We start from the raw sequence: 57,671 nt of genomic DNA, 5'->3' as shown, positions 1-57,671 counted from the left end.
CGAGCCGCGGCCGGCACCGCGACGGTGAGCAGGCCGGTCATCTGCCGATCAACATGATCTCCGAAGGCGTCCTGACCCGCAGCGTCCGCGACACCGCCGCGTTCGTCGCCGCGTGCGAGAACCACTGGCGCAACCCGAAACTCGCACCCATCGGCCGGGTGAGCGGCCCGGCACAACGGACCCTCCGCGTCGGCGTGCTGTTCGACAGCGTCACCGGCGAGCCGGTCGACGACGCCACCCGCGCGGCCGTCGAAAACACCGCGGCGGTGCTGGAGGCGGCGGGTCACGTCGTCGAGCCGATCGCGCTGCCGGTCACCGCCCAGTTCGCCGACGACTTCGTCCAATACTGGGCGCTGCTGGCCGATCTCGCGGTCGGCACCGGCCGGTTGATCCTCGACCGGTCGTTCGATGCCGCCAAGGCCGACGGCCTCAGCCTGGGGCTGCGTGCGCACCATCGCCGGAACCTGCACCGCACCCCAGGTGCGTTGTTGCGCCTGCGCCGTGTCGCCGACCAGTACGCGCAGATGTTCGCCCGGCACGAAGTCGTGCTGTCGCCGGTGCTTTCGCACACGACGCCCAGGCTCGGCTACATCGCACCGACGGTCGACTTCCCCGAACTCATCGACCGCCTGCGCCGGTACGTCGCCTACACGCCGCTCAACAACATCGCGGGCACCCCGGCGATCTCGCTGCCGCTGCACCAATCCCCCGACGGCCTACCGGTCGGCGTTCAGCTGTCCGGCGCCTACGGTGACGAGCGCACGCTGCTCGAACTGGCGTTCCTCCTGGAGGCCGAGCTTCCGTTCGCCCGGATTCAGGAAGTAGCGAGCGCGCGCCGCCCTGCATCACCGAGCGCGTGCCGCGCATAGGCCCGCACGTCGGCGTCGCCGTCTTCCAGCGCGATACCGAGCGCGGTCCGCGCGGCCTCCTCTGATTCGGCCCACCGGGTCAGGCTCAGCACCGCGGCCTTGCGCACATCCAGGTGCGGGTCGTGCAGCGCCTGCGACAGTGGTTCGACGGCAATCTCCGGCGCCGCGCCCGACAGGGCCCGCACCGCACCCTGACGAATCTGCCACGCTGATTCCCGAAGGGCGCGTTGCACTTCCGGCACGTCCTGCTCGGCGCAGCCGACGGCAGCCAGCGCGGCGAGCGCCGCCGCCCGCACCAGCGGGTCACGGTCGGCCACCAGCTGACGTACGGTGTCGGCGCCCGACCGGAGCGTGGCCAGGCCGTTGCCGGCGGCGATCCGCACCTCGCGGTTGTCGTCGGCCGCCGCCGCGGCCACGCCGCCTACGTCATCGACGGAAACCAGGGCGCGCACGGCCTCGATCCGCACGCGGTGATCGGAATCCGTCACGGCGGCACGGTAATCGGGGGCCGCACCGACCCGGCGCGAGCTCAGGACGTACAGCGTCACGGCCCGCACCACCGGGTCGGCGGAGGTCAGGTACGGCGCAACCGCCGCCGGATCGGGCAACACCTCGACGAGTTCCCGCAAGGCGTCGGCGCTTTCGGCACGCACCGCGCCGTCGGCGTCACCGAGTGCGGCGACCAGGTCCGGCTGGTAGCCGTCCGGCAGGTTCTCCACCAGCACGGCGACAGCAGCGCGCCGGACTCCGGCGTCGGCGTCCTGCAGGTACTCGGTCAGGTCGGAGAGCACGGGCTCTTCGAGAGCCACCACGGCAGCGATACGCGGGGACGGCGGCGTCGCCGGTTCGGCCGGGCGCAGCCGCGAGCCGGCGGTTGCCGGCGCCTTGCCGCCGACCAGGTCCGGCTGGTGCACATGCTGCACGGCGTGGTCCGACGGCAGGTGATCCAGGTCGGGCACCGGCACGAAATACGGTGCCACCGGCCGCTTCAGGAACTCCATCTCACCGTCGTCACCCTTGCGCAGGTTCAGGTGATAACGCCACTGTTCGTCGTCGCGCTCGGGCATGTCGGCACGATCGTGGTACAGGCCCCAGCGTGATTCGGTTCGGGTGAGCGAGGACCGGGCCGCCATCTCGGCGCAGTCCCGGATGAACGACACCTCGACCGTGCGCATCAGCTCGTGCGGGGTGCGGGCACCCATCTGCTCGATCTCCTCCGCCATCCGCTCGAACGTGCGGACCGCAATCGACAGCTTGGTGGCCGTCTTGGGCGGGGCCACATAGTCATTCACGAAGCGGCGCAGCTTGTATTCGACCTGCGGCTGCGGCGGCCCGTCCGGATGCCGCAGCGGGCGGTAGATCAACTCGTGCGCCTCGGCCAGCTGGTCCTGCGGAAGGTCCACGGGCGCTTCGACATCGGCGAGGGTGGACGCGGCGTGTTCGCCGGCCAGGTCGCCGTAGACGAAGGCTCCGATCATGTAGTTGTGCGGGACGCACGCCATGTCACCGGCGGCGTACAGCCCGGGCACGGTGGTGCGGGCGTGCTCGTCGACCCAGACGCCGGACGCCGAATGCCCACTGCACAAACCGATCTCGGAGATGTGCATCTCGATGTCGTGGGTGCGGTAGTCGTGGCCGCGGTTGGCGTGGAAGGTACCGCGCGTCGGCCGCTCGGTGGTGTGCAGGATGTTCTCCATCACGGTGATGGTCTCGTCCGGCAGGTGGGTGACCTTCAGGTAGATCGGGCCGCGGGCCGATTCGATCTCGCTCTTGACCTCGGCCATCATCTGGCCCGACCAATAGTCGGAGTCGACGAACCGCTCCCCCAGCGCGTTCACCTGGTATCCGCCAAAAGGATTGGCGACGTAGGCGCAGGCCGGGCCGTTGTAGTCCTTGATCAACGGGTTCACTTGGAAACACTCGATGCCCGAGAGCTCGGCACCCGCGTGGTACGCCATCGAATAGCCGTCGCCGGCGTTGCACGGGTTCTCGTAGGTGCCGTAGAGGTACCCCGAGGCCGGCAGGCCGAGGCGGCCACTGGCCCCGGTCGCCAGGATGACGGCCTTGGCGCCCACCGTGACGAATTCGCCGGTGCGCGTGTTGAAAGCGGCCGCACCCACGGCGCGCCCGTTCTCGGTCAGGACGCGTACCGGCATCAGCCGGTTCTCGATGCGCAGCTTCTCGCGGATGGACTTCTGCCGCATCACGCGGTACAGCGCCTTCTTGACGTCCTTGCCCTCGGGCATCGGCAGCACGTACGATCCGGAGCGGTGCACGCGACGCACCGCGTATTCACCATGCTCGTCCTTCTCGAACTTCACGCCGTAGCGCTCGAGGCGCTGCACCATGGCGAAGCCGCGGGTCGCGGTCTGATAGATGGTGCGCTGGTTGACAATTCCGTCGTTGGCCCGGGTGATCTCGGCGACGTAGTCCTCCGGGGTGGCCTTGCCCGGGACGACGGCGTTGTTGACGCCGTCCATGCCCATTGCCAGCGCGCCGGAGTGGCGGACGTGCGCCTTCTCCAACAGCAGGACCTGCGCGCCGTTCTCGGCGGCGGTCAGGGCCGCCATCGTGCCGGCGGTGCCGCCACCGATCACCAGGACGTCACAGTCGAGGCGGACGGGATTGGCGAGGTCTGGAATCTCCAGCGTGCTCATTGGTGTAGTGCTCCAAGGATTTCGGCCCGCAGTTCGGTGCGGGAGATTTCGGCGTCGCGGGGACTGGGGACGTCCAGCAGCGCGCGCAGCGGCTGGCCGGCGCGCCCGAGGACCGCCACCCGGTCGCCCAGGGCGAGGGCTTCGTCGACGTCGTGCGTGACGAACACGATGGTGGTCGGATGGGCCTGCCAGGTGTCGATCAGCAACCCCTGCATGGCATGTCGGGTCTTGGCGTCCAGGGCGCCGAAAGGCTCGTCCATCAGGACGGCCCGCGGCGCACCGGCCAATCCGCGCGCCAGCTGGACCCGTTGGCGCATACCACCGGACAGGCTCTTCGGCAGGAAGTCGGCGAACCCGGTGAGCCCGACCTCGTCGATCCAGCGCTCGGCACGTTCGCGGCGCCCGGCGCGCGGCACGCCGCGCAGCTGCAGCGCCAGCTCGATGTTGGATCGCACGGTGCGCCACGGCAACAACGCGCTGTCCTGGAACACCATGCCGCGGTCCCGCGACGTGGTGGTCACCAGCTCGCCGTCCGCGAGCACCCGCCCGGCGTCGGGCTTCAACAGTCCGGCCAGCGCCCGCAGCACCGTCGACTTGCCGCAGCCCGACGGGCCGGTCAACACCAGGATCTCCCCCGGCTGGACGGTCAGGCTCAGCCCGTCCACCACCGGCTCTCCGGTGTAGGACAGCCGGATTCGGTCGAGTTCCAGACGCAGGCCGGAGGTGAGTACAGCGGTCATCGTGCGTTCTCCTCACCACGCGGCAGCCAGCGCGTCAGGCGCCGGCCGATCAGTTCCACCGCGGCCGACGTGCCGAAGCCCAGCGCGCCGATGGTGATGATGCCGACGAAGACGGCCGGGTAGTCCAGCACCGTGTAGGCCTGCCAGGTGCGGTAGCCGACGCCGAGCCGCCCGGAGATCATCTCCGCGGACACCACACAGATCCACGCCACACCCATGCCGACCGACAGGCCGCCGAACAGTCCTGGCAGGACACCCGGAAACACGACCTGCCGCAACACATCCCAGCGACTGCCGCCGAGCGTCCGCACCGAGTCCTCCCACAGCGTCGGCAGGGCCCGCACGGCGTGCCGGGTGCTGACCATGATCGGGAAGAACGCCGCCAGGAACGTGATGAACACGATGCCGGCTTCGTCGGTCGGGAACAGCAGGATGGCGACCGGCACCAGTGCGATGGCCGGGATCGGGCGCGCCAGCTCGGTCAGCGGCCCCACGATGTCGGCGAACAGCCGCGACCGGCCCAGCGCGATACCGACGGCGGCACCGATCACCGCCGCCAGGCCGAAGCCGCTGACGATCCGGATCACCGACTGCGTCAGGTCCAGCCAGTACTGCGTGGCGCCGAGGCGCTCGACGAACTTCGCGGCGATCTGCGTCACCGTCGGCAGGTTGTCGAACCGCAGCCAGAACCGGACGTGGTTGGCAGTGAGCAACTGCCAGATACCCACGGCCGCAATGACCGACAGCGTCTTGACGAGGTAACTGCGCCACTTCGCGGATCCGCGCTGCCGCGGCAGGTCAGCCTCGACCGGCAACGCCGGCGCCGCCGACACCGCGGCGATCGCTGTCATGCCACACCCACCAGAGCCTGCTGGTAGGTCACCACCGACGCACCGGGATGGGCGGCCTGGTAGCGGCGGGCGCCGGCGTCGGTGTCGAAGGGCACGAAGTCGGTACCTTGCTGCACCCACACGGATTTGTCTGCCAGCCAACGGGTTCCGAGCTCGGCATCGGGCACGTAGGCGGCCCGGACCTTGGTGCCCTTGGCCTCCGCGGCGCGGATCGCCTTCAGCAGGCACGTCGGGTTGGCCGCCGGCTGCGTGGTGTCGGAACCGTCCAGCCACAGCTCACCGGCCAGCGCGGGGTTGTCGACGGGGACGTTGCACACCGGGTCGGTACCGTGCACCAGCGACGGATTCGCGGTGCGGGCGACCTCGGCGTTGTAGTCGCGGCCGCGCTCCGACAGCGCCTTGCGCAGCGGACCGTCCTCGACGAACTTGGCGACGTCCAGGTCCGCGAAGTCACCGATCGACTTCAGGTACGGCACATCACCTTTCAGCGCGTCCACGAGCGACGGCTTCAGCGTGGCGTCGAACCGGGTGCCGCCGGGGCCGTTGTACAGGTACACGACCTCCTGCGGCAGTCCGCTGCCCTGCGCGACGATCTTCGCCGCCTCCAGTGGCTTGGTGTTGAGGAAATCGGTGGCGTCGAGCTGTGCCTGCAGGAACGCGTCGAGCACCTCGGGATGTGCTGCGGCGTACGCCCGTCGCACGACGACGCCGTGCCAGGTCGGGTAGTTCAGCTCGGCTCCGTCGTACAGCAGCCGGGCCTTGTTCTGGAAGACGAGGAGCCCCGGCCACGCGACGAACTGCGAAAGCGCCTTCACCTGACCGGATTCCAGCGCCGACGCGCCGATCTGCGGCTGCTGATTGAGCACCTCGACGCCGGTCTTCGGATCGATGCCGTTCTTCGACAGCGCCCGGACCAGGGTGCCGTGACCGGCCGAACCGACACTGGCGGAGACCTTCTGCCCGGCCAGCTCCTTGAGCGACTGGATCGGTGAATCCGGCGACACCACAACCATGTTCAGAGCTCCGGTCGGGCTCGACCCGGTGGCCGCCACCAGTTCGGTCTTGGCGCGTTCGTTGCTCTGGGTCTTCGATCCGTTGATCAGCAGCGGATAGTCACCCATCGAGCCGATGTCGATCTTCTCGGCGACCATCTGTGCGGTGATCGGCGCACCGGTGTCGTAGTCCTGCCATTCGACGTGGTACTTCTTGCCGGTCTTGGCGCCGATCTCGTCGAGGCGATGTTCCAGGTATCCCTGGGCGCGCAACAACGTTCCCGCGGTGACGGTGTTGATGGTCTTGGACTGGTAGCCGATCACGACGTTGACGGCGTTGTCGTCCTTTCCGGCCGAATCGACCGAGCAGCCGGTGGCGGCGAGGACGACGGTGGCGGCCAGGGCGGTTAAGCGTTTCATGGGGGGTCCTTAGCGGATGAGGTAGGGCATGTTGACGGAGACGGCGCCGGTTGGGCAGCGCGCAGCACACGGACCGCAGTACCAGCACTCATCGACGTGCATGTACGCCTTGCCGTTGTCGGGGTTGATGGCCAGCGAGTCGAGCGGACAGACGTCGACGCACAGGGTGCAGCCCTCGATACACAGCGACTCGTCGATCGTGACCGGGACATCGACTCGTTGGTTGTTGACCAGCGTCATGATTCACTCCGTAACAGGTTGCCGCGCATGGTGATTCGGTCACCACGCAGTCGGATGTATTCGAGGTCGACGGGACGCCCGTCGTCGAGAGTCGTGAGCCGTTCGAGCATCAGGATCGCGCCGCCCGCCGGGATGTCCAGCGTGGCCGCGGTGTGCGGGTCAGCCGAAACCGCCTCCAGCGCAATGTCCGCCGAGCCCAGCCGCTGTTCGGTGACCTGCTCGATCAACGCGAACACGTCGTTGGTCTCCAGCGAGTGCTCGAGGACCGCGGCGCCGATGTCGGGCACCAGGTACGTCAGATCCAGACTCAGCGGCAGGTCACCCAGGTAGCGCAGCCGTTCGATGAACACGACGGGCTCACCGGGAGTCAGCTGCAGCCGGCGGGCGACGGCCGCCGGGGCGGGCAGGTGCGTGGCAGCGCGGACCTCGTTACGGACCTCGCCGAAGTCCTTGAACGTCTCCTTCAGCCCGACCAGCGCGTGCAGTCCGTGATCGTATTTGCGCTGCGCCACGTGGGTGCCGACGCGTGGTCCCCGGTCGATCAGCCCCTCGGCCTTGAGGATCGCCAGCGCCTCGCGCACGGTGTTGCGCGATACCGAGAACTCGGCGACCAGCTCGGCCTCACCGGGCAGTCCCGCCGCGTAGACCCCGTCGCGCACCTGATGGCGCAGCACATCGGCCACCTGGCGGGCGCGGTCGGCGCGCCGCCGCAGCGGCGTCGGGGAGGACTCGGGCATGCGGTTGACCGTAGGGACCTGCGCGGTTCCGGTCTGCCCCCGCAAATCAGGTGGTTCGAAGGTACCCGCATTGCGCCGCCCCGATATGCCGGTGACCTGCGCAAACCACGGTTTCAGCGGCTATTGCGCCACCTCGAAAACGCCCGATAGTTCGAATCTCGATGAATCCAAAAGGGGCGGGCCCGACTCTGCGCGGCGCTACGCCGAGCGTGGCGGATACCGGTGGCGGTCGGAGAATTACGTAGCTTCAATCACGAAGCACAGGCAGCCACTCTGATTGAAGACAGGTACTTTTTCGGGCCTCAGACTCAAGCGGTCCCTGAGTTCAATCACCAGGGGTAGATCACGGTTGCGATTGAACTCATGCACTTCGTCGTCTGCATTGCTCCCGCGTGAATTCGAGAGAAACCGCGACTAGCTCCCCGCCGCGCTCACCGTCACCGGAATCCCGTTGAGCGCGCCGTTGCCGGACGGCTCGTCGAGGAAGTCCGGCAGCGACAGGATGTTGGTGTTCACCCCGGGCGCCGCGTTGGCGATCCCCAGCCGGGTGCCGGGCTGTCCGTGCCCCCAGCCGTGCGGCATGGACACCACACCCGGCTTGATCGCGTCGGTCACCTCGACGGGGACGACGATCTTCCCTGCGCCCGAGGCGACTTCGGCGTTGTCGCCGTCCACGATGCCGCGCGCGGCGGCGTCGCGGCTGTGCATCAGCAGCGTGCAGCGGTCGCGGCCCTTCATCAGCGCGCCGACGTTGTGCAGCCAGGAGTTGTTGGACCGCAGATGCCGCCGGCTGACCAGCACGAGTTCGTCGGCCGGACGCTCCAGCCGTGCGGCGAGCCGGGGCAGGTCGTCGAGCAGGTACTGCGGCGCCACGCGGATCTTCTTGTCGGCGGTGCCCAGCACCTCGGGTACGCGCGGCACCATGGGCCCGTAGTTGATGCCGTCCGGATGGGCCTTGAGTTTCTCGAGCGTCAGCCCGTCGGGATTCTCGCCGTATCGGTCGCCGAACGCGGCGGTCCGCAGCATCAGATCGAGCATGCGCTCGGGGCCACCGTGGTCGTACTTCTTGCGGATCTCGGCGCCGTCGAGACCCTGCGTGAAGCACAGGTAGTCGAACCAGCCGTCGTCGAGCGCGGCGACGTCGACGTCCTCGGCCGGGGTGCCGGTGCACAGTCCGGTGAGCCGGATCAGGATCTCCCACTCCTCCGGCGCGTCGGGGTCCTCGCGGTGGAACACCGGTGGCGAGTACCGGGCGAAGCTGTTGATCGCCGCGCCGAGCAGCAGGTCCGCGGAGTGCGCCTGTTCGAGGGCCGAGGGGCCGGGCAGGATGACGTCGGCGTGCCGGGTCGTCTCGTTGAGCCACAGGTCCACCGAGATCATCGCGTCCAGCTGCGGCAGCGCCTCGTCGAGTTTGTCGCCGCCCGGCGTCGACAGCACGGGGTTCCCCGCGACGGTGATGAGGGCCTTGAGCTGACCCTCGCCCGGGGTGGTGATCTCTTCGAGCATGCAGGAGACCGGGACCTGGCCCAGCACTTCCTTGGCGCCGCGGACCCGGGTCTGGTAGCGGCCGAAGTTGGGCGCTCCGTCCTCCAGCCCCGGAATGGTCTGGCTGGTGACGGTCCAGGCGGTCGGGGTGGCGAACATCGCGCCGCCGGGAACGTCGAAGTGGCCGGTGACGATGTTGACGACGTCGATCAGCCAGCTCGCGAGGCTGCCGAATTCCTGGTTGCAGGTGCCGATGCGGCCGTACACGACGGCGCGGGGCGTGCCGGCCAGTTCGCGGGCCAGTTCCCTGATGCGCTCCGCATCGATTCCTGTTGCGGCGCTGACCCTTTCGGGCGACCAGTCGGCGACGGCCCGGCACAGCTCGGCTATCCCGTCGAGGTGCTGCTCCAGCTGGCCGAGGTTCACCAGACCTTCGTCGAACACCGCGTGGATGACGCCCAGCAGCAGCGCCGCGTCGGTGCCCGGTGTGATGGGCAGCCACTCGTCGGCCTTGGCGGCGGTCTGGGTGCGCACCGGGTCGATCACGATGACCTTGCCACGCTTACGGATTCCGCCGATGATGCCCATGATGTCGGGGGCGGCCAGCAGCGAGCCCTGCGACGCCGCGGGGTTGGCCCCCATCACCACCAGCAGGTCGGTGCGCTGCAGGTCCGGTGTCGGGAAGGCCCACCAGCTGCCGTACATGAGGTGCGACGACAGGTTCTTCGGCTACTGATCGATGGTGCCCGGCGAGTACGTGATGGGCATGCCGGACAGGCCGAGCAGGATCGCCGCGTACCGCGACAGCGAAAACGAATGCGCCAGTGGGTTTCCGGTGTACGCGGCGACGGCGCCGATGCCGTGCTTCGCGATGACGGGTGCCAGCAGCTCGGTGCAGCGGCGGAACGCGGTGTCCCAGTCGACCTCGTGCCACTGCCCGTCGACCTTGATCATCGGCCGGCGAATTCGGTCGGGGTCCTCGTGCAGCCCGCCCAGGGAGGCGCCTTTCGGGCAGATGTGTCCCGCGCTCCACTCGTCGGCCTTATTCGGTCGAATGCTGGAAACCCGGCCGTCCTGCACCTGAATCTCCAAGCCGCACATGGCTTCACAGAGACAGCAAGCGTGCAGATGCAGACCGTCTTCGCCTACTTCGGCGATAACTCTCGGCTGGGTTCCCATCATTCGACTGTAACGCTGTTACTGAGACGTAGGTCACGAATGGTCCCGGTGTTCGGGACACCCGCTTCCTACGTACGCGGGGCTGCCGGGGTTGAGGTCATGGAGAGCCGATGCAATTCGAATTCCCCGTCGACCAGGGTCGGCAACGCTGCGAGGAAGTCCTGAGTGTGCGGGAGTTCGAAATGCGCATCGAGATCATCGGCGGAGCGCCAGTTCTCGTACACGCACCACAAATCAGGATCGATATCGGAACGGTGCACGTCATAGTTGATGCAGCCGACTTCCTCCCGCGACGGCTGGACCATATCCAGCAGCCGGCGGCCCAATTCGTCGGATCGCCCGTTGACGGCGCGAATGAAGGCGATGTTGGTGACCTGTGACATCAGAAGTCCTCTCGGATGGTGGTGTTTGACGTTGATCAGTGGGTACTGGCAACGGGCCGCAGGATGATCTCGTTGACGTCGACTTCGGGCGGTTGTCCGATGACGTAGGCGATGGCATCCGCGACCGCAGATGCGGGGATCGCCAGGGCACGATAGTTGCGCATGGCGTCGCGGGCAGCCGGGTCCGAGATCGATTCGGCGAGTTCGGATTCAGTGACACCCGGGGAGATCACGGTGACCCTGACGTCACTGGATTCCTTTCGCAGGCCCTCCGAGATCGCCCAGACCGCGTACTTGGTGGCCGAGTAGACGGCTGCGGTCGGCTCCACCGAGTGCGCGCCGATGGACGCCACGTTGACGACGTGCCCGCTCCCCTGGGCGCGCATCACCGGAAGGGCTGCACTGATGCCGTGCAACACCCCGCGGATGTTCACGTCGATCATCCGGTTCCATTCGTCCACCTTGTTTTCCGCGAGGGCGGACAGCGGCATGACACCGGCGTTGTTGAGCATCACGTCCACTCGGCCGTAGGCCGCGACGGCGTCGGCGACAAACTGGTTCATGTCGGCGAGGTCGGTGACATCCAGGCGCCGGTACGAGGCCGTGCCGCCGGCGGCCGTGATCCGCGCGACCAGGGCCTCCAGCCGATCGGTACGCCGCGCGCCGAGGAAGAGCCTGTGCCCATCCTCCGCCAGGCGCAGGGCGGCGGCTTCGCCGATTCCGCTGCTGGCTCCCGTGATCAGGATGGTCTTGGAAGTCTTGCTCATGGTCGTTCTCCTTACTGGCTAGACGGCTTGCTGGGTGGGCAGGATGGTGATCTCGGTGAGGTTGACGTGCCGCGGCACCGAGGCGATGAAAGCCACGGTCTCGGCCACGTCGGCGGCGGTGAGCACGTCGATGTCGTTGATCAGGTCGGCCATCAGCCGGGTGGCGTCCGGGTCCGTGACGTGCAGCGGCAGTTCGGTGTCGACCATCCCCGGTTCGATGGTCGCGACGCGCACCATCTTTCGGCCGAGCTCGACGCGCAGCAGTCGGGTGAGCTGGCTGATGTAGGCCTTGGTCCCGGAGTACACCGAGAACTTCTCCAGCACGCGGGTCGCCGCGATCGAGGACGTCGTGATGAGGTCCGCGCGCCGACCCTGTTCGGCCGAGTCGATGAGCTGCGGGACGAACGCCCCGATGACGTTCATGACACCGGTGATGTTGAGGTCGATCTGCCGCTGCCAATCGTCGAACTGGACGTCTTCGATCGCTGAGATCAGTTGCACGCCAGCGTTGTTGAAGACCAGATCGACAGGGCCGAACCTCTCGGCGACCTGCTGGGCGGCCGCGTTGACCGCCTCCCGGTCGGTGACATCCAGCGGCAGGGCAAGGACCTCGCCTCCTGCTTCGGAGATGCGCGCGGCCAATGCCTCGAGCTTGTCGACGCGGCGGGCCGCGATGGCGACGGTGGCGCCCAATGCGGCGAGCCGGAATGCGGTGGCTTCGCCGATGCCGCTGGAGGCGCCAGTGACGACGGCGACGCGGCCGGCCAAGGGGGTCGTGGTGATTACTGTGGACATCTGCTTCGGTCCCTTCGAACGTGGGTTGATGTGTACGTTCGAGACAACAGCTCCGTGGAGCGGTTTTGGGGGCGCAAGCTGGCCCACCGTATCGGGGGACAAGTTGGGCCACCATAAGCTCCGACATCGTCGGCGCAGCGCGGCAGACTGTCGGGTATGAGTGACCGGAAGCCGACGGAGCTGGCGGAATTCCTCAGTGTGCGGCGCGCGCAGCTCAGCCCCCAGGACGCGGGACTGGACGGACCGGCGGCGCGTCGGCGGGTGCCAGGCTTACGCCGGGAGGAACTGGCCAGACTGGCGGGCGTCAGCGTCGACTACTACACGCGGCTGGAGCAGGGCCGCAGCCGCAGTGCCTCTGCCGACGTGCTGGACGCGTTGGCCACCGCGTTGCAGCTCAACGATGCCGAGCGCCAGCACCTGCACCTGCTGGCCAAACCTCAACCCGTGCAACGGAAGCGCCGTTCCCGACCGCAGTCGGTGGACCGGGCCACCCTGCGACTGCTGGAGGTTTTCGACGAGGTGTCCTCGCCGGCGTTCGTCCTCGGCCGGCGACTGGACGTGCTGGCGCACAACAAGCTGGCCGGCGCGCTGATCACCGAGTTTCGGGAACTTCCCGCGCCACTTCGCAACCAGGCTCGGTTCGTGTTCTTCGACCCACACGCCCGAGAGCTGTATGCGGATTGGGATCAGGTGGCCGCCGACACCGTGGCGATGCTGCGCCTGGATGCCGGCCGCTACCCCGACGACGAGAAGCTTGCGGCCTTGGTCGGTGATCTGTCGATCCGGTCCGAGGAGTTCCGCCGCTGGTGGTCGAACCACGCCGTCGAACGCCGCACCACCGGATCCAAGGCCTACCACCATCCCCTCGTCGGCGACGTCACCGTCAACTATCAGGCGCTGAACCCGTCCGGGGACCCTGACCAGATTCTCATCGTCTACACGACCGAACCTGGATCAGCTGACGAAACCGCGCTACGGCTGCTGGCCAATTGGCACGACGCCGAACATCAGGGTCAGACGGCGCCGTCAGACCGGTAGCTTCCCCAGCTGCTGCAGCACTGAGTAGAGATTGGCCACACCCCAGTGGTCGGTGATCTTGCCGTCGCGTACCCGCATCGCATCGACCGTCTCGAACTGGATGCGCTTGCCCGAGGGAGCGAGGCCGAGAAAGTCGCCGTCGTGCGTGCCATGGTAAATCTTGTACGTCGTGACGATGTCGCCATCGACTGTCTGCCAATGGATTTCGGGACGGAAGTCGCTGAACGCGCCGCGCAGCCGCTGGTAGAGGACCAAGACTCCCGCTTTGTCCGGCGAGGTGCCCGGCTGCGGGGTGTGGTCGACGAAATCGTCGGCGAACAACTCTTCGAAAAGCTCGAAATCGCCCCCGCCCTGGACCTGTTCGGTGTTGCGGCGGACGATCGCCTTGAGGGCTTCGGACGTATCGACATCGGTCATGGTTGGTGGCCTTTCTGTTGCACCTCATCGGGGAAGTGTCCTGCTAGCGTGTTGCTGTGGTGAGAAGGTCTGGGTGGCTCACTGAACGGGAAGCGCGAATCTGGCAGTCCTACCGAGATGTTCGGCGGGAGTTGCAGGCCGCGTTTCACCTCCAGCTGTCTCGGCAGGAAGGCATCTCGGCTGCCGATTACGCCGTGATGGTGCCATTGTCGGAAGCCACGGACGGGCAATTGCGAACCAAGGATCTCGGTGCCGCACTCGGCTGGGACCGCAGCCGTACCTCGCATCAGGTCACCCGAATGGTCAAGCGGGGCTTGGTCGCTCGAGAGTTCTGCGCTGACGATGCGCGCGGTTCGATCGTCGGCCTGACGCCCGCAGGCAGGGCCGCGATCGAGGACGCCGCGCCACACCATGTGGCGCTGGTCCGGCAACTGTTCTTCGACCCGCTCTCCGATGACGAACTCGATGCTGTGGGTATTGCGCTGGATCGCATGCTGGTGGCGATCCGTGACTACACCGGTCATATCAGAGACGATTGACGCTCGGTCGGCCCGATCCGCAGCACGCGTTTGCCGCTCACGTGGCGGCTGCCGACATCGCGATACGCCTGCCGAACCTGCTCCGTGGTCAAGTCATAGACGGCCGCGATCGGCACGGTGATATCGCCCCGGGCGACCAGGTCGGCCAGTTCGGCCCAGATCTCCGGAGTGTCCGCCTCCTCTTGAGCCTCGGAATGCACGGCGAAGCGCCGGACTGCGTCGTGATCGATGAGTGTGTTGATGCGGCCAGGCTCGACGCGGAGGTTGATCGCAAGTGCGACGTTGCCGGCTCCGTAGGTGTCGATGAAGGCGTCGATCCCGTTCGGCGCCATGGCTTTCAGCCGATCCGATAGCCCATCGCCGTACCGCACCGGGCGAATACCCAGCGAGGTCAGCAGGTCGTCATTGGCCTCGCCGCAGGTACCGATGACCTCGGCGCCACGCAACCGGGCCAGCTGGGCCGCATAGATTCCGACCCCGCCGGCCGTCGCGGACACCACGACGGTCTCTCCCGGCCGGGGGTTCACCGCCGCAACCGACGCCCACGCGGTGGCCCCGGCTCCGGCGACCGTTGCGGCTGCCTCCCACGACATTCCGGCAGGTTTGGCCGCGACTCGATCGACACCGAGCGTGACGTATTCAGCTTGGGCCTCTCGCGGTGCGAATCCGATGACCTCGTCGCCGACCTCGAATTCACCGACACCGGAACCGATCTCGTCGACATATCCGGCGAAGTCGTTGCCCTGCCCCTCTGGGAAGTGGGCCGGCCACATATCGGCGAAATGCCCTTCACGAATGCCGATCTCCCCCGGATTGGTGGCCGCGGCGACCACCGACACCACCACTTGGCCCGGACCGGCGGCACGGCGCGGGATGTCGACGACCTCGAGCACCTCCGGTCCGCCGTAACGGTTGAAGCGCACCGCCCTCATCGCGCCGACTCTACGCAATCCAACCAATATTGGTGACGTATCAGCAAAAAGTTGGTCGCCGCTACAACGCGTGCGAAAGCTCCCGGCCGAACTGCAGCAGGCGTTGCATCTGGGCCAGGCCGCCGTCGTCGACGGATTTGGTGTACCGGAACGACTCGCAGAAGAAATCGGTGTCGATGGCCGACTTCTGCCGGCTGCGGGTGATCAGCTGCGTGTACATCCGCAGCCGCACCTCCGCCAGCCGCCGCGTGCCGTCGCCCAGTACCTCGAACTGCGTGGTCAGGATGTGGTCGGTGATCGTGGACAGCAGGATGGTCCGCACCGAGGTGTCCAGCGTCCGGCGCAGGTGCTCGTCCTCGCCATTGGCGTCGTCGTCGGCGCGCCACATGATCAGCCGCTCACCGTCGGTGAGGACGACCTCCTGCCACACGGCGTCGCCCCAGGACTCCTCGGACGCGCCGCGCGACATGATGAAGGACTTGATGGACCGGAAGTCGACCACCGACCGCAGCTGCTCGAGCGCCAGCTCCGGATCGCGCAGATAAACCTTCGCCGCGTCCTCGACACTCGAGTACGGCGCCCAGTCCTGCGGTTCGTCCACCGCTACTCGCCCCGGACCGCCGCCGCAGCCGCCCGGATCTGCGGCGTCACCAGCATCACCTGGCCGAGGACGCCGTTGACGAAGCCGGGCGATTCATCGGTGGACAGCGACTTCGCCAGCTCGACCGCCTCGTCGACGGCGACCGGCTCCGGCACGTCCGTCGCATGCAGCAACTCCCACACCGCGACGCGCAGGATCGCGCGGTCCACGGCGGGCAGCCGCTCCAGCGTCCAGCCCTGCAGGTGCGCCGAGATCAGGTCGTCGATGTGCGCCGCGTGCTCGGTGACGCCGTTGGCGACGGTCACCGTGTACGGGTTCAGCGCCGATACCTCGGGGTCGCTGTCGGCGAGGGTATTGCGCAGCTTCGCGCCCTCGGCCGCGGTGATCCCGCGGGCCTCGGCCTCGAACAGCAGGTCGACGGCGCGCTTGCGCGCCTGGTGCCGGCCCTTGTCAGAGCGACGGTCAGGCATTGACCCGACTGATGTAGCTGCTGTCGCGGGTGTCCACCTTGAGCTTGTCCCCGACGTTGATGAACAGCGGCACCTGGATCTCGGCGCCGGTCTCCAGGGTGGCCGGCTTGGTGCCGGCGTTCGAGCGGTCGCCCTGCAGGCCCGGCTCGGTGTGCGAGACGACGACCTCGATGCTGACGGGCAGCTCCAGGTAGAGCGGGGCGCCGTTGTGGAACGCGATCTGCACCTGCAGGTTCTCCAGCAGGAAGCCGGCGGCGTCGCCGACGAGGGCCTCGGACAGCGGGTGCTGCTCGAAGTCCTCGGCGTCCATGAAGACGAAGTCCGCGCCGTCGCGGTACAGGTAGGTGGCGTCACGACGGTCGACGGTCGCGGTCTCCACCTTCACACCGGCGTTGAAGGTCTTGTCGACGACCTTGCCCGACAGCACGTTCTTGAGCTTCGTGCGCACGAAGGCCGGGCCCTTGCCGGGCTTGACGTGCTGGAACTCGGTGATCTGCCACAGCTGGCCCTCGATGTTGAGGACAAGACCATTCTTGAAGTCGGCGGTAGATGCCACGGTCGGTACTGCTCCTAGCTCTCTGTCATCAGAGGATGGCCAGTTCCTTGGGGAACCGGGTAAGCAACTCAGGTGTGTGTGTCGTATCGCCGCTGACGACGAGCGTGTCCTCGATCCGGACACCGCCCCGGCCGGGCAGGTAGACACCGGGCTCCACGGTTACCACGGAGCCAGCAAGCAGTGTACCGGCGGCGGCGGAGTTGATTCCCGGCGCTTCGTGAATCTGCAGACCGACCCCGTGCCCGAGCCCGTGGGAGAACTGCTCGCCGTACCCGGCATCGGCGATGACCTGCCGCGACGCCCGGTCGACGGCCGCCAGCGTCGTGCCCGGCACCAGCGCTTCCCGACCGGCTCGCTGCGACGTCGCGACCAGGTCGTAGATGTCACGCTGCCACTGCGCCACCGGCGACAGGACGAAGGTGCGGGTCATGTCGGAGTGGTAACCCTCGACGAGCGCGCCGAAGTCGATCTTGACGAAGTCACCGGCCGCCAGCACAGCGTCGGTGGGCCGGTGGTGCGGTATCGCGGAGTTGGCACCGGTCGCGACGATGGTCTCGAACGACGGGCCGTCGGCGCCGTGGTCCAGCATCCGCGCCTCCAGTTCGCGGCCGACCTCCTTCTCGGTGCGGCCGGCCCGCAGCCCGCCCGATTCGATGAGGTCTTTGAGCGCGGCGTCGGCGGCCTCGCAGGCCAGCCGCAGGATCGCGATCTCGCCGGCGTCCTTGACCTCACGCAGCGTCTCGACCATGCCGGGCGCCCGGACCAGTTCGAGGTTCCCGCTGACCCGCTGCAGCGCCGCGTGGGCGTCGACGGTCATGACATGGCTCTCGAAGCCCAGCCGCTTGACTCCGGCGGCTTCCGCGGCGCGCACCAGCTGGGGAGCACACGCCCGCTCGATGAGGATCTGCGCGTCGGGCGCCTGCTGCGCGGCCTGCGTCCGGTACCGCCCGTCGGTGGCCAGGACGGGAGTGTCCCCTTCAGTGGGAATGAGCAGGGCCGCGTTGGACCCGGTGAACCCGGACAGATAACGCACGTTGACCAGGTCGGTTACCAGGATCGCATCCAGCTCGGCGGCCGCCAGCTGGCGACGCAGAATGTGGCGCCGGTGGGAAATTGTCACGATATGTGACGCTACTCGCTACGCTGTCTGCTCATGAGTAAGTGGTTGCTGCGCGGAATCGTCTTTGCGGCGTTGATGGTGATCGTCCGATTGCTGCAGGGCGCGATGATCGGTGCCTGGGAAAAACAGTCGCTGATCATCAGTGTCACGCTCGTCGTGCTGTACATCCTCGCCGCCTTTGCCTGGGGCGTTCTCGACGGCCAGAGCGATGCGAAGGCGCAGCCCGACCCCGACCGCCGCGAGGACCTGGCGATGGCCTGGCTGGTCGGCGGTCTGTTTGCCGGCATCGTCAGCGGCTTCTTCGCATGGCTGATCGGCCAGTTCTACGACAACATCTATGTCGACGCCCTGGCCGCCGAGGTCACCACGTTCGCCGCGTTCACCGCGCTGATCGTCTTCGTGGGCGGCGTCTGCGGCGTGTCACTCGGCCGGTACCTCGTCGACCGCAAGGCCCCGCCGCCGCCGAAGCACGACCACGCCGGTGAGAGCGAGCGCGCCGACACCGACGTCTTCGCCGCGGTCGCCGTCGCCGTCCCCGTCGAAGGTTCCGAGGGCAACACCGAGGTCATCGAGACCAGGCCCAAGACCAACCCCGAGTCCTGAGCAGCCACGCAAAAAAGATCGCGGCCCCGTCATCAGACGGGCCGCGATCTTTTTTGCCGAAAAGTTGTAAGACTTCCGCGGCGTAACTGCTCCTACCTGTGAGAGCGGCTCAACCGGAGCCGCAAATCCCAAACAGGAGCACATCATGAACCGCACGAAGTTCGTCACCGCCGCAGCTGCCCTGGCGATGATCGCCCTCGGAACCGGAACAGGAACCGCGCAGGCCGCGTCGTCGATCGATACGACAAGCGACGCCGCGGGCGTCACGGTCCACATCAACTCGACCGGGAGCGAAGGCCTGTGCTTCTACTCCGCGGAGCCGTGGTTCGGCTGGAAGTCGGTCAAGCCCCTGCCGGTGTACAAGGTCCCGTTCCAGCTGCAGGCAAACCAGAGCCACAATCTGTGGTTCCCGGGCATCCAGACCGGCACGACGTGGAAAGCCAAGGTCGAATGCCCTCTCGGCGGCACCGACTATTTCAACCCCGTCTACTGAGCGCAGCTCAGTCTTTCGCCACCACCGAGTAGGCGGCCGCCAGCAGCGAGGGGTCCGGGCCTTCGAGGCGGCCCGGCTTGGCCAGGCCGTCGAGCACCACGAAGCGCAGCACGCCCGAACGGGTCTTCTTGTCCCCCGCCATCGACTCCAGCAGCTGCGGGAAGGCGTCGGCGTCGTAGCTGACCGGCAGGCCCAGCGCGGTGAGCACCCGGCGGTGGCGGTCCGCGGTGTCGTCGTCGAGGCGGCCGGCAAGCCGGCCGAGCTCGGCGGCGAACACCAGGCCCACCGACACGGCGGCGCCGTGCCGCCACTGGTAGCGCTCGCGGCGCTCGATGGCGTGCGCCAAAGTGTGTCCGTAGTTGAGGATTTCGCGCAGTGCCGATTCCTTCTCGTCGGCGGCGACCACCTCGGCCTTGACGGCGATGGCGCGGCGGATGAGTTCGGGCAGCACGGTGCCGGCGGGGTCCAGCGCGGCCTCCGGGTCGGCCTCGATGAGGTCCAGGATCACCGGGTCGGCGATGAAGCCGGCCTTCACGATCTCGGCCATGCCGGCGATGATCTCGTTGCGCGGCAACGATTCCAGCGTCGCGAGGTCGACGAGCACGGCCAGCGGCTGGTGGAAGGCGCCGACGAGGTTCTTGCCGGCGTCGGTGTTGATGCCGGTCTTGCCGCCGACGGCGGCGTCGACCATGCCGAGCAGCGTCGTGGGCACGTGCACGATGTCCACGCCGCGCAGCCAGGTGGCGGCGGCGAACCCGGCGACGTCGGTGGCCGCGCCGCCGCCGAGGCTGACGATGGCGTCCTTGCGGTCGATCCCGATGCGCCCCAACACTTCCCAGATGAAGCCGACGACGGGCAGTTCCTTGCCCGCCTCGGCGTCCGGGATTTCGATGCGGTGCGCGTCGATTCCGTTGTCCGCCAAGTAACTACGGATCGCCTCGGCGGTCTCGTTCAGCACCGGCTGGTGCAGGATCGCGACGCGGTGCCGGCCCTGCAAGACGCGGCCGAGGTCACCGAGCAGGCCCGTCCCGATGATCACCGGGTACGGCCGGTCGACGTTAACCTCAACGACGACGGGTTCAGTCATTGCGAGCCTTTCAATCGTTTCGCCAGTGCCGCAGGGCTCGGCGGGGCCTCGGTGGTCGGTCCGGGGTTCAGGACCGTCGGCAGCCGGCGCCACGCCGAGCGGCGGCGGCGCCGGGAGTGCTCGTCGCAGCGTGGCTGCTCGAGCCGGTGCACGATGTGGCGGACCACGGCACCGGGATTGCGTCGGTTGGTGTTCACCCGGAGCGTCGCGACCTGCCGGAACAGCGGCACGCGCTGCGCCATCAGCTCGCGGTACTTGGCGCCCGGATCGTCACCGGCGAGCAGCGGACGTCCGCCGCCCGCGGTACGCCGAACACCTTCTGCCGCACTGATTTCCAGGTAGACGACGGTGTGGCCGACGAGCGCTTCCCGCACCTCCGGAGTCGTCACCGCGCCGCCGCCGAGCGACACGACGCCGTCGTGTTCGGCCAGCGCGTCGCGGATCACGTCGGCTTCGATCTTGCGGAACACCGGCTCGCCTTCGGCGAAGATGTCGGCGATGCTGCGACCGGTGGTCTCGACGATCTTGGCGTCGGTGTCGAGCATCGGCACCTGCAGCGCCTTCGCCAACCGTCGACCGATCGTCGACTTGCCCGAACCGGGCATGCCGACCAGTACAGCCTTGGGCGCCATCGAGTTATCCGGACATCTGCGGTTCGCGCTCATGCACCGCACGCAGGTAGTTCTCGACGTTGGCGCGGGTCTCGGCCAGCGAGTCGCCGCCGAACTTGTCCAGCGCGGCCCGGGCCAGCACCAGCGCCACCATGGCCTCGACGACCACACCGGCCGCGGGCACCGCACACACGTCGGAACGCTGGTGGATGGCGACGGCCTCTTCGCCGGTGGCCATGTCGACGGTCGCCAGTGCGCGCGGCACCGTCGAGATCGGCTTCATCGCGGCACGGACCCGCAGCGGCTGGCCGTTGGTCATGCCGCCTTCCAGGCCGCCGGCGCGGTTCGTGGAGCGGGTGATGCCGTCCGCGCCCGGGTAGATCTCGTCGTGCGCGACGCTGCCGCGGCGCCGCGCGGTCTCGAAGCCGTCACCGATCTCGACGCCCTTGATGGCCTGGATACCCATGACGGCGGCGGCCAGCTGGCTGTCCAGCCGGTTGTCGCCGCTGATGAACGAGCCGAGGCCGACGGGCAGTCCGCTGACCACCACCTCGACGACGCCGCCGAGGGTGTCGCCGTCCTTCTTGGCGGCCTCGATCTCGGCGATCATGGCCTCCTCGGCGGTCTTGTCGAAGGCACGCACCGGGCTGTCATCGATGGCCTCGAGATCCTGCGGGCCCGGGACCGGGCCGTCGTAGGGCTTGGAGGCGCCGATGGAGATGACGTGCGAGACGACGTCCACACCGAGGGCCTGCTTCAGGAACGCACGGGCGACGGTGCCGGCCGCGACGCGGGCCGCGGTCTCGCGGGCACTGGCGCGCTCGAGCACCGGGCGGGCGTCGTCGAAGCCGTATTTGAGCATGCCGGCGTAGTCGGCGTGCCCGGGCCGGGGCCGGGTGAGCGGCTCGTTACGCGCGGTGTTGGCCAGCGCCTCCGGGTCGACCGGGTCGGAAGCCATGACGGTCTCCCACTTGGGCCACTCGGTGTTGCCGATCTGGATGGCGATCGGGCCGCCGAGCGTCAGGCCGTGCCGAACGCCGCCGAGCAGTGTGACTTCGTCCTTTTCGAACTTCATCCGGGCACCGCGGCCGTAGCCGAGACGACGCCGCTGCAACTGCGTGGCGATGTCGTCCGAGGTCACCGAAAGACCGGCCACCATGCCTTCGAGCATGGCCACCAGGGCACGACCATGGGATTCACCTGCTGTGGTCCATCGCAACACGTGTCCCATTGTCCCATGAGGGGGTTTACCGGCTGAAATCCGTCAGCCCAGGCTGCATTGCAGCAGCACGGTGTCGATGTCACGGCCGTGCTTGTGCCCGACCTGCCGCAGTCGGCCGGCCTCGTCGAAACCCAGCTTCTTGTGCAGCGCGATGGACGACGGGTCGCCGCTGTCGGCGATCACCGCGATGACCTCACGCACGCCGGCGGCGCGGGCAGCGTCCAGCAGTGCGCCGAGCAGTTCCTTGCCGGCGCCCTGTCCGGTGGCCCACGGCGCAAGGTAGATCGAGTCCTCCACCGTGCCCTGATAGGCCGGCCGGGATTTCCAGGGCAGGCAGTACGCGTACCCCGCGACCTTGCCTTCGCGCTCGACGACCAGGAACGGCAGTCCGGCGGCGAAGACCCTGGCGAACCGCGCCTGCCACTCCTCGGCCGCGGGCGACTCCAGCTCGAACGACGCCACGCTGTTCAACACGTAATGCGCGTAGATGTCGGCAATGGCGGGCAGGTCAGCGGTGGTGGCGGTGCGGGTGGTCATGGTGAGGCAAAGGTACCTAGCGCGACGGCCGCGGCGCTCGCCAGGCACATCGACGGGCCGTGCGGCACGGTCCGCCCGTTGCGTCGAAGCAGGACCAGCACCGCGTATCCCGCGGTCAGCAGCGGCGCCCCGATCGCGGCGAGCACCCACACGTCGGCGCCGCACATCCCGGTCAGTGCGCCCAGCCCGAGGGCGAGCTTGACGTCGCCCCCGCCCATCGCGTCGGGGCTCAGGAGATGGATCAGGAGGTAGAGCGCGAACAGCGCAGCCGCGCCAGCCAGCGCGGGGAGTCCCCGGCCGAGGATGACAGCCGCGAGCAGAATCACCGCAGCGCCGGGCAGCGTGAGCCAGTTCGGTAGCCGTCGCTCGCGTAGGTCATAGGCACACAGCGCGATCATCCACAAACCAATAGCCAAGCCCGCCCCCATCTTTCGAGGCTAAGGGCGTTGCGCAGGGCGTCCTGACACAAGATTGCGCCACAGCTGCAGGCTCAACCACCACCACAGCCAAACACGCGTTGACCCTCACACGAGGGCACCATCTACTCGGACTTTTACGCCATAGCCGCGGAGTCAATGCCGACCTCGCGTTCACCCTGCACCCAGGGTCGTCGCTACTCGACCTTTGTGGCCGTCAGCGCAGGGTCAACGCTCATGAGCCGATTGCTTGTCGAGTGCCCAGCATGCGCCCCTACGCTCAGCTCGCAGCCAGCGCAGCCGCCATCACCTCGCGGGGCGCGGGCGTCCCGGTGAATTGCTCCACCTGCGCGTAGGCCTGGTTCAGCAGCATCTGCAGGCCGCTGATCACCCGGCCACCAGCCGCGGCAACCGCGGCGGCCAGCGGCGTCGGCCACGGGTCGTAGATGGCATCGAGCAGCACGGCCGTGTCGGCGACGGTCCCGGAGAACTCGCCGGCAACGGCGGCGGGCAGCGTATTGACCACCACACCAAGGGAATTCAGCTGTTCGCCGAGCGCGACCCACCGGCTCGCGACGCCCAGCCGATCCCCCAACGCCACCAACGACGCGGCCTTGTCGGCATTGCGGGCGACGATCGCCAGGTCCCGCACACCGAGTTCGGCCAACGCCACGACAGCCGCCGGCGCGGTGCCACCGGAGCCCAGCACCGCTGCGGCGCCCGACACCTCACCCAGTGCGCCGGCGACACCGTCGACGTCGGTGTTGTCGGCCCGCCAGCCGCCGTCGATCCGCACCAGGGTGTTGGCCGAACCGACCAGCTCAGCGCGGGCCGTGCGTTCGGTGGCGAACCGCAGCGCCGCGAACTTGCCGGGCATCGTGACCGAGACGCCGACCCATTCCGGGCCGAAACCGCCCACCAGAGCCGGCAATTGCTCCGCGGTGCACTCGATGCGGTCGTAGGTCCAGTCGGTCAGACCGAGCTCCCGGTAGGCCGCCAGATGCAGCTGCGGCGACCGCGAATGCGCGATCGGCGAGCCCAGGACCGCAGCCCTCATCGGGCACTGTCGAGCACGCCGTTGCGTTTGGCGAGCTCGATGCTGGCGAGGTGCTGCTGGTAGTCGCGGGTGAACACCGTCGTGCCCTGCAGGTCGATGGTCACGAAGTACAGCCAGTCCCCCGGCGCCGGGTCCTGCGCCGCGACGACGGCGGGCTGGCCGGGCGAACAGATCGGCGTGACCGGAAGTCCTTCGCGCACATAGGTGTTCCACGGTGTCGGCTGCTCGCGGTCGGCGTCGGTGGTCGCCACTTCCTGTCGGTCCAGCGGGTAGTTCACCGTCGAGTCGAACTGCAGCCTGCGATGGTCGGGGGTCGCCAGCCGGTTGTAGATGACGCGGGCCACCTTGGCGAAGTCCTGCGGGTTGGACTCCCGCTGCACCAGCGACGCCACGATCAGGATCTGGTACGGGTTCAGGTTGGCGGCGGCGCCGGCGTCGAGCAACCCGCCCTGTTCGTACTGGCGGCTGCTCGCGCTGATCAGACCCGACAGGATCGATGTCGGCGTCCCGGCCGGGTCGACGTTCCAGGTGCCGGGCGCGATGAGCCCCTCGAGCCTGCGGTGATCGGCGCCCAGCGCCTTCACCGGCCCCGCCGCCCAGCTGGGCACCAACAACGCCGAGACGTCGGCGGCACCGGCGGCCTTCTTCAGCTCGTCGGCCGACACGCACTTGCGCTTGCCGTCCAGGTCGACGCAGGAGGCCGCCGAGATCAGGCTGAAGATGCCCTGATTGATCTTGTTGGTCTTGACGTCGGTGGTGTCGTCGAGCTGGCGGCCCTCCGGGATCACCAGGCGGCCCACCCGATTGTTCTTCTCGGTGAGCCGGGACACCGCGTTGGCGGCCGAGATCTCGGTCCGCAGCTTGTAGAAGCCCGGCTGAATCTCGGTCATCGCCTTGTTGCCCTCGGCGGCCAGGACAAACGTCTTCACGTTCGCCACGACGCCGTGATCGAACAAGGTCTGCCCGATCGCGGTGGTCGAGTCACCGTTGTGCACCTCGACGACGAGGTCGCTGCCACCGTCACCGGAGTAGTCGTTGCCCGACCCGAAGATGCCGTGCCACAGCCGGGACCCGAGGAACACCGCGCTGACCACGACGACGATGAACACCGTCAGCGCCACCATGCTGCGGCGCCGGCGGCGCTTGCGGTTGCGCTCGGCGCGGACCCGCTCGGCCCGGCTCATGCCCCGGCGGGGCCGGCCCACCGACTCGGGCTTGATGCGGGTGCTGCTGCCCCACTCGTCGTCATCCCCCGGGGCGTCGGGGCGCATGTCCTCGGCCGGCGTCACAGATCGGCCTCCTCGGACCGCTCGCGGGCGGCCAGCACCGAACGGCGCATGTCCAGCCAGTTCTGCAGGATGCCGACGGCGGCCACCTGATCGATCATCTGACGTTGCCCCTTCGCACGCACTCCGGCCTCCCGCAGCGAGCGCTGCGCGGTGACCGTCGTCAGCCGTTCGTCGGCCATCCGTACCGGAGTCGGAGCCACCCGCACCGCCAGGGCGTCGGCCACCTCGATCGCGTCCTGCGCCGAGCTGCTCGCCCGGTCCTTCAGTGTGCGCGGCAACCCGACGACGATCTCGACCGCCTCCTGCTCACCGGCCAGCTTCACGAGTCGACCCAGGTGCTTGTCGGTCTTGTCACGACGCACCGTCTCGAGCGGCGTCGCCAGGATGCCGTCGGGGTCACACACTGCGACACCGATCCGCACCGTGCCGACGTCGATGCCGAGCCGGCGACCGCGACCAGGGTCGTCGGCCCCGGGGCGGTCGGGCATGCGGTCGGTATCGGCCAAAGCTAGCTCCGGCCCAGTTCAGCGCGTAGCGCGGCCAGACCCGCGTCGATACCCGCTGCCCCCTTACCGGAACCCTGTGCCAGATCGGCCTTTCCACCACCACGGCCACCGACCGCGGTGCCCAGCTGCTGCACCAGTTCGTTGGCCTTGAACCCGAGGTCCTGCGCGGCGGCGTTGACGGCCACCACGTACGGCACCGACTCACCCGAGTCGGCGATCAGCGCGATCACCGCCGGCTCCGAGCCGAGCTTGCCCTTGATGTCACCGACCAGGGTGCGCAGGTCACCACCGGAGATGCCGCCGGCCATCCGCTGTGCGACGACGCGGACCTTGCCGATGACCTCGGCACCGGCCGCGGCGTTGGCGGCAGCGGCCTTGGCGCCGGCCAGCCGGACCTTGTCGAGTTCCTTCTCGGCGGCCTTGAGCTTGTCCACCAGGGTGGCCACGCGGGCAGGCACCTCTTCCGACGGCACCTTCAGCGACGCGGCCAGACCGGCCATCAGCGCGCGTTCCTTGGCCAGGTGCCGGAACGAGTCCAGACCGACGTAGGCCTCGACGCGACGCACACCCGAACCCACCGACGACTCGCCGAGGATGGTGACGGGGCCGATCTGCGCCGAGCGCTGGACGTGCGTACCACCGCACAGCTCCATGGAGAACGGTCCGCCGATCTCGACGACGCGGACCTCGTCCGGGTAGGACTCGCCGAACATCGCCATGGCGCCCATCGCCTTGGCCTTCTCGAGCTTCTCGTTGAAGGTGTGCACCTCGAAGTCGGCCTGCACGGCCTCGTTGGTGACTTCCTCGACCTGCGTGCGCTGCTCGTCACTGAGCGCGCCCTGGTAGTTGAAGTCGAACCGCAGGTAGCCCGGACGGTTCAGCGAGCCGGCCTGAACAGCGTTGGGGCCCAACACCTGTCGCAGCGCAGCGTGCACCATGTGGGTACCCGAGTGGCCCTGGGTGGCGCCGCGGCGCCACGTGGGATCGACCGCGGCGGTCACGGTGTCGCCCTCGACGAACTCACCGGACTCGACGTTGATGGTGTGCACCCACAGCGACTTGGCGATCTTCTGCACATCGGTGACCGCGGCCTTGGCGGTGGCCGAGGAACCGGTGCCGGTGATCGTTCCGGTGTCGGCGATCTGGCCACCGGACTCGGCGTACAGCGGCGTCCGGTCCAGCACCAGCTCGACACGGTCCGAGCCCTCGGTGCCGTGCGTCACCACCGGCACCCGCTTGCCGTCGACGAAGATGCCGAGAATCCTTGCCTCGGAAGTCAATTCGTCGAAACCGGTGAACTCGGTGGGACCGGCGTCGACCAGGTCGCGGTAGGCCGACAGGTCGGCGTGCGCGTGCTTGCGGGCGGCGGCGTCGGCCTTGGCGCGGGCGCGCTGCTCGGCCATCAGGCCGCGGAAGCCCTCTTCGTCGACGGTCAGGCCGGCTTCGGCCGCCATCTCCAGCGTCAGCTCGACGGGGAAACCGTAGGTGTCGTGCAGCGTGAAGGCGTCGGTACCGGAGACGACGGTCTTGCCGGCGGCCTTCGTGGCGGCCGCGGCATCCTCGAACAGCCGCGAACCCGAAGCGAGGGTGCGGTTGAAGGCGGTCTCCTCGGCGACCGCGATGCGGTTGATGCGCTCGAAGTCGGTGACCAGTTCCGGGTACGACGGACCCATCGTGTCGCGCACGGTGGCCATCAGGTCGGACATGATCGGCTGCTCGACACCGAGCAGCTTGGCGGCGCGGATGATGCGGCGCAGCAGGCGGCGCAGCACGTAGCCGCGGCCTTCGTTACCCGGAGTGACACCGTCGCCGATGATGATCGCCGCGGTGCGGCTGTGGTCGGCGATGACGCGATAGCGCACATCGTCGGCGTGGTTGCCCGCGCCGTAGTGCCGCGGCGCCACCGAGGCGACCATGTCGATGACGGGACGGACCAGGTCGGTCTCGTAGACGTTGTCCACGCCCTGCAGCAGGCACGCGATGCGCTCGACACCCATGCCGGTGTCGATGTTCTGGCGCGGCAGCGGGCCGAGGATTTCGAAGTCGGTCTTGCTGGTGCCCTCGCCGCGCTCGTTCTCCATGAACACGAGGTTCCAGATCTCGATGTAGCGGTCCTCGTTGGCCTCGGGGCCACCGTCGATGCCGTACTCGGGGCCGCGGTCGTAGTAGATCTCCGAACACGGACCGCAGGGTCCCGGAATGCCCATGGACCAGTAGTTATCGGCCTTGCCGCGGCGCTGGATGCGCTCCGGCGGCAGGCCGGCGATCTCCTCCCAGAGCCCGATGGCCTCGTCGTCATCGAGATAGACGGTGGCCCAGAGCCTTTCGGGATCGAAGCCGTAGCCACCCTCGGACACCGGGTTGGTCAGCAGGTCCCAGGCGAGCGCGATGGCGCCGCGCTTGAAGTAGTCGCCGAACGAGAAGTTGCCGGCCATCTGGAAGAACGTGTTGTGCCGGGTCGTGATGCCGACCTCGTCGATGTCCGGCGTGCGGATGCACTTCTGGACGCTCGTCGCCTTGTCATACGGCGGGGTGCGGTCGCCCAGGAAGTACGGCACGAACTGGACCATGCCGGCGTTGACGAACAACAGGTTCGGATCGTCCAGGATCACCGATGCGCTCGGCACCTCGGTGTGGCCCGCTTTCACGAAATGATCGAGGAATCGTTTCCTGATCTCGTGTGTCTGCACGTGCTGATGTCCTTCATCGACCGGGTAGTTGCCCGAATAACAGTACCGGTCGGCCTTGTGCCCAGCGCCGCCGCGGCGGACAGTTGTCTCTATCCGGTGGCGCCACCGGAGCGCCGCCCTGAATAAAGAGGGGGTGGACCGTGTTCGCACGTTCTACCACGATGATGGCGAGCCCTGATCAGATCGATGCCGGCGTCGCCTATATCCGCGACGAGGTCATGCCTGTGCTGCAGGAACTTCCCGGTTCTGTCGGCCTGTCCCTGATGGTCGACCGGGCAACCGGCCGGTGCATCGCCACCAGCGCATGGGAGTCCGAGGACGCCCTGCATTACAGCGCCGGCGAGGGCCGCCGGCTCCGCAATCTGGCCGCCGAACGCTTCGGCGGCGGCGCCCCACTGGTCGAGGAGTGGGAGATCGCCGTTCTGCACCGCGAACGCGGCAACGGCGCGTGTGTGCGGGCGACCTGGCTCACCGTGCCGCCGGATCTCATGGAGGCCGGCATCGACTACTACCGCGACACCGTGCTGCGGCAGATCGAGCATCTGCCGGGGTTCTGCAGCGCCAGCCTGCTCGTCGACCGCGGCTCGGGCCGTGCGGTGTCGTCGGCGTCCTTCCGCACCCGCGAACTGATGGAGGACTACTGGGAGCAGGCCACGGCGTTGAAGGTCGAATCGGTGCAGGCCGCCGGGGCGTCGGAGATCGACGATTGCGCCTTCGATCTCGCCATCGCCCACCTGCGGGTGCCCGAACTGGTCTAGCGCTTGCGCCGGATGATGGCGCGCAGCTTCTCCAGGCGGCCGCCGATCTCGCGTTCGGCCCCGTACGCCGTGGGCCGGTAGTAGTCGACCCCGACCAGCTCATCGGGTGGATACTGTTGCGCCGCAACACCACCCGGGTGGTCGTGCGCGTACTTGTAGCCCTGCGCGTGGCCGAGCGCGGCGGCGCCGGCGTAGTGCCCGTCTCGCAGATGCGCGGGCACCATGCCGGCCTTGCCGGCCCTGATGTCGGCCATCGCCGCCCCGAGGGCGACGGTCACCGCGTTGGATTTCGGCGCCGTCGCCAGGTGCACCGTCGCGTGGGCCAGGGTCAGCTGGGCCTCCGGTAGCCCGATGAGCTGCACGGTCTGCGCGGCGGCCACCGCCGTCGGCAGCGCGGTCGGGTCGGCGATGCCGATGTCCTCGCTGGCCAGGATCATCAGCCGGCGCGCGATGAACCGCGGGTCCTCCCCCGCGGTCAGCATCCGGGCCAGGTAGTGCAGTGCCGCGTCGACGTCCGAGCCGCGCACCGATTTGATGAACGCGCTGACGACGTCGTAGTGCTGGTCACCGTCGCGGTCGTAGCGCACGGCGGCCTTGTCCAGCGACTGTTCGATGACCTCGACCGTCACGCGTTCGCCGGCTTCAGCAGCGACCTCCAGCGCCGTCAGCGCCCGCCGGGCATCGCCCGCCGACAGCGTCACGAGCAGCGCGACGGCGTCGTCGTCGACCTCGACGGCACCGCCCAGGCCGCGCGGATCGGTGATCGCGCGCTGCACGACGGTCCGCACGGCGTCGGCCGTCAGCGGTTGCAGCTGCAGGATCAGCGACCGCGACAGCAGCGGCGCCACCACCGAGAACGACGGGTTCTCCGTGGTCGCCGCCACGAGCAGCACCACCCGGTTCTCCACCGCGGCCAGCAGGGCGTCCTGCTGCGTCTTGGAGAACCGGTGCACCTCGTCGATGAACAGCACGGTCTGACGGCCGTGGACGGCGCTGCGCCGGGCCTCGTCGATCACCGCCCGCACGTCTTTGACGCCGGCCGACAGCGCAGACAATGCCTCGAACCGGCGGCCGGTGGCCCCCGAGATCAGCGATGCCAGGGTGGTCTTGCCGGTGCCGGGCGGCCCGTAGAGGATGACGCTGGCCGCGCCCGAGCCCTCGACCAGGCGGCGCAGCGGCGAACCCGGCTTGAGCAGGTGGTCCTGGCCGACGACCTCGTCGAGGCCGGCCGGGCGCATCCGCACCGCCAGGGGTGCGGCCACGACGGAGCCGGACGCCGGCTCATCGCCGCCCCCTACGTCGAACAACCCGTCAGACACGCCTCAGGCTTACCACGCCGCACCGACCGGCGGTTCAGTCGGCAGGTGCGGTCACGAAGTCGATGAGTTCCTCGACCCGCCCGATCAGCGCGGGTTCGAGGTCGTTCCAGTCCCGCACGCGGCCGCGGATGCGCTGCCATGCCTGGGCGATGTCGGCCTGGTCGGCGTGCGGCCAGCCGAGCGCCTCGCAGACGCCGTGCTTCCACTCGATACCGCGCGGGATGACGGGCCACGCCTCACGCCCGATGCGGGCGGGTTTGACGGCCTCCCAGATGTCGATGAACGGGTGGCCCACCACCAGCGTGTGCTCGCCTCCCGGACCGCGCCGCACCTGCTCGGCGATGCGCGCCTCCTTCGAGCCCGACACCAGGTGGTCGACGAGGACGCCGAGCCGGCGGCCCGGCCCGGGCTGGAACTCGCGGACGATGGCGGCCAGGTCGTCGACACCGCCGAGGTACTCGACGACCACGCCCTCGACCCGCAGGTCGTGTCCCCACACCTGCTCGACCAGTTCGGCGTCGTGGCGGCCTTCCACGTAGATGCGGCTGGCCAGCGCGGTGCGGGCCCGATGTCCTTGCACGGCAACCGAACCCGAGGCCGTGCGGGTGGGCGCGGCCGGCGCGGTGCGCTTGGGTGCGGTGAGGATGACGGGGTTGCCGTCGATCAGATAGCCGGGGCCGATGGGGAACGGCTTGCGGTAGCCGTCGAAGTCCTCGAGGACCATGCGGCCGTACTCGACCGAGACCACGGCGCCCACGAAGCCGGTCGTGGCGCACTCGACCACGAGCCCCTTCTCGGCGGCTTGCTCGGTCGAACGCTTCCTGGCGTTCGGGTTGCGGGCCAGTACATCGGATCCGTATCGGTCGCTCACGGCACCGATCCTAGGAACGATCGCGAGCCAGATCCGGTTGCGCCACCCGTGTTTTCGTCACAGACCGGTTACGGGGCCTTCTCGACCTTGATGTCACAGGTGATGCGCTCACCGTCGACCTTCACGATCTTCATGTGCGCGACGTACTGGACCTTGCGCGGCCCGGTGAAATGGCAGTCGAACTGGGCACCCTTGGTGGCCTCCACGTCGGACGGACACTTCACGTCGGTGGGGGTGAACTTGTTCTGATCCGAGACCAGCTTGACGACCTGCTTGGCGGCATCATCCGCCTTGACCGTGGTTTTCGAGCTACATCCGGCCGGTGAAAGGGCCACCAGACCCAGTAGCACCGCTGCCCCCACCCGTACGCGAATCATGGGCGCGATCGTGCTCTATCGCCGTGGGCCGCGTCAACGCGCCGCGCGGGAGGCATTGACCTCGTCCACCGCCGTATGGATGAACCGCATCTTCTCGAGCACCGCGGCCGGCAGCACGAACGGGTACAGATCCTCTTTGCCCATCGACCGGTTGACCATGTTCAACGCCCAGGCCAGCGGCAGCCAGAGCTCGATGAGCGTGTCAAAACCGCTGGGGCCCAGCACCCGCCGCTCGAAGGTGGCGCCCGCGGGCGCGAAACCGAAAGCTGCCGCGGTATCGAGAGTGTCCCGGATGTGCAGGTAGTGCGCGAACGTCTCGGCCCAGTCCTCCGCCGGATGCATCGTGGCGTAGGACGACACGTACTGCTGTTCCCAGCCGGCGGGCGCACCGTCGCGGTAGTGCCGGTCCAGCGCGGCCTGATAGTCGGCGTCGGGGTCCCCGAACAGGGCGGTGAAGTCCGCGACGGCCTCGGGCGACGGCTGAATCAGGCGATAGAAGTAGTAGTGCCCGATCTCATGGCGGAAGTGGCCCAGCAGCGTCCGGTACGGCTCGGCCATGGCGATCCGCAGCTGTTCGCGGTGCACGTCGTCGCCTTCGGCGAGATCCAGGGTGATGACACCGTCCTCATGGCCGGTGAAGACCTGGTGATGCTCGCTGGACAGCAGATCGAAAGCGAGGCCCTGCTCCGGGTCGCGGTCGCGGCCGATGATCGGCAGGCCCAGCTCCGCCAGTTCGACGATCAGCCGGCGCTTGGCCTGCTCGGCGGCGGCGAAGTTCGCCATGGCTTTGGTGTCGTCGTCGGCGGGCCGGGTCCGGGTCAACGCGCATGATGGGCACAGCTGCCGCACCGGCTCGATCCGCACCAGCCAATTGCATTCGGCCAGATGCAGATTCGCGCACAGCTGGTAGTCGGTCGAGGCGACCGCACCGGCATGATCGTTGTCGCCGTTACCGTCCGGTGGGGCGATCACCAGCAGCGCCATGTCGTCCAGCGAGAAGCCCAGGGCGCTACCGCAGCCCAGGCACACCGAGTTGTCGAACGCCAACCGCTGACCGCAGTTCGGGCAGTTGAAATCACGCATGCAGTGGGCCTCCCGCAATAGGTGCGACATCGACGGAGACGTCGATGATGCTGCTCTCGGAGTCGGTGTAGATGATGCCCCGCAGCGGCGGCACGTCGGCGTAGTCACGGCCGAACCCCACCACGATGTAGCGTTCGTCCACCATCTGGTCGTTGGTCGGGTCCAGCCCCAGCCAGTTGTTCTCCGGCGTCCACACCGACGCCCAGGCATGGGTGGCGTCAATCCCCACCATACGTTCCTTGCCCGGCGGCGGGTCGGTGGCCAGATATCCCGACACATAGCTGGCGGCAAGGCCGTTCGCACGCAGGCAGGCGATGGCCAGGCGGGCGAAGTCCTGGCACACTCCTTCGCGGGCGGTCAGGACCTCCGCGACCCGGGTGGACACCGTCGTCGACCCGGACCGGTAGGTGAAGTCGGCGAAGATGCGCGAGTTCAGGTCGCGCAGCACCTCGATCAGCGGCCGGCCGGGCACGAAACTCGGTGCGGCGTAATCCCGCACCTCGTCGGTGATCTCCGCGGATTGCAGATCCAGCACGAATTCGGCGGCCAGCGCACCGTCCGGCCCGGACGGCCGAGACTGCTCCCACGGTGCCAGCGCGGCTCCTGCCCCGTACCACTCGGCGGGCGGCGGATCGACCTCCACGATGCTGCGCCCCGTCACGACGAGTTCGCGATGGGGTTGTGTCACATGGAAATACGAGCTGATGTTGCCGTAGGCGTCCCGGCTCGTGGAGCGGTCGGCGGGTTCGGGGTCGATGTTGAGCCGATACGACTGGCAGCGCTGCTGACCGCTGTCGCGCGGGGTGAGGAACCCGCGGCCGTACGAGCTGGTGACGACGTCGGAGTAGCGATACCGCGTGCGATGGGTGATCTGGTACTCGCGGGTCATGGCATCTGCCGCCGTTCGTCGGGACCCCACAGCGGCTGCATGCCACTCGGGAGGGCCAGATGCGTGGCCCGGATCAGCTCGGACAACTCCCGCAGATCGGCGTGCATACCGTCGAGCAGCTCGGCGAGTTCGTCGCGCTGCCCTTCGCCGGTGACGTGCTCGAGGTCGGCGGGGTCCTGACGTCGCAGTCGGGCGGCGATCTCGTCGATCATCCGCTCCGGGCGGGTCGACCCGGTCGACGACGGCAGGGCCCGCAGGTCGGCGCGCAGACGCTCGAACTGGAAGGCCAGCGACCGCGGGTTCTCCTCGTCGAACAGCACGAGGTCGGCGATGGCCGCCACGCTCACCTGTCCCAGCATGCGCCTGCGGTACATCACCGCCGACTCACACACCACGAGCACGGACTCGCTGACGGTCCGTTCGGTCTCGGCGCTGTGGGCGGTGGTGAGGGTGGCCCGCAGCAGTGCGGTCAGGCCCAGACCACGCTCGATGCGCTTGCCGATGTCCATCATCGTCCAGCCGACGTCGCGCACCATGGACTCGGCCGCCACACCGGACAGTGCCAGCATCCCGGCCAGGGTCTGGCTGGGGGCGGTGGACAGGTACGCCTCCCCCTTGGTCTTCGAATCCGGCGGCGACAGCGCCGTGCCCTGGCGCTGCCGGGCGCGGTCTGACGGCTGCAGCACCGCACGTTCGACGGCGGCCAGCACCATCCAGGTGTCGTTCGACATCTGGTCGCGGACCGCGCGCGCGGCCAGCCCCAGCCGTTCGACGGATTGCGCCAGCGAACCCGGCCGGTGCCGGTCGGCGGTGAGCGCCCACAACGTCGTCGGCGTGATGGCCAGCTGTTCGGCGTAGTCGCCGTCGGCACCGGTGTCGGTGCCGGTGATCCGGCCCAGTGCGGTCAGCAGTACCGGCACGCAGTCACTGCCGCCGAGGTCCCGCCGGTAACGGAATTCGTGGTAGCGCTCACGGGTGACGGTGAGCAGCCGGGCGGTGAACTCGGCACGTTCGGCGTACCGGCCCAGCCAGAACAGGTCGGAGAGCACACGCGGCGAGCTCACCGCGCGGGTCGGGCTCGGCGTCATGGCCGGCAGCTCGACCGGCTGCGCCTGCACGACCGCGGCCCGGTCGGGCGATCGCACCCAGACATCCTTGGCCGCAACGGTTTCCATGCCGTAGGCGGCGTGCCCCCGCGCCAGGATGTAGCCCAGCCCGCCGATCATCGGCGCGTAACCCCCGCGCTGGGCGACGGTGAACAGCCGCATCCCGACGCTGCCCGCGGACAATCCGCTGGGGAGCAGGTCCATCGGGGCCGTGGAGAACTCGGGCAGTTCCTGGCCCATCCATTGCCACGGGGCGGCGTCGATGCGGGCCGCCAGCTCGGCCCGCTGGGTGGTGGACAGGGCGGGACCGACGATCGCCGGGCCGCCCGTCACCGGCCTGATCAGCAGGGTGGACAGTTTGGTCAACAGATGCGAGCGCTCGGCGTCGATTCCGCCCCAGAAACATCGGGCGCTCGGCAGTTCCGGGGTCTCCCCCGTGAGCAGCTCGGCCAACTCCGGCAGGAATCGGGTGATGCCTGGGCTTTCGAGGATGCCGCTGCCCAGCGTGTTCACCACCGTCACCGCCCCGCGCCGCAGCACCTCGACGAGTCCGACCACGCCGAGCCGGGAGTCCGGCCGCAGGTCCAGCGGATCGGCATACTCGGCGTCCACGCGGCGCAGTACGACGTCGACCCGCTTGAGGGTGCCGAGCGAGCGCATCAAGAGGTTGCCGTCGCGCACCACGAGGTCGGCGCTCTCCACCAGTGGGAAGCCCAACACACCGGCCAGGTAGGCCTGGTCGAAGGCGGTCTCGGAGTGGCTGCCGGGGCTGAGCACGACGACCACCGGTTCGCGCGCGGCTTCCGGCGCCGCGTCGATGAGCGCCAGCCGCAGGGCCTGCGCCCAGGGCGACGCCGGGCGCGGCGCCACCTTCTCGTACAGCTCGGGCACCGCGTGCGCGACGACCCGCCGGTCGGCGAGCGCGTACCCGGCGCCCGAGGGCGCCTGCGTCCAGTCCGCGTTCACCGCGAAGCCACCGTCGCGGTGACGGCTGACGTCGCAGCCGTGCAGGAACAGCTGGTGGCGACCCGGCACCGTGATGCCGCGGGCCGCGCGGACGTAACCGGGATGGGCGTACAGCAACTCGGGCGGCAGCACCCCGGAGGTGATGGCGCGGCGCGCCCCGTACAGGTCGGTGAGCACCGCGTCGAGCAGCCGGGAGCGCTGTACCAGTGCGGATTCGAGGTTGCGCCAGTCCGCCGCGGACAGCACCAGGGGCAGGGCGTCGAGCTGCCAGGTGTCGACCACCGGCGTGCCGTCGACATCGGTGACGGTCGTGCCGTCCCGGTCGACCTGCACGTAGCTGATGCCGTCGTTGTCGACGAGCTCGCGAACGACACCACGGAGCTGGTCCAGGCCGGTCCGGCCACGGTCGCGGACGCAGTCGGTCAGCTCCTGCCAGGCCGGCCGGACCGCGCCCGCGTCATCGACCAGTTCGTCGTAACCGGCGCCGGCCACCTCGCGGACGTCGAACAACGGCTCCTGGGCCCGGTCGGCCCGGTACCCGGCCAGTGGGTCGCCGACGGGCGCCGCCTCCTCGGCCAGCTCTTGGGATCTGTGTGTACGGAGAACCATTACCGCAGAACGGTACGCACCCGGCGCAGATCGAGGATGCCCGACGCTCCGCCATCGGTGGATTGACGGGCCCGCTTCTCCCGGAGATCGGCCAGATCGACCGCGCCCGGGGTGAAGCCGATGGCCTCGAAACGGCGGCCTCGGCGCGACTCGGCCTCGACGGCGTTGACCGGCGGGGTGTCGTACGCACGGCCGCCGGGATGCGAGACGTGGTAGGTACAGCCGCCTTTCGAAAAGCCGGTGAATCCATCGACGAGTTCGAACCGCAGCGGCCCGTCGACGGTGATCGTGGGATGCAGCGCGCTCGGTGGTTGCCAGGCCCGGTACCGGACGCCGCCGACCTGGACGTCGGGTGAGTCGGTCGCCAGCAGCGGGATGGGATGGCCGTTCACGGTGACGAGGTACCGGTTCCGGTCGGCGCCGATGAGCCGGACCTGCAGCCGCTCCACCGAGGAGTCGACGTAGCGGGCGGTGCCGGTGCCGGTGGACTCCTCGCCCAGGGTGTTCCACGGCTCGATGGCGCCGCGCAGCTCCAACTCGGCGCCGTCCAGGATGACGCTGCCGATCCGGGGAAAGCGGAACTCGGTGAACGGGTCCAGCCAACTGGTGTCGAATGCGATGCCGTGCGCCCGCAGGTCGGCGGCGACCTCGGCGATGTCTTGAATGATGAAGTGCGGCAACAGATATCGGCCGTGCAGGTTCTCCCCGTGGCGGATCAGCGGGGCCCGCAGCGGCTCGTCCCAGAACCACGAGACCAGCGACCGCACCAGCAGCGACTGCACCATGGCCATCTGGAAATGCGGCGGCATCTCGAAGCCGCGCAGCTCCAGCAGGCCGAGCCGGCCGCGGGCGCTGTCGGGGCTGTAGAGCTTGTCGATGCAGAACTCGGCGCGGTGCGTGTTGCCGGTGATGTCGGTGAGGAGGTGCCGGAGGGCCCGGTCGACGGCCCACGGAGCTCCCTCGGCCACGCGCTCGATCTCCGCGAACGCGATCTCCAGCTCGTACAGCGCCTCGAGGCGCCCCTCGTCGACGCGCGGGGCCTGCGACGTCGTCCCGACGAACCGGCCGGAGAACAGGTACGACAGCGCCGGATGCCGTTGCCAGTACGTCAGCATCGACACCAGCAGGTCGGGCCGGCGCAGCAGCGGTGAGTCGGCGGGCGTGACGCCGCCGAGGGTGATGTGGTTGCCACCGCCCGTGCCGCCGTGGGTGCCGTCGACATCGAAGGACTCCGTGCCGAGCCGGGCCTGCCGGGCCGCCTCGTACAAGGTCTCCAGTTGTGCGGCCTGCTCGGCGAAGCCGGCCGTCGGCGCCACGTTGACCTCGATGACGCCGGGGTCGGGTGTGACGGTCATCTGCTGGAGCCGGGCGTCCGGCGGCGGTCCGTAGCCCTCGATCACGACGGGGACGCCGATGTTCGCGGCGGCCTTCTCGATACGGCTGACCAGATCAGCGAAGTCGTCGAATGCCGTTGTGGGCGGCAGGAATACGTACAGCAGGCCGTCGCGCACCTCGGCGACCAGGGCGGTGGGGGGTGCGCCGTCGGCGCTGACGACGGTCGCCGGCCTGGCGGGGGTGTCGGCGCGCTCGGGCGCGAGCGGGTCGGCGTCGGGCACCGGTCGCGGCGGCTGCCAGCTGATCGAGTTCAGCGGCAATCGCAGGCCCGCAGGCGAATCGCCGCCGATGAGCACCAATCGCCCGCGGCGCAATTTCCAGTCGGCGGAGACCCACCCGGTGTCGTCGTCGCTGCGGTGCAGCGGCAAGACGTGGGCCGCGGGTTCGGTGACCGCGGCATCGAGCTTGTCCGCCAGGGCTTTCCGCTGCGCGGCACCGTCGTCCGTCAGATCGTCGGTGACCGGGTCCCCGTCGGGCCGGCGGACGGCATCGGCCAACCGGGCGAGGGCGTCCTCGTAGGCCGGACGCACCTGACTATCCGGCAGGCCGAGCCCGTCGGCGATCTCGGTGAGCAACCGCCGTGCCGCATCCGGTGCGACCGCAGGGGATTCACCGGACCACGGATCGGCCAGCAGCGCCGCATCGGTCCACAGCGGCGTTCCGTCGGTGCGCCACATCAGACCGATCTGCCAGCGCGGCAGCGGCTCCCCCGGATACCACTTGCCCTGGCTGCGCTGCACCAGCCCGTCCGGGGCCCACGCGGCTTTCAGCTGGGCGGTGAGGGCGGAGGCGAGCGTGCGCTTGTGCGGTCCGTCGGCGGCCGTGGTCCATTCCTCGTCGGTCTGGTTGTCGATCGAGACGAAGGTGGGTTCGCCGCCGACGGTGAGCCGCACGTCACGCTCGGCCATCCGCTCGTCGATGACGGCGCCGAGGGCCTGGATCGACTCCCACGCCTGTTCGGTGTACGGCAGGGTGACGCGCGGGTCTTCGTGAATCCGCGTCACCACGTTGACGAAGTCGAGGGTGGATTCGCACGGTTCGACGGCACCGGTGATCGGGGCCGCCGATTCGGGGTGCGGCGTCGCCGACAGCGGGATGTGGCCTTCCCCGGCCAGCAGGCCCGAGGTCGCGTCGAGGCCGACCCAGCCGGCGCCCGGGATGTACACCTCGGTCCAGGCGTGCAGGTCGGTGAAGTCGGCAGCGGGACCCGACGGCCCGTCCAATGCTTCGATGTCGGCGCTCAGCTGCACGAGATAACCGGACACGAAGCGCGCCGCGAAGCCCATCTTCCGCAGGATCGCGACCAGCAGCCAGGCGGAGTCCCGGCAGGAGCCGATGCCGGTGCGCAGGGTGTAGTCCGGCGCCTGGACGCCGGGTTCGAGACGGACGCTGTACCCGACGTCGGCATTGACCGCCCGGTTCAGCGCCACCAGGAAGTCGATGGTGCCGGTGCCCGGCACCACGTCGAAGTTCCGCACCCAGTCCGCCGTCAGGTCGTCGGCGTCGTCGACGGGGCGCAGGTAGGGCTTGAGGTCTTCGAGCAGGTTGTCCGGGTACGCGAACGGGACGGTTTCGGCCCATTCCTCGATGAAGAAGTCGAACGGGTTGATGACCTTGAGGTCGGCGATCAGTCCGACGGTGATGCTCAACTTGGTGGCGCGGTTCGGAAAGACCAAGCGGCCCACGAAGTTACCGAAGGCGTCCTGCTGCCAGTTGATGAAGTGGTCGGCGGGCTCGACCTGCAGCGAGTAGGCCTCGATCGGCGTGCGCGAGTGCGGGGCGGGGCGCAGCCGAACCACGTGCGGGTACACCTTGACCAGCCGGTCGAACGTGTAGCTGGTCCGGTGCTCCAGCGCCACCTTGATTGCCATAGCGATCGATCCCACCACAAGAACGGGTAGGTCGCAGAGTGGAGAAAACTAGCGGCGGCGGGCCCTGTTGTACCCGGCCAGGACCAGCACCCCCGCCGCCACGATGCCGACCATGTTGACGGCCAACTGTCCCGCCGAGGCCAGGGCCACATCCCAGTCGCGCGTGGTGGCCGCGACCACCGACATCCCGGCCGCGGGGACCGTCGTCACCGAGATGAAGACCCCAACCAGCGCAGCCGATTTCGATGTCACCAGGGACAGCATCCCGGCGGCACCGGCCAGCAGTGCCACCACGAATGAGAACGGCCCGACCTGGAAGATGAAGTCGACGTTCTGCAGTTCGTGGATGCTGCGCAACGCCACCCAGCCCAGTGCCTCGAAGGCGAGCGTGGCCACCGCTGTGACGAGCATCGCCGCCGGGAAGCCGACGAGCAGGGCCAGCGCCGCGCGCTTCGCCAGATAGCCCTTGCGCCGCACCACCGCCACCGCCAGTGCGGCCAGCGGCCCGAACTCGGGGCCGACGACCATGGCGCCGACGACGGTGATCGCCGAATCGGTCAGCACGCCGACGGCGGCCAGCAGACACGCGATGCACAGGAACGCCATGTAGGAGATGCCGAGGCTGCTCTGCTCGCGGGTGCGCAGCACCAGTTCGTCCCAGACCACCGCGTCTTCGCCGTCACCGTCGATCTCGTCCTCGGCGCGGTAGGCGGCCGTCGACAGCACGGTGTCGAGCACCTCCATCGTGATGGCGCCGTCCTGGTCGATGCCGAGCGCCCGCAGCCCGCGGATCAGTCCGTCGGCGGCGTCGCGGGCGATGTCGGCGGTGATCACGTCGCCGCGCGGATCGATCGCCGCGCCCGGGTGGGCCACCACGTTGGCGATGCCGCCGTGGTGCCGGTAGAGCTCGAGTACCGAATCGGCGAGTTCCGGCGGGGTGATCACGCGTAGATGCAGCACGGCCGAAGATTACCGACCGCGGCGGCGCGCCAGCTTCATCCCGAGCTCGTCCGGCGGAACCTCGTGTCCCTCCGCACACCGGATCTCGACGGTGGCGTCGGCGCCGCAGCCCAGGTGGGTCAGCCGCAGGCCGGTGTCGCCCAGGTGTTTCCGGCCCCATTCGAACATCGCCCACACCACCGGCATGAAGTCCGTGCCCGCCTGCGTCAGCACGTACTCGTCGCGGCTGCGCTGCCCCGGCTCCTGGTACGGCTGTTTGGTCAGCAGGCCGGCCTCCACCAGTTCGGCGAGCCGCGCCGACGTGGCCGCCTTGGTGATGCCGACCCGTCTGGCGAAGTCGTCGAAACGCGTTGTGCCGTAGTAGGCCTCACGCATGAGCAGCATGGCCGATTTGGTGCCGACCAACGACATCGTCTTCTCGATGGCGCACTGGCCGACCGCCGACCAGTTGTCGCGTTCGGCGAGCACACCCTGTAGCGCTGTCATGCGGATCACTCTACCGCTGGGTTGCTCTTGCCATACCCAGGTGTTAGATCTGGGTATAGGAAGCAGTACTCAGCGTGGAGTTACAGGAGGATTCTCATGTCGGGATACACAGACCGCGATGCCGTGATCGTCGCGGCGGTACGCACGCCGGTCGGCAAGGGCAAGGCGAACGGCGCGCTGCACGACGTCCTTCCCGCCGACCTGCTCGCCCACAGCCTGCGGTCCGTGGTGGAACGCACGGGCGTCGACCCGGTCCTGGTGGACGACGTCATCGCCGGCGCCGTCACGCAAGCCGGTGATCAAGCAGCAAATGTGGCCCGAAACGCCTTGCTGGGCGCCGGTTTTCCCGAGAGCGTGCCCGGCACCACCGTCGACCGCCAGTGCGGCAGTTCGCAGCAGGCCATCTCGTTCGCCGCGCAGGGTGTGCTGGCCGGGTCGTACGACGCGGTGATCGCAGCGGGCGTCGAGTCGATGTCCCGCGTGCCGATGGGCGCCGCCGTCCTGCCGGGCAGCAACCCGTTCGGGGTGGGCCTGGCCGAACGCTATCCCGACGGCCTTGTCCCCCAGGGCATCAGCGCCGAACTGATCGCGGCGCGCTGGAACTTCTCCCGCACCCAGCTCGACGAGTTCTCCGCGGCCAGCCACGAGAAGGCGGCCCGCGCCGCCAAGGACGGGCTGTTCGACAACGAACTCGTGCCGGTGGCCGGCCTGGCCGCCGACGAGATCATCCGGCCGGGCACCTCTGTCGAGACCCTGTCCGGGCTGAAGCCCGCGTTCTACAGCGACGCCTACGCCGCGCGCTTCCCCCAAATCCGTTGGGAGATCACGCCCGGCAACTCGTCGCCGCTGTCCGACGGCAGCGCGGCGGTCATGATCACCAGTGGCGCCTTCGCCCGCAGCCACGGGCTCACGCCGCTGGCCCGCATCCACACCATGACCGCGGTCGGATCGGATCCGCTGTACATGCTGACCGGTGTCATCCCGGCGACCGAGAAGGTGCTGGCCCGGTCCGGCCTGTCGCTGTCCGACATCGACCTGTTCGAGGTGAACGAGGCGTTCGCGCCCGTCGTACTGGCCTGGGCGGCCGACACCGGAGCCGACCTCGCCAAGACCAACGTCAACGGCGGCGCCATCGCCATCGGCCACCCGCTCGGTGCCAGCGGCGCCCGCATCATGAGCACGCTGGTCAATGCACTCGACCAGCGCGGCGGACGCTACGGCCTGCAGGTGATGTGCGAAGGCGGCGGCATGGCGAACGCCACCATCATCGAGCGGCTGTAAGACCTCCTGAATGACGCAGCCCCGGCAGTCCGTCCCCCTGTCCTGCCGGGGCTGCGGCCACGCTCAGGCGCGTACGAGCTCGAACAGCGGGATGACGCGCGACGTCTTCGCCTGGTAGTCCGCGAAGACGGGGGCCACGGCCGTGATGAGCGGATACGTGGCCTCGCGCTCATCATCGGGCAGTTCGCGGGCGACGACGTCGTAAGCGTCCGTCCCGATCTCGATATGAGCATTCGGGTTGGCCCGCAGGTTGTGCACCCAGTCCGGGTGGGTGGGGGCGCCGGCCTTCGAGCCGACGATGAGGATCTTGCCGTCGACCGGCAGGTACGCCAGCGGCGACATGCGCGGCTGACCCGACTTGGCGCCCGTGGTGTGCAACAGCAGCAGATTGCCACCCTCGAACTGGCCTCCGACCTTGCCGCCGTTGGCGCGGAACTCGTCGACGATCGCGGCGTTGAAGGCATGGAAGGACGCGGCATCCGTGAATTCGGTCATGCCTGACCCAACCTCGCGAACCGGCCCAAATGTTCCCGTCGCGGCGCGATACTTGCGTGGGAATTGACGGAGGTGCCAATGACGTCCGAAGTCGACGCCGTCGTAGTCGGGGCCGGGTTCGCCGGCCTGTACCTGATCCACAAATTGCGCGAGCGCGGCTTCTCGGTGAGCGTCTTCGAAGCGGCCGACGACATCGGCGGCACCTGGTACTGGAACCGCTACCCTGGCGCGCGCGTCGACATCCCCAGCCTCGACTACATGTTCAGCTTCGACCCGGACTGGCACCGCGACTGGCAATGGTCGGAGAAGTACGCAACCCAGCCGGAAATCCTGCGGTACCTGAACCACGTCGCCGGCAAGTTCGATCTGCGCCGCGACATCACGTTCGGTACCCGGGTCACCAGCGCGCACTGGGCCGACGGCACGTGGCGCGTGCGCACCGACCGGGGCGACGACGTCGTGTGCCGTCATCTGGTGCTGGCCACCGGCTGCCTGTCGATCCCCAAGGAGCCCGACATCAAGGGCATCGAAACCTTCACGGGTGAGACGTTTTACACCAACCGCTGGCCGCACGAACCCGTCGACTTCACCGGCAAGCGCGTCGGGGTGATCGGTACGGGGTCGTCGGGCATCCAGTCGATTCCGCTGATCGCCGCGCAGGCCGCGCAGCTGACTGTCTTCCAGCGCACACCGTGTTTTTCGATCCCGGCGCACAACGGGCCGGTGTCGGCGGAGAAGCAGGCCGCGCTGGCCGACGAGCCCGCGTACCGGGCGGCGGCGCGGGCGTCGTTCGGCGGGGTGCCGCAGGAGCGCACGCTGATTCCGACGTTCGCGGTGCCCGAGGCCTATCGCCAGCAGCGATACGAACGCGCCTGGCAGATCGGCGAGCTCCTCGAAACGCTCAACATGTTCTCGGACCTGATGAGCAACCCGGCCGCCAACGCGTCGTTCGCCGATTTCGTCCGCGACAAAATCCGCAGCGCGGTCCATGATCCCCAGATCGCGGAACTGTTGTGTCCCAACGATTATCCGGTCGGCGCGAAACGGCTGTGCCTCGACACCGACTACTACGCCACGTTCAACCAGCCGCACGTACGGCTGGTCGACCTCCGAACGCAGCCATTGGTCGGCGTCACCGAAAGCGGCGTCGAGACCGTGGGCGAATCGTTCGACTTCGACGCGCTGGTGTTCGCGACCGGATTCGACGCCATCACCGGTGCGGTGACGGCCATCGACATCGTCGGGCGCGACGGACTCACACTGAAAACCAAATGGGCGCAAGGCCCGTCGACCTATCTCGGTCTCACCACCACCGGGTTCCCGAACCTGTTCCTGATCACCGGACCGGGCAGTCCGTCGGTGCTGTCCAACATGGCGGTGTCCATCGAGCAGCACGTCGAACTCGTCGCCGAGACGGTGGCATATCTGCGTGAACACGGCTTCGACACCATCGAACCGACGCCGACCGCCGAAGCCGGCTGGATGCAGCACGTCGCCGACGCCGGCGCCATCACCATGTTCCCGCAAGCCAATTCGTGGTACGTCGGCGCCAACATCCCCGGCAAGACCCGGGTCTTCATGCCCTACGCCGCGGGTGTCGACTTCTACGCCGCCGCCTGCGCCGACGTCGTCGGACGGGACTACCTCGGGTTCGAGCTGACCGGGCCGGCAGGTTCGCAGTGTCATGACGGTGTGGTACGGCGGCTGCAACCCGACGTTCAGATGGTGCTGGACATGGTGGCGGCGATGAATCCGCCTCCACTGGAATCACTTCCGGTCGACGTGGCACGCGCCGCCATGGTCGAGGCGAATGCCGCCCGGCCGCCGGGCCCGGACGTCGGTGAGATTGTCGACGGCCGATTCCCGGGTGCGCAGGCGAACTCGACTTCCGGCTGTACCGGCCCGCGACGCCGCGGCCGCACCCGGTGGTCGTCTACTTCCACGGCGGCGGCTGGGTACTGGGTGACGCGACATCCGACGACCCGCTGTGCCGCGACCTTTGCGTGCGGGCCGATGCGCTCGTCTTGTCGATGAACTACCGGCACGCCCCGGAACACCCGTTCCCTGCGGCCATCGATGACGGCATCGCCGCGCTGCGGTGGGCGGCCGCCAATGCCGCAGCCCTCGGCGGGCTCCCCGACCGGCTCGCGGTGGCCGGGTGGAGCGCCGGCGGGAACATCGCCGCGGCCGTGTGCCAATGGGCGCGCGACCACGGCGGCCCACACCTCAGCGGCCAGCTCCTGCTGACGCCGGTGACCGACGCGCAGCCGTACCCGTCGTACGAGGAGAACGCCGATGGCTACGGGCTCACCACACCGCTCATGCAGTGGTTCGCCGAGCTGTACGACGGTCCCGCCGACGATCCGCGGCGGTCACCGTTGTGCGGCAACCTGGCCGGCCTACCACCGGCGATGGTGGTGACCTGCGAGTTCGACCCGCTGCGCGACGAAGGCAACGCCTACGCCGCCGCGCTGGCCGCGGCCGGCGTGCCCACCGAGCACGTCCAGGCCCGCGGCCACACGCACCTGTCGACGACGATGGTCGACCTCGTCGTGTCCGGCGCGCCGATCCGGGCGCAGATGGCCGAAGCCTTACGCGCTTTTCTCAGGCTTGAAGTCGATCCCTGACTCCTTGCGCTGCTGCGCGGTGATGGGCGCCGGGGCGTCGGTCAGCGGGTCGACGCCGCCGCCCGACTTCGGGAACGCGATGACGTCGCGGATGGAGTCAACCCCGGCCAGCAGCGCGGTGATGCGGTCCCAGCCGAAGGCCAGGCCGCCGTGGGGCGGCGCGCCAAAGGTGAAGGCATCCAACAGGAATCCGAACTTGTCCTGCGCCTCGGCCTCGTCGATGCCCATCATCGCGAACACCCGCTCCTGGACATCGCGACGGTGGATACGGATCGAGCCGCCGCCGATCTCGTTGCCGTTGCACACGATGTCGTAGGCGTCGGCCATGGCCGCGCCGGGATCGGTGTCGAAGGTCGCGATCGAGTCGGGCTGCGGCGCGGTGAACGCGTGGTGCACCGCGGTCCAGGCACCCGAACCGACGGCGACGTCACCCGATGCGGTGGCGGCGTCGGCGGACTCGAACAGCGGCCAGTCGACCACCCAGGTGAACGCCCACGCGTTCGGATCGATCAGATCGAGGCGCTTGGCGATCTCGATGCGCGTCGCGCCCAGCAGGGCGCGGGCACCCTTGGCCGGGCCGGCCGCGAAGAAGATGCAGTCCCCCACCTTCGCTCCGACGTGCTCGGCCAGACCGGCCCGCTCGGCGTCGGTGAGGTTCTTGGCCACCGGGCCACCCAGCTCGCCGTCCTCGCCGACGAGCACGTAGGCCAGGCCCTTGTGGCCGCGCTGCTTGGCGAACTCCTGCCAGCCGTCCAGCGTGCGTCGCGGCTGCGACGCCCCGCCCGGCATGACGACCGCACCCACGTACGGCGCCTGGAACACCCGGAACGGGGTGTCCTTGAAGTAGTCGGTGCACTCGACGAGCTCGACGGCGAAGCGCAGGTCCGGCTTGTCCGAACCGAAGCGGCGCATGGCCTCCTCGTAGCTGATGCGCGGCAGCGGCAGCGGCAGGTCGACGCCGATCAGCTTCCACAGCGCCGCCACCACCTCTTCGGCCACGCCGATCACGTCGTCGGCGTTGACGAAGCTCATCTCGAGGTCCAGCTGGGTGAACTCGGGCTGGCGGTCGGCGCGGAAATCCTCATCGCGGTAGCAACGGGCGATCTGGTAGTACCGCTCCATGCCCGCCACCATGAGCAGCTGCTTGAACAGCTGCGGGCTCTGCGGCAGTGCATAGAACGAACCCGGCTGCAGACGCGCGGGGATCACGAAGTCGCGGGCGCCCTCGGGGGTCGACCGGGTCATGGTCGGCGTCTCGATCTCGACGAAGTCGTGCTTGTCGAGCACGGCACGGGCCGCGGCATTGACCTTGGAGCGCAACCGGATTGCGTTGCCCGGGCCTTCGCGGCGCAGGTCCAGATAGCGGTACTTCAGGCGCGCTTCCTCGCCCGGGGTCTCGTCGAGCTGGAACGGCAGCGGCGCGCTCTCGGAGAGCACCTCGAGCGTCGTCGCGTTGACCTCGATGTCACCGGTGGCGATGTCCTTGTTGGCGTTGCCTTCCGGCCGCACCTCGACGATGCCCGTGACCAGGACGCAGAACTCGGCGCGCAGCCGGTGGGCCTGCTCCAGAACGGCGGCGTCGCGGAACACCACCTGGGAGACCCCGGAGGCGTCACGCAGGTCGATGAAGATGACGCCGCCGTGGTCGCGCCGGCGCGCCACCCATCCGGCGAGGGTCACCGTCTGACCGGCATCGGTGGACCGCAACGAACCGGCGGCGTGGCTGCGCAACACGAAAATCTCCTCTGACGTCTGAATCGACCGCTAAGTCTAGAGGGGAGCCTCGACCGGTATTTTGGCGACAGTGAGCTTCGCCCTCGTGGGACCAGGCGCTATCGGATCGACCATCGCCGCGCTGCTGTACGCGGCGGGCCGCGACATCGTGTTGTGCGGCCGAACTGCGCGTGCACAGATCGAGGTGCGGCTGGACGGCAGCGCGCCCATCGTCGTACCCGGCCCGGTGCGCACCGATCCAGACACCGTCACCGGACCGGTCGACGTGGTGCTGCTGGCGGTCAAGGACACCCAGTACGCCGCCTCCGCCGAGTGGCTGGCCCGCTTGTGCGGTCCGGACACCGTGGTCTGCGCGCTGCAGAACGGTGTCGAACAAACCGACCGGCTGCGGCCCTACTGCCCCGAATCCACCGTCGTACCTGCGGCGATCTGGATCGCCGCCGAGACCCGGCCCGAGGGCTGGGTGCAGGTGCTGAGCGCCCCTCGACTGGTGCTGCCCGATGACGCGGCCGCGGCCCGCCTGGCGGCCGATCTGGAGGGCAGCGGGATCGCCGTCGAGCTGGACGCGGACTTCCTCAGCGCGGCGTGGCGCAAGCTGCTGGTCAATGCCGTGGTGGGGTTCATGGTGCTGTCCGGCCGGCGTTCCGGCATGTTCCGGCGCGACGATGTCGCCGCCCTGGCCCGCAGGTACCTGACCGAGTGCCTCGCGGTCGCCCGAGCCGACGGCGCGACGCTGCCCGACGGTGTCGTCGACGAGATCGCCGACATGCTCAAACAAGCGCCCACGGACATGGCGACCTCGATGCTGATCGACCGGGAGGCCCGCCGTCCGCTCGAGTGGGACATCCGCAACGGCGTCATCCAGCGCAAGGGTGCCGCGCACGGCATCCCCACCCCGATCAGTGACGTACTGGTGCCGCTGCTCGCCGCGGCCAGTGACGGACCGGGTTAGCGCTCACCGAAAACCAGCGCGACCAGCTGGTCGCGGCTGTTGACGCCGACGCGCTGACACGCCCGGAAGATGTGCCCTTCCACCGAGCGACGGGACATCCCGAGCCGCTCGGCGATGGCGGTGTTGCTCAGCCCCTTGGCCGCCAACCCGACGATCTCGCGTTGCCGGGCGGTGATCGCCGGCGGGGTGGCCGCGGCCCGTAGGGCCGGGGTGTCGGCGCCGCCGCACTCGGCCGCCAGCCGCGCGGCGGTGCTCGCCGCGCCGAGTCCCGATCCACGTAGTCCCGCCTGCTGATAGACGGCAGCGGCCTGCGCGGCCGCATCGGCGGCCGCCACCCGGTCACCGAAGTACTCGTAGAGCTTGGCCGCCGCCACCAGGCCGTCGCCGTCGGCCGCGGCCAGCGCGACGGCGTGCGCCGCGGCGGCGGCCGCACGCGGTCCCCGTACCGTCAGCGCGAGCTCGGCGAGCCGGGATGCGGTGGTGCGGTCGCCGAATTGCGTCGCCGTCTGCAGCAGCATGACCTCCCAGCCCAGCCGGCCGAGCTGACGCTCGCGCGCCGCGGCCGTGCGGGCTATCGAAATGGCTTCGGACACAGCACCTTCGGCGGCGCACACCCACGCGCGGGCCAGGGTGCGGTCAGGATCACGGGCACAGGCGTCCGGGTCGGCCCGCCACCACGGCGTGGCGGTGAATTCGCGGCGCGCGTCCTCGGCACGGCCCGACATGGCGTCGGCACTGACGAGCCACAGCCGAGCTAGCATCTTGCGCATGCTGCCGCCGTCCCGCGCGCTGAAATCGGCGAGCGATTCCAGGCACAGCCGGTGCGCGTCGGCCAGCGCGCCCCGGCTGATGGCCGACAGTCCCGCAACGAAGGCGTGCCACGATTCGGCGACCTGCCACGAGCCCTCGATAGGGACGTCGACGGTGTCGCGGCGGATGCGCGCGATGGTCATGTCGGCCTGGTCAAGAGTGCCGGCCAGCCGATGCATGTGCAGGTGCAGAAATGCCAGCGGTAGCCGCAGGTGCGACACCTCGGGACTGGTGTCGGCCAGCCGGTAGCCGGCCTCCGCGACAGCCTCAACCTCGTCGATGCGGCCCAGCTCCCCCAGACTGCTCACCAGCGCCCACGTCGAGAGCATCCGCGCGACGGGTTCGGCGGCCGCATCGTCGACCACTCTGCGCGCCTGCTCGATGGCCGCAGCGGACCGGCCGCGCGCCACGTCGATCGACGCACGTAACGCCAGTGCCGTCGCCGCGACCGTGGCATCGCCGGGCGGTATCTCGCTGTCGAGTTCGGCTTCGGCGCGGGCCGTGTGGCCGAGGATCACCGCGAAGTTCAGGGCGCGCAGCAGGGCCACCTGCACCCGCAGCGGGCCCGAGGTGTCGGCGGCGAGCCGGGCGAAGATGACCTCGGCCTCCTCGCCACGCTCCTGCCAGATCAACGCCAGCGACAGCGCGATGTCGGCTTCCACGCCGCCACCTGCCGCCACCGCGCGCTCGGCCAGTGACTCCGCGAGCCGCATGTCGGTCAGCTGGATCGCCGCCGATGTGGCCGCGTTCAGGATCGCCGGGTCGGGGGCGCGATCGGAGTTCAGCGTCAGCACCGCGCGGCGGACCAGATCACGCGGATCGGTGGCGGGACGCGCCATCAGCGCCGCGGCGATCCGCCCGTGCAGGCGACGCATCCGCAGCGAGTCGGTGCGGCGCACTTCACCGAGCATCGGATGGGCCAGCCGCACCGAGGCAGGCGTCGTGCTGCTGTCGATGCGGATCAACCCGAGCGCTTCGGTCTCGGTGATGGCATCGGCATCCGTGACCGCTGTCAGGGTCTCGATGTCGAGTGGTTCGGTCACGGCGAGGGCGTCGAGCACATGGCGCGCCGCGGCCGGGATCTGGCCGATCCGGGTGGTGAGCAGTTCGGCGAGCGTGGGTGTCAGCCGCGGCTGGCCCTGCCACATCCACACCCCGGATTGCTGCGTCAACCGGCCGGCGCTGACCTCGGTGTCCAGCAGGTGGCGCAGATACAGGACGTTGCCCTGCGTGTACTGCCACAGCTGTTGCACACACCGCGAATGCACCGGACCACCCAGGATGCGCTCGACCAGTTTCGCGATGGCCGTCGCGGAAAGTGGTTGCAACTCAATGCGTTCCAGTACATCGTCTTTCCAGATCGCGGTGATGGCATCGGGAGCCGGTTCACCCGATCGCAGCGTCAGCACCACGGTGGCCAGCTTCCGCGAGACGAGTTGATGCACGGCGAAAGCCGACAGATCGTCGAGGAGGTGCGCGTCGTCGACACCGACGACCACCGCACCCGACGGCGCGGTGCCGATCACCCCGTCGATCACCTCACGGACCCGCCGCAACGGATCAGGGCCGAAGTCACTGGCGATGTCGGCGAACGCACCCAGCGGGATGCTGCGGGCCGACGCGGTGCCGGCAATCCACCGCGAGCGCCCCGGTGGCCGGCAGGCCGTGACGACTTCGCGCGCAAGGCGGGTCTTGCCGACGCCCGCGGCGCCCGACAAGACGATGCCGCGGGCCCGGTCCGGGCGCCTGATCGCGGTCTCGATAGCCCGCAGTTCCTCGGCTCGTCCGTGCAGGGGCCATTCGTGGATCACTGACGGATCACCTCCGGCGGGCCCAGTCCCAGCAAACTCACATCATTTGCACCAGATGCTGCCAGGTTCGCCGAGGGCAAACAATAGCTGCGCTAGATGATTGGGGTAGGGCCTTACCCCAGTCCCGTGCGGTCGGCCGCCTTACTTTTCAATCACCGGCGCAATTGCCGGCGGTGGGCGGAGGCGGAAGGGGCGAACCATGGGTCATGCCAACCACATCGGGCGAATCGGGGCGCTGGCGGTGGCATTGGGCATAGGACTGGTCGTCGCGCCCGGAGTGGCCTCGGCCAAACCGGCTCCGTCTTCGCCGACATCGGACGGCCCGGGCACCACCGCGCCCACCGCTCCCGGCCAGAACATGGCCGTCGCCACCAACGGCGTAACGCGGGTGCAGAAGGGCGACGCCATCGCGATTTCCGACGGCAAGGGATCGAAAGCCATCGCCCGCGGTGTGGACGCTACAGCGGTCGCATCGAACGGCTCCACCGCGATCGCACGCGGCGACGGCGCCACCGCCCTCGCCAACGTCCGCGCATGCGAAACCTGCCTGGCCGGCGGAGGAAACAAGGTCACCGCCAGCGGCACCGGAGCCACCGCCACCGCAAGCGGAACGGGGAACCGCGTCCTCGCCTCCGGCGCCGGCAGTACGGCCACCGCCACCGGTGTTGACAACACGGTCACGGCCTCCGGTTCCGGAAGCGAGGCCACCGTCAGCGGGTCCGACAACACCGTGCGCGCCTCCGGTATCGACAGCGAGGCGACCGTCACCGGCTCCCGCAACACCGTCGACGCCACGGGTCTGGACAGCACCGTCTCATTGATCGGATCCGACAACACCGTGGCCGCGACCGGGGCCCGCAATGTCGTCGTCGTGCGGGGTTCGGACAACGACGTCACCAGCAGCGGCAGTACGAACACCGGCACCGTCACCGTGCGAGTCACCGGCGACCACAACGACGTATCCACCGACGGCGTCGACAGTGGCGCCTCGGTCAGCGGCGACAGTAACGATGTGGCGACGGTTGGCCCCCACAGCTCTGCCTACGTGGTCGGCGACAGCAACACGGCAACCGCCGTCGGCGACCACACCACCGCCTGGGTCGAGGGAGATCACAGCACGGCCGAGGCACTCGGCAACTACAGCAGCGCACAGGTCTACGGCGACGGGAGCTCCGCCCAGGCCGGCTTGACATCGACAGATTTCGGAAACAACGTTCAGGTGAACGGGAACAACAGTGCGGCAGAGGCCGGATACGGTTCGTACAACGATGTCGACATACTCGGCAATGACAGCACCGCCGTGGCTGTCGGCACCTCCAACACGGTCAGTGCTCAAGGTCCAGACAGCCACGCCGTCGCCATCGGTTCCGGCCACGATGTCGAGTCCGGGCCGGGCGAAACCGTCGTCAATCCCTAACGCAGCAGCCGCCGCACCTCGTCGTCGCTGACCTGATCAAAATCGCGGTAGGACTCCCCCACAGCCGCAAAGGGCGTCGGCATGTCGGCGCACACCACGTCGTCCGCGATTCCCATGAGCTGGCGGCACGCCGCTTCCGTACCGACGGGCACCGCGACCACCAGGGTCCGCGGCCCGCTCTCCCGCAGCACTTCGGCGGCGACGCGCATGCTGGCGCCGGTGGCCATGCCGTCGTCGGCGAGGATCACGGTGCGCCCCTTGACGTTCGGCGGTGGCCGACCCTGGCGGTAATCGGTTTCCCGCCGTTGCAACTCACGGCCCTCGGCTTCCGCGACCTCGCACAGGGTCTGCTGCGAAATCTTTAGTGGCCCAACGACATCCTGATTGACGACGACGTGACCGCCGCCACCGATCGCGCCCATCGCGTACTCCTCGTGGCCGGGGACACCCAGCTTGCGGATGATCAGCGCGTCCAGCGGCGCGTCGAGTGCACGGGCAATTTCGCGGGCGACAGGGACGCCGCCGCGAGCCAGGCCGAGCACGACGACATCGCGCCTGCCGCGGTACGCCGTCAGCAGACCGGCCACTACGCGCCCCGCTTCTGCACGATCACGAAAGACGCGCCTCGAATCATGGTTTCGCGTACCTCCGATCCTATTCCCATCAGCGCTTTTCAGTGGTAATCCGTAATTGACAGGGCCATACAAAAAACCGTTCGAGGAGGCAGAAGTGAAGGTCACCGGAACAGCTGTTGCGGTTTTCTCGGTCATCGGCATCGCCAGTGCGCCGATCGCGTCGGCCGGCTATCCACTCGTCGGCAAGCTCGGCAGCGCCATGACGATGACGGACAGCGTCGGTCAGGTCCAGCTGAGCTGGCAGGTCTCCGATCTCAAGCCCAGCTCTGATGTGATGCCGGGCTACCGGGTCGCGGGAAAGCTCTGGGAGGCCACCGCCACCGTTCGCGCGCTGAGCGGCCCGGTGACACCTGGCATTTCGCAGTTCAACGCCGTCGCGCCGAACCAGGCGGCCTACCGCGTGCTGTGGATGGTCGCGAGCCCGATCAACATCAGCGGCGCGACCATTCCGCAAGGCGGCCAATCGACCGGAAAGATCCACTTCGACGTCACCGGCCCCGCTCCCACGACGGTGACGATGAACAACGGAATGGAAGACCTGATGGTCTGGACTCCGTGAATCAGTAGACACCCTGTTCTAGGGTGTCTACTCATGAAGACCTACCAGTGCGAGCCCGTAGGCGTCGACTTCATCGACAGCGCACCGTTCCGCTTCGTCAGCAAAGTCGATCTGGCGATCAAGCCGGAGCAGTTGTTCGAGGTCTTCTCGGATGAGACGTCCTGGCCGCGCTGGGCGACGCTGATCACCAACGTGGAGTGGACCAGCCCGAAGCCGTACGGCGTGGGCACCACCCGCACGGTGACCATGCGCGGCCACATCGTCGGCGACGAGGAGTTCATCGCCTGGGAGCCGTTCTCCTACATGGCATTCCGATTCAACACCAGTACCTCGAACATGCTGTCGGCGTTCGCCGAGGGCTACACCGTCGAGGAGACCGCCGATGGTTGTCACCTGACGTGGGTGATGGCGATGAAGCCCAAGGGCCTCGCCGGTGAGCTGGGCATGCGGGCGGGCCGCCCCATGATGGCGTGGCTGTTCCAGCGGTTCCTGCACAACCTGCGCCGCTACACGGACGAGCGCTACGGCGCGTAGAGCCCTTCCCAGACCTCGCGGCGCGCCTGGTCCGGGTCGTCGATGGTCTCGTCGCGCATCGAGCCGATGACCCGCGTGGCCCGGCGGTCGGTGTCGTAGGTCGGCCAATTCGCCAGTGCCGCCGTCGCGAAATCCAGCCAGGTGCGCTGCATGCGCCGGCCGACCGACGGCTGTACCTGACGCCCGAGCGGATGCAGCATCCGGCCGAGGTACGAGCCGTAGCTGTGCTGGATGTGCACGATCTCACTGCCGTGCGTCGCGCCGAGCCCCAGCACTTTCAGGGTCCAGGTGGTGTGGTCGAACCGGTAGGCGTGCGTCGGCGCGTGCCCGCTGTAGGCGTCCGCGAACGCCCATGTCGGGGCGCCGAACATGACGTCGGAGCCGATCGCGATCAGCGCCCGGCGCCGCGGGTAGCTCGGATAGGCCTGCAGCACAGCATCTTTGGCGTCCGGCGCGACGCGCGCGAAGTAGTCGTCGACCATGGGCACCGTGGTGGGCAGCATCGGTGGTCGGCCCCAGGCGAACATCGATGCCTCACGGCTGTTGGTACCCACGATCAGCGGGACCTTGGCCACGGCCCCGGCCCGGGCGGCGAGCACCGGATGCGCGGGCAGCAGGTCGACGCCGTAGGTCAGTCCGTAGGCCAGCTTGGGACTGTTGGCCGCGCTCTCCCCCTGCAGTTGGCCGGCGGCGCGGCGCAGCTGGCGCTGCGGCAGCGCGGCGATCTCGTCGACGGGGACGTCCAACCGGCGGACGAACTCGTGCGCCTGGCGGGCCCGGGTCTCGCGGTCGGCGATGAGCGGCAGCGCCGGGCTCTGCGCGATGGCCCGGCCGAACAGCCCGTCGGCGGCGGGGCTGGCCAGCAGCGCCAGCACCGATGTGGCACCCGCGGATTCGCCGAAGACGGTGACCTGGTCGGGGTCGCCGCCGAACGCAGCGATGTTGTCGCGCACCCATTGCAGGGCCGCGATCTGGTCGCGCAGACACAGGTTGTCGTCGAATCCGGGGCCCAGATCGCCGAGTTCGAAGCCGCCGAAGACGCCGAGCCGATAGGTGACGTTGACGACCACCACGTTGCCGTTGGCCGCCAGCCGGGAGCCGTTATAGAGCTGCAGCTGGCCGGCCCCGAACACGAACGCGCCGCCGGGAATCCACACCATCACCGGCAGTGTGCCTGTCACGTCGGGTGACCAGACCGTCACTGTCAGGCAGGCCTCGTCACGCATCTTGGGGTCGTCACGCCCGCCGCCGACGAACGACTTGCCCTGCGGCGGGATGGGTCCGTGATCGATGGCGTCACGAATGCCAGACCACGGGATCAGTGGTTGCGGGGCGCGGAACCGCAACGGCCCGACGGGCTGTTCGGCGTAGCCGACACCCCGCCAGACGTACACACTGCCTTCCGTGGTGCCCCTGAGGGCGCCGGCGCGGGTGTGAACGATGGTCGAACGGTCGATGGTTTCGGGCTGGACGGCCACACCGCAAATCCTAGTGTGGAAAGCTGGCATCCAGTCGTATTCGAGGCCCGGACGGAGCGGTGATGTCCTTCAACGAAGGTATGCAGATCGACACGAGCAACACGTCGACCAGCGGGGGCGGTGGCTTCGGCGGCCGGGGTCTCGCGATCGGCGGCGGGATGGGTGGCTTGGTGATCGTGGTCGTCGCCATGTTCCTCGGCGTGGATCCCAGTTCGATTCTCGGTCACCAGAGCCAGGCGCCCCAGTCCAGCCAGGGATCGAGCGCCTACGACCTGAGCAAGTGCAAGACCGGCGCGGACGCCAACAAGTACCTGGAGTGCCGCATCGTGGCCACCGGCAACTCCGTGGACGGCGTGTGGTCGCAGCTGCTGAAGGGCTACACGCCGCCGAAGATCCGGCTGTTCCGTGGGCAGGTCAACACCGCGTGCGGCCCGGCCGACACCTCTGTGGGCCCCTTCTACTGCCCCGGCGACAAGGTCGCCTACTTCGACACCAGCTTCTTCCAGACCCTGGTCGACGAATTCGGTTCCAGCGGTGGACCTTTGGCACAGGAATACGTGGTGGCCCACGAGTACGGCCACCATGTGCAGAACCTGCTCGGCGACATCGGCAAGGCGCAACGCGGGCCGAAGGGCGCCGAGGGCAACAGCGTGCGCACCGAGCTGCAGGCCGACTGCTACGCCGGCGTGTGGGCGCACTACGCGTCGACGGTCAAGCAGAAGAGCACCGGCGTGCCGTTCCTGCAGCCGTTGAGCGACAAGGACATTGCCGACGCGCTGTCGGCGGCCTCGTCGGTCGGTGACGATCACATCCAGAAGCAGGCCACCGGACGTGTCAACCCGGAGTCGTGGACGCACGGCTCGTCGGCCGAACGGCAGAAGTGGTTCACCACCGGTTACCAGACCGGTGACCCCAAGCAGTGCGACACGTACAACGCACAGAATCTGGGCTAGGCCGCAGGGTTGATCCGCGCGATGTGGACATCGCGGGTGAAGATGCGCAAGCCGTCCGGTGTCGGTGGCGCCGTTGAGGTGTACACCGCGCCCGATGGCGTGGTCAGCGCGATGGTGTGCCGGCCGTACCGGTCATAACTCGCCGCCGCCTGCCAACCCGGTTCTTCCTTGACGTAATTGCAGTGCTCGCACAACCCATCGCCGTTGTGCGCGCTCGTCGGCCCACGCTTGGCATGGGGTGTGACGTGGTCGGTGTGCCGAATCCGCGCATTGCAGTACGGGGTCCGGCACACCTGGTCCCGCAAGCCGATGAACGTCGCGAGCGCCTTCGGGAACGCCCGCGCCCTCGACTCCATCGCCACCAGCTTGTTGGTGTCGGGCTGGGCGTAGAGGCGCCGCAACGCCGCCCCCACCGTCGCATCGGCCGCCGCGGCCAGCACCAGATCCCGGGCCAGCACCGCCGGAATCGGCCCATAGCCGTCCAACTGCGCGGGCTGCTCACCCCCGGTCAGCAGCGTCTCATCCGACATCACCAGGTTCAGTGTCACCGGCACCGATGTCGTGACCGGATCACGACCCGTGACCCGCCCCACCACCACATCGGCCATCACCTGCGCACGGCTGCGCTCTGAGCCCGCCGCCACCTCCGACGCCGCCTCACGAGCCAGCGTCTGGCGCACCAACTGACCTTGGGCCGCCGGCATCAGCACCGTCATCGACATCATGCCGTCAGCGGCCACCCGGAACCGCACATGCCGCGAGGCCCGTGCCCGCGTCATCTTCTCCAGGACGGTCTGCTGATCCAACTCATAGGCGATCCGCGCGGCCTCCGCCGACACCTCGGCGTTCCCCAGCCCCGCCAACGGCGCCGGGTCCCCGCACAGCTCGACATCCAGAAGCCGGCGATCCAACGCCGACAGGTACGCCGCTTCCTTGGTGATCAGTTCGGCCCGATGCTCCGACAGCACCCCGGATTCCAACGCCGCCAGCGCGCACGGCATGTCCGCGGTCAGAATGCGGGCCATCGCCATCAACCGCTCACCCCGATGCGGAGACTCCCGCCGAGCCAGCCCCACCTCCGAGCCCAACGCGGCCCGCGAGACCCGCGGCCCACCCGCTCTCGCGGCGGCGACCCGCCGCGCCTCCAACGCGGCCGCCAACCGGGCCTGCTCCGCCGCCGCGGCAGCCTTGACCTGCTCGAGCTCGGTCATGCGACCCAACAACGCCGCCTCATCAGCGTCGGGGGCCAGCATCAGGCTTTCGCTCATACGTTCGAATGTACACCGCACCCCCGACAAGTGCTGTGATGTATCAGGACATCGGTGACAGTTCTGCATCAGCACATCGGTGACAGTTGGTGTATCAGGACATCGGTAACGTTTCCTCTGGTTTGGGG

At 68.7% G+C, this 57,671-nt stretch carries 52 protein-coding genes and 2 pseudogenes (1 of these 54 running past the window's edge); 14 read left to right on the top strand and 40 right to left on the bottom strand.

Annotated features, from left to right (window positions below; genetic code table 11):
* On the top strand, positions 1-869 hold the 3' portion of the coding sequence (locus BR47_RS0122290; RefSeq protein WP_029120813.1) for an amidase. It extends 568 nt beyond the left edge of the window; only the last 869 of its 1,437 coding nucleotides appear in the window; the start codon falls outside the window, past its left edge; its stop codon occupies positions 867-869.
* On the opposite strand, the gene BR47_RS0122285 is transcribed toward BR47_RS0122290, so the two are convergent.
* The 10 genes and pseudogenes from BR47_RS0122285 to BR47_RS0122240 all read right to left on the bottom strand — a co-directional run bounded on the left by BR47_RS0122285 (position 815) and on the right by BR47_RS0122240 (position 12,115).
* The gene (locus BR47_RS0122285; protein WP_029120812.1) at positions 815-3,526 is read right to left on the bottom strand and encodes a fumarate reductase/succinate dehydrogenase flavoprotein subunit; all 2,712 of its coding nucleotides are present in this window, start codon (positions 3,524-3,526) and stop codon (positions 815-817) included. The two genes, BR47_RS0122290 and BR47_RS0122285, sit on opposite strands and share 55 nt — an antisense overlap.
* Positions 3,523-4,266, bottom strand: coding sequence for an ABC transporter ATP-binding protein (locus BR47_RS0122280; protein ID WP_029120811.1), 744 nt, complete (start codon positions 4,264-4,266; stop codon positions 3,523-3,525). Before BR47_RS0122280 ends, BR47_RS0122285 begins: the two co-directional genes overlap by 4 nt.
* Positions 4,263-5,117, bottom strand: coding sequence for an ABC transporter permease (locus BR47_RS0122275; protein ID WP_020101659.1), 855 nt, complete (start codon positions 5,115-5,117; stop codon positions 4,263-4,265). Before BR47_RS0122275 ends, BR47_RS0122280 begins: the two co-directional genes overlap by 4 nt.
* Positions 5,114-6,529 (bottom strand): ABC transporter substrate-binding protein, encoded by a 1,416-nt coding sequence (locus BR47_RS0122270; RefSeq protein WP_029120810.1) that lies wholly within the window; start codon positions 6,527-6,529, stop codon positions 5,114-5,116. The genes BR47_RS0122275 and BR47_RS0122270 overlap by 4 nt, the downstream gene beginning before the upstream one ends.
* Before the next feature lie 9 nt (positions 6,530-6,538).
* Positions 6,539-6,769 carry a 4Fe-4S dicluster domain-containing protein gene (locus tag BR47_RS0122265; protein WP_020101661.1) on the bottom strand — a complete coding sequence of 77 codons (231 nt, stop codon included), beginning with the start codon at positions 6,767-6,769 and terminating at the stop codon, positions 6,539-6,541.
* Positions 6,766-7,506 (bottom strand): GntR family transcriptional regulator, encoded by a 741-nt coding sequence (locus BR47_RS0122260; RefSeq protein ID WP_029120809.1) that lies wholly within the window; start codon positions 7,504-7,506, stop codon positions 6,766-6,768. The genes BR47_RS0122265 and BR47_RS0122260 overlap by 4 nt, the downstream gene beginning before the upstream one ends.
* Before the next feature lie 414 nt (positions 7,507-7,920).
* Positions 7,921-10,170: pseudogene (locus tag BR47_RS31165) on the bottom strand (molybdopterin-dependent oxidoreductase).
* Positions 10,171-10,238: 68 nt separating this feature from the next.
* A complete protein-coding gene (locus BR47_RS31160; RefSeq protein WP_036427661.1) occupies positions 10,239-10,553 on the bottom strand; it encodes a putative quinol monooxygenase in 315 nt (104 codons plus the stop codon).
* A 35-nt stretch (positions 10,554-10,588) separates the two neighbouring features.
* Positions 10,589-11,320 carry an SDR family oxidoreductase gene (locus tag BR47_RS0122245; RefSeq protein ID WP_029120808.1) on the bottom strand — a complete coding sequence of 244 codons (732 nt, stop codon included), beginning with the start codon at positions 11,318-11,320 and terminating at the stop codon, positions 10,589-10,591.
* 18 nt (positions 11,321-11,338) lie between these two features.
* Positions 11,339-12,115 (bottom strand): SDR family oxidoreductase, encoded by a 777-nt coding sequence (locus BR47_RS0122240; RefSeq protein WP_029120807.1) that lies wholly within the window; start codon positions 12,113-12,115, stop codon positions 11,339-11,341.
* Between the two features lie 156 nt (positions 12,116-12,271).
* On the opposite strand from BR47_RS0122240, the gene BR47_RS0122235 reads away from it, so the two are divergent.
* The gene (locus BR47_RS0122235) at positions 12,272-13,153 is read left to right on the top strand and encodes a helix-turn-helix transcriptional regulator (RefSeq protein ID WP_029120806.1); all 882 of its coding nucleotides are present in this window, start codon (positions 12,272-12,274) and stop codon (positions 13,151-13,153) included.
* On the opposite strand, the gene BR47_RS0122230 is transcribed toward BR47_RS0122235, so the two are convergent.
* On the bottom strand, positions 13,142-13,570 hold the full coding sequence (locus tag BR47_RS0122230; RefSeq protein ID WP_029120805.1) for an ester cyclase: 429 nt from the start codon (positions 13,568-13,570) through the stop codon (positions 13,142-13,144). The two genes, BR47_RS0122235 and BR47_RS0122230, sit on opposite strands and share 12 nt — an antisense overlap.
* A 131-nt stretch (positions 13,571-13,701) precedes the next feature.
* Between BR47_RS0122230 and BR47_RS0122225 the strand changes: the two genes are divergently transcribed.
* Entirely contained in the window at positions 13,702-14,109 is a 408-nt protein-coding gene (locus BR47_RS0122225; protein ID WP_218137126.1) for a MarR family winged helix-turn-helix transcriptional regulator, read from the top strand.
* Here the strand turns inward: BR47_RS0122225 and BR47_RS0122220 are convergent.
* The 5 genes from BR47_RS0122220 to BR47_RS0122200 form a co-directional block, all read right to left on the bottom strand.
* Positions 14,091-15,041 (bottom strand): NADP-dependent oxidoreductase, encoded by a 951-nt coding sequence (locus tag BR47_RS0122220; protein WP_036427660.1) that lies wholly within the window; start codon positions 15,039-15,041, stop codon positions 14,091-14,093. The genes BR47_RS0122225 and BR47_RS0122220 overlap by 19 nt on opposite strands.
* 61 nt (positions 15,042-15,102) lie before the next feature.
* On the bottom strand, positions 15,103-15,642 hold the full coding sequence (locus BR47_RS0122215) for a hypothetical protein (protein WP_020101664.1): 540 nt from the start codon (positions 15,640-15,642) through the stop codon (positions 15,103-15,105).
* Positions 15,643-15,644: 2 nt separating this feature from the next.
* Positions 15,645-16,112, bottom strand: a complete 468-nt coding sequence (nusB, locus tag BR47_RS0122210; protein WP_020101665.1) for a transcription antitermination factor NusB — start codon at positions 16,110-16,112, stop codon at positions 15,645-15,647.
* Complete coding sequence (gene efp, locus BR47_RS0122205; protein WP_020101666.1) at positions 16,105-16,668, bottom strand: elongation factor P; 564 nt, start codon at positions 16,666-16,668, stop codon at positions 16,105-16,107. Before efp ends, nusB begins: the two co-directional genes overlap by 8 nt.
* Positions 16,669-16,696: 28 nt before the next feature.
* Complete coding sequence (locus BR47_RS0122200) at positions 16,697-17,788, bottom strand: M24 family metallopeptidase (RefSeq protein ID WP_029120802.1); 1,092 nt, start codon at positions 17,786-17,788, stop codon at positions 16,697-16,699.
* A 33-nt stretch (positions 17,789-17,821) separates the two neighbouring features.
* Between BR47_RS0122200 and BR47_RS0122195 the strand changes: the two genes are divergently transcribed.
* Both BR47_RS0122195 and BR47_RS0122190 read left to right on the top strand, forming a co-directional pair.
* Entirely contained in the window at positions 17,822-18,391 is a 570-nt protein-coding gene (locus BR47_RS0122195; RefSeq protein WP_029120801.1) for a B-4DMT family transporter, read from the top strand.
* A gap of 145 nt (positions 18,392-18,536) precedes the next feature.
* On the top strand, positions 18,537-18,884 hold the full coding sequence (locus BR47_RS0122190) for a hypothetical protein (protein WP_029120800.1): 348 nt from the start codon (positions 18,537-18,539) through the stop codon (positions 18,882-18,884).
* 7 nt (positions 18,885-18,891) lie between these two features.
* Here the strand turns inward: BR47_RS0122190 and aroB are convergent, their stop codons facing one another.
* From aroB to alaS, 9 genes are all read right to left on the bottom strand, one after another.
* Positions 18,892-19,971, bottom strand: coding sequence for a 3-dehydroquinate synthase (gene aroB, locus BR47_RS0122185; protein ID WP_020101670.1), 1,080 nt, complete (start codon positions 19,969-19,971; stop codon positions 18,892-18,894).
* Positions 19,968-20,603 (bottom strand): shikimate kinase, encoded by a 636-nt coding sequence (locus BR47_RS0122180; protein ID WP_020101671.1) that lies wholly within the window; start codon positions 20,601-20,603, stop codon positions 19,968-19,970. The genes aroB and BR47_RS0122180 overlap by 4 nt, the downstream gene beginning before the upstream one ends.
* A 4-nt stretch (positions 20,604-20,607) precedes the next feature.
* On the bottom strand, positions 20,608-21,804 hold the full coding sequence (gene aroC / locus BR47_RS0122175) for a chorismate synthase (RefSeq protein WP_029105273.1): 1,197 nt from the start codon (positions 21,802-21,804) through the stop codon (positions 20,608-20,610).
* 42 nt (positions 21,805-21,846) lie between these two features.
* A complete protein-coding gene (locus tag BR47_RS0122170; protein WP_020101673.1) occupies positions 21,847-22,341 on the bottom strand; it encodes a GNAT family N-acetyltransferase in 495 nt (164 codons plus the stop codon).
* A complete protein-coding gene (locus BR47_RS0122165; RefSeq protein WP_029120799.1) occupies positions 22,338-22,769 on the bottom strand; it encodes a prepilin peptidase in 432 nt (143 codons plus the stop codon). The genes BR47_RS0122170 and BR47_RS0122165 overlap by 4 nt, the downstream gene beginning before the upstream one ends.
* 268 nt (positions 22,770-23,037) lie before the next feature.
* Positions 23,038-23,814: a shikimate dehydrogenase gene (locus BR47_RS0122160; RefSeq protein WP_029120798.1), complete on the bottom strand. Its 777-nt coding sequence runs from the start codon at positions 23,812-23,814 to the stop codon at positions 23,038-23,040.
* On the bottom strand, positions 23,811-25,085 hold the full coding sequence (locus tag BR47_RS0122155; protein WP_036420702.1) for an endolytic transglycosylase MltG: 1,275 nt from the start codon (positions 25,083-25,085) through the stop codon (positions 23,811-23,813). Before BR47_RS0122155 ends, BR47_RS0122160 begins: the two co-directional genes overlap by 4 nt.
* A 14-nt stretch (positions 25,086-25,099) precedes the next feature.
* Positions 25,100-25,609, bottom strand: a complete 510-nt coding sequence (gene ruvX / locus BR47_RS0122150; protein ID WP_029120797.1) for a Holliday junction resolvase RuvX — start codon at positions 25,607-25,609, stop codon at positions 25,100-25,102.
* Positions 25,610-25,611: 2 nt separating this feature from the next.
* On the bottom strand, positions 25,612-28,299 hold the full coding sequence (gene alaS, locus BR47_RS0122145; RefSeq protein WP_020101678.1) for an alanine--tRNA ligase: 2,688 nt from the start codon (positions 28,297-28,299) through the stop codon (positions 25,612-25,614).
* A 140-nt stretch (positions 28,300-28,439) separates the two neighbouring features.
* Between alaS and BR47_RS0122140 the strand changes: the two genes are divergently transcribed.
* The gene (locus BR47_RS0122140; protein ID WP_036420668.1) at positions 28,440-29,057 is read left to right on the top strand and encodes a hypothetical protein; all 618 of its coding nucleotides are present in this window, start codon (positions 28,440-28,442) and stop codon (positions 29,055-29,057) included.
* Here BR47_RS0122140 and BR47_RS0122135 read toward each other — a convergent pair.
* The 9 genes from BR47_RS0122135 to BR47_RS0122095 all read right to left on the bottom strand — a co-directional run bounded on the left by BR47_RS0122135 (position 29,054) and on the right by BR47_RS0122095 (position 40,989).
* Positions 29,054-30,376 (bottom strand): replication-associated recombination protein A, encoded by a 1,323-nt coding sequence (locus BR47_RS0122135; protein WP_029120796.1) that lies wholly within the window; start codon positions 30,374-30,376, stop codon positions 29,054-29,056. The two genes, BR47_RS0122140 and BR47_RS0122135, sit on opposite strands and share 4 nt — an antisense overlap.
* A gap of 34 nt (positions 30,377-30,410) precedes the next feature.
* Positions 30,411-31,247, bottom strand: a complete 837-nt coding sequence (locus BR47_RS0122130) for a DUF3097 domain-containing protein (protein ID WP_020101681.1) — start codon at positions 31,245-31,247, stop codon at positions 30,411-30,413.
* 68 nt (positions 31,248-31,315) lie between these two features.
* Complete coding sequence (locus tag BR47_RS0122125) at positions 31,316-31,624, bottom strand: DUF4333 domain-containing protein (protein ID WP_020101682.1); 309 nt, start codon at positions 31,622-31,624, stop codon at positions 31,316-31,318.
* 33 nt (positions 31,625-31,657) lie between these two features.
* A complete protein-coding gene (locus BR47_RS0122120) occupies positions 31,658-32,707 on the bottom strand; it encodes a zinc-binding metallopeptidase family protein (protein WP_020101683.1) in 1,050 nt (349 codons plus the stop codon).
* Positions 32,700-33,596, bottom strand: coding sequence for a transglutaminase family protein (locus BR47_RS0122115; RefSeq protein ID WP_020101684.1), 897 nt, complete (start codon positions 33,594-33,596; stop codon positions 32,700-32,702). The genes BR47_RS0122120 and BR47_RS0122115 overlap by 8 nt, the downstream gene beginning before the upstream one ends.
* On the bottom strand, positions 33,593-36,277 hold the full coding sequence (locus BR47_RS0122110; protein ID WP_036427659.1) for a circularly permuted type 2 ATP-grasp protein: 2,685 nt from the start codon (positions 36,275-36,277) through the stop codon (positions 33,593-33,595). Before BR47_RS0122110 ends, BR47_RS0122115 begins: the two co-directional genes overlap by 4 nt.
* Positions 36,277-39,543, bottom strand: coding sequence for a transglutaminase family protein (locus BR47_RS0122105; RefSeq protein WP_029120794.1), 3,267 nt, complete (start codon positions 39,541-39,543; stop codon positions 36,277-36,279). Before BR47_RS0122105 ends, BR47_RS0122110 begins: the two co-directional genes overlap by 1 nt.
* A gap of 48 nt (positions 39,544-39,591) precedes the next feature.
* Positions 39,592-40,503, bottom strand: a complete 912-nt coding sequence (locus tag BR47_RS0122100; protein ID WP_020101687.1) for a DUF389 domain-containing protein — start codon at positions 40,501-40,503, stop codon at positions 39,592-39,594.
* Between the two features lie 9 nt (positions 40,504-40,512).
* Complete coding sequence (locus BR47_RS0122095; RefSeq protein WP_029105280.1) at positions 40,513-40,989, bottom strand: winged helix-turn-helix transcriptional regulator; 477 nt, start codon at positions 40,987-40,989, stop codon at positions 40,513-40,515.
* Positions 40,990-41,085: 96 nt separating this feature from the next.
* Here BR47_RS0122095 and BR47_RS0122090 point away from each other — a divergent pair, with 96 nt between their 5' ends.
* Complete coding sequence (locus BR47_RS0122090; protein WP_020101689.1) at positions 41,086-42,270, top strand: thiolase family protein; 1,185 nt, start codon at positions 41,086-41,088, stop codon at positions 42,268-42,270.
* A 63-nt stretch (positions 42,271-42,333) separates the two neighbouring features.
* Here BR47_RS0122090 and BR47_RS0122085 read toward each other — a convergent pair whose 3' ends face one another.
* Positions 42,334-42,765, bottom strand: a complete 432-nt coding sequence (locus BR47_RS0122085) for a nitroreductase family deazaflavin-dependent oxidoreductase (protein ID WP_020101690.1) — start codon at positions 42,763-42,765, stop codon at positions 42,334-42,336.
* A 78-nt stretch (positions 42,766-42,843) separates the two neighbouring features.
* Here BR47_RS0122085 and BR47_RS31155 point away from each other — a divergent pair, with 78 nt between their 5' ends.
* Both BR47_RS31155 and BR47_RS33855 read left to right on the top strand, forming a co-directional pair.
* Positions 42,844-44,799, top strand: a complete 1,956-nt coding sequence (locus tag BR47_RS31155; RefSeq protein WP_231506756.1) for a flavin-containing monooxygenase — start codon at positions 42,844-42,846, stop codon at positions 44,797-44,799.
* Positions 44,691-45,392 (top strand): alpha/beta hydrolase, encoded by a 702-nt coding sequence (locus BR47_RS33855; RefSeq protein WP_231506755.1) that lies wholly within the window; start codon positions 44,691-44,693, stop codon positions 45,390-45,392. The genes BR47_RS31155 and BR47_RS33855 overlap by 109 nt, the downstream gene beginning before the upstream one ends.
* Here BR47_RS33855 and aspS read toward each other — a convergent pair.
* Positions 45,357-47,132: an aspartate--tRNA ligase gene (gene aspS, locus BR47_RS0122075; protein WP_177127399.1), complete on the bottom strand. Its 1,776-nt coding sequence runs from the start codon at positions 47,130-47,132 to the stop codon at positions 45,357-45,359. The genes BR47_RS33855 and aspS overlap by 36 nt on opposite strands.
* 64 nt (positions 47,133-47,196) lie before the next feature.
* Between aspS and BR47_RS0122070 the strand changes: the two genes are divergently transcribed.
* Positions 47,197-48,078: an oxidoreductase gene (locus BR47_RS0122070; RefSeq protein WP_029120793.1), complete on the top strand. Its 882-nt coding sequence runs from the start codon at positions 47,197-47,199 to the stop codon at positions 48,076-48,078.
* On the opposite strand, the gene BR47_RS0122065 is transcribed toward BR47_RS0122070, so the two are convergent.
* Positions 48,075-50,699, bottom strand: coding sequence for a LuxR C-terminal-related transcriptional regulator (locus tag BR47_RS0122065; protein WP_020101694.1), 2,625 nt, complete (start codon positions 50,697-50,699; stop codon positions 48,075-48,077). The genes BR47_RS0122070 and BR47_RS0122065 overlap by 4 nt on opposite strands.
* 199 nt (positions 50,700-50,898) lie before the next feature.
* Between BR47_RS0122065 and BR47_RS0122060 the strand changes: the two genes are divergently transcribed.
* Complete coding sequence (locus BR47_RS0122060) at positions 50,899-52,116, top strand: DUF3060 domain-containing protein (protein ID WP_029120792.1); 1,218 nt, start codon at positions 50,899-50,901, stop codon at positions 52,114-52,116.
* 2 nt (positions 52,117-52,118) lie between these two features.
* Here the strand turns inward: BR47_RS0122060 and BR47_RS0122055 are convergent.
* Positions 52,119-52,769 (bottom strand): annotated as a pseudogene (locus BR47_RS0122055) (phosphoribosyltransferase); the annotation flags it as partial.
* Between the two features lie 76 nt (positions 52,770-52,845).
* Here BR47_RS0122055 and BR47_RS0122050 point away from each other — a divergent pair.
* Complete coding sequence (locus BR47_RS0122050; protein ID WP_020101697.1) at positions 52,846-53,310, top strand: MPT63 family protein; 465 nt, start codon at positions 52,846-52,848, stop codon at positions 53,308-53,310.
* A 33-nt stretch (positions 53,311-53,343) separates the two neighbouring features.
* Positions 53,344-53,844, top strand: a complete 501-nt coding sequence (locus BR47_RS0122045; RefSeq protein ID WP_029120790.1) for an SRPBCC family protein — start codon at positions 53,344-53,346, stop codon at positions 53,842-53,844.
* Here BR47_RS0122045 and BR47_RS0122040 read toward each other — a convergent pair.
* Positions 53,832-55,352 carry a carboxylesterase/lipase family protein gene (locus tag BR47_RS0122040; RefSeq protein ID WP_051634942.1) on the bottom strand — a complete coding sequence of 507 codons (1,521 nt, stop codon included), beginning with the start codon at positions 55,350-55,352 and terminating at the stop codon, positions 53,832-53,834. The two genes, BR47_RS0122045 and BR47_RS0122040, sit on opposite strands and share 13 nt — an antisense overlap.
* 32 nt (positions 55,353-55,384) lie before the next feature.
* On the opposite strand from BR47_RS0122040, the gene ypfJ reads away from it, so the two are divergent.
* Positions 55,385-56,275, top strand: coding sequence for a KPN_02809 family neutral zinc metallopeptidase (ypfJ, locus tag BR47_RS0122035; RefSeq protein ID WP_020101700.1), 891 nt, complete (start codon positions 55,385-55,387; stop codon positions 56,273-56,275).
* Here the strand turns inward: ypfJ and BR47_RS0122030 are convergent.
* On the bottom strand, positions 56,272-57,543 hold the full coding sequence (locus BR47_RS0122030) for an HNH endonuclease (RefSeq protein ID WP_029120788.1): 1,272 nt from the start codon (positions 57,541-57,543) through the stop codon (positions 56,272-56,274). The two genes, ypfJ and BR47_RS0122030, sit on opposite strands and share 4 nt — an antisense overlap.
* Positions 57,544-57,671: the final 128 nt, after the last annotated feature.

It is taken from the genome of Mycobacterium sp. UNC410CL29Cvi84 (assembly GCF_000686745.1).
Classification (GTDB): domain Bacteria; phylum Actinomycetota; class Actinomycetes; order Mycobacteriales; family Mycobacteriaceae; genus Mycobacterium; species Mycobacterium mucogenicum_B.
The sequence above is the reverse complement of the archived record's forward strand: the minus strand, read 5'-3'. Positions and strand labels throughout refer to the sequence as shown.

Coding starts and splice junctions, on each gene's coding strand:
- BR47_RS0122285 (WP_029120812.1), bottom strand. CDS start 3,526: ATGAGCACGCTGGAGATTCCAGACCTCGCCAATCCCGTCCGCCTCGAC.
- BR47_RS0122280 (WP_029120811.1), bottom strand. CDS start 4,266: ATGACCGCTGTACTCACCTCCGGCCTGCGTCTGGAACTCGACCGAATC.
- BR47_RS0122275 (WP_020101659.1), bottom strand. CDS start 5,117: ATGACAGCGATCGCCGCGGTGTCGGCGGCGCCGGCGTTGCCGGTCGAG.
- BR47_RS0122270 (WP_029120810.1), bottom strand. CDS start 6,529: ATGAAACGCTTAACCGCCCTGGCCGCCACCGTCGTCCTCGCCGCCACC.
- BR47_RS0122265 (WP_020101661.1), bottom strand. CDS start 6,769: ATGACGCTGGTCAACAACCAACGAGTCGATGTCCCGGTCACGATCGAC.
- BR47_RS0122260 (WP_029120809.1), bottom strand. CDS start 7,506: ATGCCCGAGTCCTCCCCGACGCCGCTGCGGCGGCGCGCCGACCGCGCC.
- BR47_RS31160 (WP_036427661.1), bottom strand. CDS start 10,553: ATGTCACAGGTCACCAACATCGCCTTCATTCGCGCCGTCAACGGGCGA.
- BR47_RS0122245 (WP_029120808.1), bottom strand. CDS start 11,320: ATGAGCAAGACTTCCAAGACCATCCTGATCACGGGAGCCAGCAGCGGA.
- BR47_RS0122240 (WP_029120807.1), bottom strand. CDS start 12,115: ATGTCCACAGTAATCACCACGACCCCCTTGGCCGGCCGCGTCGCCGTC.
- BR47_RS0122235 (WP_029120806.1), top strand. CDS start 12,272: ATGAGTGACCGGAAGCCGACGGAGCTGGCGGAATTCCTCAGTGTGCGG.
- BR47_RS0122230 (WP_029120805.1), bottom strand. CDS start 13,570: ATGACCGATGTCGATACGTCCGAAGCCCTCAAGGCGATCGTCCGCCGC.
- BR47_RS0122220 (WP_036427660.1), bottom strand. CDS start 15,041: ATGAGGGCGGTGCGCTTCAACCGTTACGGCGGACCGGAGGTGCTCGAG.
- nusB (WP_020101665.1), bottom strand. CDS start 16,112: ATGCCTGACCGTCGCTCTGACAAGGGCCGGCACCAGGCGCGCAAGCGC.
- BR47_RS0122195 (WP_029120801.1), top strand. CDS start 17,822: ATGAGTAAGTGGTTGCTGCGCGGAATCGTCTTTGCGGCGTTGATGGTG.
- BR47_RS0122190 (WP_029120800.1), top strand. CDS start 18,537: ATGAACCGCACGAAGTTCGTCACCGCCGCAGCTGCCCTGGCGATGATC.
- aroB (WP_020101670.1), bottom strand. CDS start 19,971: ATGACTGAACCCGTCGTCGTTGAGGTTAACGTCGACCGGCCGTACCCG.
- BR47_RS0122180 (WP_020101671.1), bottom strand. CDS start 20,603: ATGGCGCCCAAGGCTGTACTGGTCGGCATGCCCGGTTCGGGCAAGTCG.
- BR47_RS0122170 (WP_020101673.1), bottom strand. CDS start 22,341: ATGACCACCCGCACCGCCACCACCGCTGACCTGCCCGCCATTGCCGAC.
- BR47_RS0122165 (WP_029120799.1), bottom strand. CDS start 22,769: ATGGGGGCGGGCTTGGCTATTGGTTTGTGGATGATCGCGCTGTGTGCC.
- BR47_RS0122160 (WP_029120798.1), bottom strand. CDS start 23,814: ATGAGGGCTGCGGTCCTGGGCTCGCCGATCGCGCATTCGCGGTCGCCG.
- BR47_RS0122155 (WP_036420702.1), bottom strand. CDS start 25,085: ATGCGCCCCGACGCCCCGGGGGATGACGACGAGTGGGGCAGCAGCACC.
- BR47_RS0122125 (WP_020101682.1), bottom strand. CDS start 31,624: ATGATTCGCGTACGGGTGGGGGCAGCGGTGCTACTGGGTCTGGTGGCC.
- BR47_RS0122120 (WP_020101683.1), bottom strand. CDS start 32,707: ATGCGTGATTTCAACTGCCCGAACTGCGGTCAGCGGTTGGCGTTCGAC.
- BR47_RS0122115 (WP_020101684.1), bottom strand. CDS start 33,596: ATGACCCGCGAGTACCAGATCACCCATCGCACGCGGTATCGCTACTCC.
- BR47_RS0122110 (WP_036427659.1), bottom strand. CDS start 36,277: ATGGTTCTCCGTACACACAGATCCCAAGAGCTGGCCGAGGAGGCGGCG.
- BR47_RS0122105 (WP_029120794.1), bottom strand. CDS start 39,543: ATGGCAATCAAGGTGGCGCTGGAGCACCGGACCAGCTACACGTTCGAC.
- BR47_RS0122095 (WP_029105280.1), bottom strand. CDS start 40,989: ATGACAGCGCTACAGGGTGTGCTCGCCGAACGCGACAACTGGTCGGCG.
- BR47_RS0122090 (WP_020101689.1), top strand. CDS start 41,086: ATGTCGGGATACACAGACCGCGATGCCGTGATCGTCGCGGCGGTACGC.
- BR47_RS0122085 (WP_020101690.1), bottom strand. CDS start 42,765: ATGACCGAATTCACGGATGCCGCGTCCTTCCATGCCTTCAACGCCGCG.
- BR47_RS31155 (WP_231506756.1), top strand. CDS start 42,844: ATGACGTCCGAAGTCGACGCCGTCGTAGTCGGGGCCGGGTTCGCCGGC.
- BR47_RS0122060 (WP_029120792.1), top strand. CDS start 50,899: ATGGGTCATGCCAACCACATCGGGCGAATCGGGGCGCTGGCGGTGGCA.
- BR47_RS0122045 (WP_029120790.1), top strand. CDS start 53,344: ATGAAGACCTACCAGTGCGAGCCCGTAGGCGTCGACTTCATCGACAGC.
- BR47_RS0122040 (WP_051634942.1), bottom strand. CDS start 55,352: ATGCCAGCTTTCCACACTAGGATTTGCGGTGTGGCCGTCCAGCCCGAA.
- ypfJ (WP_020101700.1), top strand. CDS start 55,385: ATGTCCTTCAACGAAGGTATGCAGATCGACACGAGCAACACGTCGACC.
- BR47_RS0122030 (WP_029120788.1), bottom strand. CDS start 57,543: ATGAGCGAAAGCCTGATGCTGGCCCCCGACGCTGATGAGGCGGCGTTG.